Source organism: Rhodococcus sp. BH4, assembly GCF_002079265.1.
Taxonomy (GTDB): domain Bacteria; phylum Actinomycetota; class Actinomycetes; order Mycobacteriales; family Mycobacteriaceae; genus Rhodococcus_F; species Rhodococcus_F qingshengii.
On sequence record NZ_CP014941.1, the window covers coordinates 4137672 to 4193884 of the forward strand.

57 protein-coding genes and 1 riboswitch (2 of these 58 cut by a window edge) are annotated in these 56213 nt (G+C 62.4%); of the genes, 29 read left to right on the plus strand and 28 right to left on the minus strand.

The window, feature by feature from the left end:
- The 9 genes from A0W34_RS18995 to A0W34_RS19035 all read right to left on the minus strand — a co-directional run.
- A protein-coding gene (locus A0W34_RS18995) for an enoyl-CoA hydratase/isomerase family protein (protein WP_042923165.1) crosses the window boundary here: on the minus strand, positions 1-491 show its start. 568 nt of this gene lie to the left of the window's left edge; 491 of the gene's 1059 nt are visible here — the first part of the coding sequence; it begins with the start codon at positions 489-491; the stop codon falls past the left edge of the window.
- Positions 488-1648 (minus strand): isobutyryl-CoA dehydrogenase, encoded by a 1161-nt coding sequence (locus tag A0W34_RS19000; protein ID WP_007726145.1) that lies wholly within the window; start codon positions 1646-1648, stop codon positions 488-490. Before A0W34_RS19000 ends, A0W34_RS18995 begins: the two co-directional genes overlap by 4 nt.
- Positions 1649-1662: 14 nt before the next feature.
- Positions 1663-3180: a CoA-acylating methylmalonate-semialdehyde dehydrogenase gene (locus A0W34_RS19005; protein ID WP_003941275.1), complete on the minus strand. Its 1518-nt coding sequence runs from the start codon at positions 3178-3180 to the stop codon at positions 1663-1665.
- A 129-nt stretch (positions 3181-3309) separates the two neighbouring features.
- Positions 3310-4032, minus strand: a complete 723-nt coding sequence (locus tag A0W34_RS19010) for a copper homeostasis protein CutC (RefSeq protein ID WP_050655248.1) — start codon at positions 4030-4032, stop codon at positions 3310-3312.
- A 1-nt stretch (position 4033) separates the two neighbouring features.
- Entirely contained in the window at positions 4034-4813 is a 780-nt protein-coding gene (gene nagB, locus A0W34_RS19015) for a glucosamine-6-phosphate deaminase (RefSeq protein ID WP_007726140.1), read from the minus strand.
- Positions 4801-6042 carry an N-acetylglucosamine-6-phosphate deacetylase gene (locus A0W34_RS19020; protein WP_081558091.1) on the minus strand — a complete coding sequence of 414 codons (1242 nt, stop codon included), beginning with the start codon at positions 6040-6042 and terminating at the stop codon, positions 4801-4803. Before A0W34_RS19020 ends, nagB begins: the two co-directional genes overlap by 13 nt.
- Complete coding sequence (gene ptsP, locus A0W34_RS19025) at positions 6039-7712, minus strand: phosphoenolpyruvate--protein phosphotransferase (protein ID WP_081558092.1); 1674 nt, start codon at positions 7710-7712, stop codon at positions 6039-6041. The genes A0W34_RS19020 and ptsP overlap by 4 nt, the downstream gene beginning before the upstream one ends.
- Positions 7712-7981, minus strand: coding sequence for an HPr family phosphocarrier protein (locus A0W34_RS19030; RefSeq protein WP_065456343.1), 270 nt, complete (start codon positions 7979-7981; stop codon positions 7712-7714). The genes ptsP and A0W34_RS19030 overlap by 1 nt, the downstream gene beginning before the upstream one ends.
- A 2-nt stretch (positions 7982-7983) precedes the next feature.
- Complete coding sequence (locus tag A0W34_RS19035) at positions 7984-9327, minus strand: PTS transporter subunit EIIC (protein WP_003941307.1); 1344 nt, start codon at positions 9325-9327, stop codon at positions 7984-7986.
- A 327-nt stretch (positions 9328-9654) separates the two neighbouring features.
- Here A0W34_RS19035 and A0W34_RS19040 point away from each other — a divergent pair, with 327 nt between their 5' ends.
- Positions 9655-9885: a glucose PTS transporter subunit EIIB gene (locus A0W34_RS19040; RefSeq protein ID WP_003941324.1), complete on the plus strand. Its 231-nt coding sequence runs from the start codon at positions 9655-9657 to the stop codon at positions 9883-9885.
- On the plus strand, positions 9882-10340 hold the full coding sequence (locus A0W34_RS19045; RefSeq protein WP_081558093.1) for a PTS sugar transporter subunit IIA: 459 nt from the start codon (positions 9882-9884) through the stop codon (positions 10338-10340). Before A0W34_RS19040 ends, A0W34_RS19045 begins: the two co-directional genes overlap by 4 nt.
- Before the next feature lie 54 nt (positions 10341-10394).
- On the opposite strand, the gene A0W34_RS19050 is transcribed toward A0W34_RS19045, so the two are convergent.
- The 3 genes from A0W34_RS19050 to A0W34_RS19060 form a co-directional block, all read right to left on the minus strand.
- On the minus strand, positions 10395-11144 hold the full coding sequence (locus A0W34_RS19050; RefSeq protein WP_007726130.1) for a GntR family transcriptional regulator: 750 nt from the start codon (positions 11142-11144) through the stop codon (positions 10395-10397).
- 149 nt (positions 11145-11293) lie between these two features.
- Complete coding sequence (locus tag A0W34_RS19055) at positions 11294-12067, minus strand: SWIM zinc finger family protein (protein WP_081558094.1); 774 nt, start codon at positions 12065-12067, stop codon at positions 11294-11296.
- Positions 12064-14880, minus strand: a complete 2817-nt coding sequence (locus tag A0W34_RS19060) for a DEAD/DEAH box helicase (protein ID WP_081558095.1) — start codon at positions 14878-14880, stop codon at positions 12064-12066. Before A0W34_RS19060 ends, A0W34_RS19055 begins: the two co-directional genes overlap by 4 nt.
- A gap of 63 nt (positions 14881-14943) precedes the next feature.
- Here A0W34_RS19060 and A0W34_RS19065 point away from each other — a divergent pair, with 63 nt between their 5' ends.
- The gene (locus A0W34_RS19065; protein WP_198035658.1) at positions 14944-15864 is read left to right on the plus strand and encodes an NADP-dependent oxidoreductase; all 921 of its coding nucleotides are present in this window, start codon (positions 14944-14946) and stop codon (positions 15862-15864) included.
- A gap of 107 nt (positions 15865-15971) precedes the next feature.
- A complete protein-coding gene (locus tag A0W34_RS19070) occupies positions 15972-16673 on the plus strand; it encodes an HNH endonuclease family protein (protein WP_081558096.1) in 702 nt (233 codons plus the stop codon).
- 1 nt (position 16674) lies between these two features.
- Here the strand turns inward: A0W34_RS19070 and A0W34_RS19075 are convergent, their stop codons facing one another.
- Positions 16675-17907, minus strand: a complete 1233-nt coding sequence (locus tag A0W34_RS19075; RefSeq protein WP_007726122.1) for a metal-dependent hydrolase family protein — start codon at positions 17905-17907, stop codon at positions 16675-16677.
- Between the two features lie 158 nt (positions 17908-18065).
- On the opposite strand from A0W34_RS19075, the gene A0W34_RS19080 reads away from it, so the two are divergent.
- Positions 18066-18701 (plus strand): TetR/AcrR family transcriptional regulator C-terminal domain-containing protein, encoded by a 636-nt coding sequence (locus A0W34_RS19080; RefSeq protein ID WP_007726121.1) that lies wholly within the window; start codon positions 18066-18068, stop codon positions 18699-18701.
- Here A0W34_RS19080 and A0W34_RS19085 read toward each other — a convergent pair.
- Entirely contained in the window at positions 18688-20262 is a 1575-nt protein-coding gene (locus A0W34_RS19085; protein ID WP_020908339.1) for a molybdopterin-dependent oxidoreductase, read from the minus strand. The two genes, A0W34_RS19080 and A0W34_RS19085, sit on opposite strands and share 14 nt — an antisense overlap.
- 127 nt (positions 20263-20389) lie before the next feature.
- Between A0W34_RS19085 and A0W34_RS19090 the strand changes: the two genes are divergently transcribed.
- Entirely contained in the window at positions 20390-21208 is an 819-nt protein-coding gene (locus A0W34_RS19090) for a shikimate 5-dehydrogenase (RefSeq protein ID WP_081558833.1), read from the plus strand.
- A 13-nt stretch (positions 21209-21221) separates the two neighbouring features.
- Complete coding sequence (locus A0W34_RS19095) at positions 21222-21683, plus strand: DUF6328 family protein (RefSeq protein WP_003941357.1); 462 nt, start codon at positions 21222-21224, stop codon at positions 21681-21683.
- A gap of 1 nt (position 21684) precedes the next feature.
- Here the strand turns inward: A0W34_RS19095 and A0W34_RS19100 are convergent, their stop codons facing one another.
- On the minus strand, positions 21685-22521 hold the full coding sequence (locus A0W34_RS19100) for a sulfurtransferase (protein ID WP_081558097.1): 837 nt from the start codon (positions 22519-22521) through the stop codon (positions 21685-21687).
- A gap of 22 nt (positions 22522-22543) precedes the next feature.
- Positions 22544-23167 (minus strand): LysE family translocator, encoded by a 624-nt coding sequence (locus tag A0W34_RS19105; RefSeq protein ID WP_003941342.1) that lies wholly within the window; start codon positions 23165-23167, stop codon positions 22544-22546.
- Between the two features lie 102 nt (positions 23168-23269).
- Here A0W34_RS19105 and A0W34_RS19110 point away from each other — a divergent pair, with 102 nt between their 5' ends.
- The 3 genes from A0W34_RS19110 to A0W34_RS19120 are packed head-to-tail and all read left to right on the plus strand — an operon-like array spanning position 23270 to position 25464.
- The gene (locus tag A0W34_RS19110) at positions 23270-23743 is read left to right on the plus strand and encodes an Lrp/AsnC family transcriptional regulator (RefSeq protein ID WP_003941284.1); all 474 of its coding nucleotides are present in this window, start codon (positions 23270-23272) and stop codon (positions 23741-23743) included.
- A 36-nt stretch (positions 23744-23779) separates the two neighbouring features.
- Positions 23780-25018, plus strand: coding sequence for a benzoate/H(+) symporter BenE family transporter (locus tag A0W34_RS19115; protein WP_003941402.1), 1239 nt, complete (start codon positions 23780-23782; stop codon positions 25016-25018).
- Positions 25015-25464: an acyl-CoA thioesterase gene (locus tag A0W34_RS19120; RefSeq protein ID WP_007726113.1), complete on the plus strand. Its 450-nt coding sequence runs from the start codon at positions 25015-25017 to the stop codon at positions 25462-25464. Before A0W34_RS19115 ends, A0W34_RS19120 begins: the two co-directional genes overlap by 4 nt.
- Here the strand turns inward: A0W34_RS19120 and A0W34_RS19125 are convergent.
- Complete coding sequence (locus A0W34_RS19125; RefSeq protein WP_039972642.1) at positions 25461-26489, minus strand: phosphotransferase family protein; 1029 nt, start codon at positions 26487-26489, stop codon at positions 25461-25463. The genes A0W34_RS19120 and A0W34_RS19125 overlap by 4 nt on opposite strands.
- Before the next feature lie 221 nt (positions 26490-26710).
- On the opposite strand from A0W34_RS19125, the gene pdhA reads away from it, so the two are divergent.
- Genes pdhA through A0W34_RS19150 form a run of 5 tightly spaced genes read left to right on the plus strand, consistent with a single transcriptional unit; the run spans position 26711 to position 31877 of the window.
- Complete coding sequence (gene pdhA / locus A0W34_RS19130) at positions 26711-27799, plus strand: pyruvate dehydrogenase (acetyl-transferring) E1 component subunit alpha (RefSeq protein ID WP_007726109.1); 1089 nt, start codon at positions 26711-26713, stop codon at positions 27797-27799.
- The gene (locus A0W34_RS19135; protein WP_007726108.1) at positions 27796-28773 is read left to right on the plus strand and encodes an alpha-ketoacid dehydrogenase subunit beta; all 978 of its coding nucleotides are present in this window, start codon (positions 27796-27798) and stop codon (positions 28771-28773) included. Before pdhA ends, A0W34_RS19135 begins: the two co-directional genes overlap by 4 nt.
- Complete coding sequence (locus A0W34_RS19140; protein ID WP_081558098.1) at positions 28770-29978, plus strand: dihydrolipoamide acetyltransferase family protein; 1209 nt, start codon at positions 28770-28772, stop codon at positions 29976-29978. Before A0W34_RS19135 ends, A0W34_RS19140 begins: the two co-directional genes overlap by 4 nt.
- Before the next feature lie 10 nt (positions 29979-29988).
- Positions 29989-31194, plus strand: a complete 1206-nt coding sequence (locus A0W34_RS19145) for an MFS transporter (protein ID WP_081558099.1) — start codon at positions 29989-29991, stop codon at positions 31192-31194.
- Positions 31195-31223: 29 nt separating this feature from the next.
- Entirely contained in the window at positions 31224-31877 is a 654-nt protein-coding gene (locus A0W34_RS19150; protein ID WP_007726101.1) for a hypothetical protein, read from the plus strand.
- Positions 31878-32253: 376 nt separating this feature from the next.
- Here A0W34_RS19150 and A0W34_RS19155 read toward each other — a convergent pair whose 3' ends face one another.
- The 4 genes from A0W34_RS19155 to A0W34_RS19175 form a co-directional block, all read right to left on the minus strand.
- A complete protein-coding gene (locus A0W34_RS19155) occupies positions 32254-33684 on the minus strand; it encodes an NAD(P)(+) transhydrogenase (Re/Si-specific) subunit beta (RefSeq protein ID WP_003941368.1) in 1431 nt (476 codons plus the stop codon).
- Positions 33684-34007, minus strand: a complete 324-nt coding sequence (locus A0W34_RS19160) for an NAD(P) transhydrogenase subunit alpha (protein ID WP_003941319.1) — start codon at positions 34005-34007, stop codon at positions 33684-33686. Before A0W34_RS19160 ends, A0W34_RS19155 begins: the two co-directional genes overlap by 1 nt.
- A complete protein-coding gene (locus A0W34_RS19165; RefSeq protein WP_003941381.1) occupies positions 34007-35116 on the minus strand; it encodes a Re/Si-specific NAD(P)(+) transhydrogenase subunit alpha in 1110 nt (369 codons plus the stop codon). Before A0W34_RS19165 ends, A0W34_RS19160 begins: the two co-directional genes overlap by 1 nt.
- 527 nt (positions 35117-35643) lie before the next feature.
- Complete coding sequence (locus A0W34_RS19175) at positions 35644-37182, minus strand: AMP-binding protein (protein ID WP_081558100.1); 1539 nt, start codon at positions 37180-37182, stop codon at positions 35644-35646.
- 191 nt (positions 37183-37373) lie between these two features.
- Between A0W34_RS19175 and A0W34_RS19180 the strand changes: the two genes are divergently transcribed.
- Positions 37374-38192: a maleylpyruvate isomerase family mycothiol-dependent enzyme gene (locus A0W34_RS19180; protein WP_003941328.1), complete on the plus strand. Its 819-nt coding sequence runs from the start codon at positions 37374-37376 to the stop codon at positions 38190-38192.
- A 34-nt stretch (positions 38193-38226) separates the two neighbouring features.
- Entirely contained in the window at positions 38227-38850 is a 624-nt protein-coding gene (locus tag A0W34_RS19185) for a Type 1 glutamine amidotransferase-like domain-containing protein (RefSeq protein ID WP_081558101.1), read from the plus strand.
- Between the two features lie 57 nt (positions 38851-38907).
- Here A0W34_RS19185 and A0W34_RS19190 read toward each other — a convergent pair whose 3' ends face one another.
- Entirely contained in the window at positions 38908-39234 is a 327-nt protein-coding gene (locus tag A0W34_RS19190; protein WP_003941297.1) for a hypothetical protein, read from the minus strand.
- Positions 39235-39807: 573 nt separating this feature from the next.
- On the opposite strand from A0W34_RS19190, the gene A0W34_RS19195 reads away from it, so the two are divergent.
- Entirely contained in the window at positions 39808-40077 is a 270-nt protein-coding gene (locus A0W34_RS19195; RefSeq protein ID WP_007726096.1) for a GNAT family N-acetyltransferase, read from the plus strand.
- A gap of 161 nt (positions 40078-40238) precedes the next feature.
- Positions 40239-41465 carry an MFS transporter gene (locus tag A0W34_RS19200; RefSeq protein WP_039972654.1) on the plus strand — a complete coding sequence of 409 codons (1227 nt, stop codon included), beginning with the start codon at positions 40239-40241 and terminating at the stop codon, positions 41463-41465.
- Here A0W34_RS19200 and A0W34_RS19205 read toward each other — a convergent pair.
- A complete protein-coding gene (locus A0W34_RS19205; protein ID WP_081558102.1) occupies positions 41458-43026 on the minus strand; it encodes a carboxylesterase/lipase family protein in 1569 nt (522 codons plus the stop codon). The two genes, A0W34_RS19200 and A0W34_RS19205, sit on opposite strands and share 8 nt — an antisense overlap.
- Before the next feature lie 104 nt (positions 43027-43130).
- Positions 43131-43226: riboswitch (TPP riboswitch) on the plus strand.
- On the opposite strand from A0W34_RS19205, the gene A0W34_RS19210 reads away from it, so the two are divergent.
- The 7 genes from A0W34_RS19210 to A0W34_RS19240 all read left to right on the plus strand — a co-directional run bounded on the left by A0W34_RS19210 (position 43214) and on the right by A0W34_RS19240 (position 49622).
- The gene (locus tag A0W34_RS19210) at positions 43214-43957 is read left to right on the plus strand and encodes a TenA family protein (protein WP_007726090.1); all 744 of its coding nucleotides are present in this window, start codon (positions 43214-43216) and stop codon (positions 43955-43957) included. Its footprint overlaps the riboswitch before it by 13 nt.
- Positions 43957-44985, plus strand: coding sequence for an ABC transporter substrate-binding protein (locus A0W34_RS19215; protein ID WP_030536827.1), 1029 nt, complete (start codon positions 43957-43959; stop codon positions 44983-44985). Before A0W34_RS19210 ends, A0W34_RS19215 begins: the two co-directional genes overlap by 1 nt.
- Positions 44963-45766 carry an ABC transporter permease gene (locus tag A0W34_RS19220; RefSeq protein ID WP_003941393.1) on the plus strand — a complete coding sequence of 268 codons (804 nt, stop codon included), beginning with the start codon at positions 44963-44965 and terminating at the stop codon, positions 45764-45766. Before A0W34_RS19215 ends, A0W34_RS19220 begins: the two co-directional genes overlap by 23 nt.
- 8 nt (positions 45767-45774) lie before the next feature.
- Complete coding sequence (locus tag A0W34_RS19225; protein WP_081558834.1) at positions 45775-46569, plus strand: ABC transporter ATP-binding protein; 795 nt, start codon at positions 45775-45777, stop codon at positions 46567-46569.
- Positions 46570-46857: 288 nt separating this feature from the next.
- Complete coding sequence (locus A0W34_RS19230) at positions 46858-47415, plus strand: LysM peptidoglycan-binding domain-containing protein (protein ID WP_030536825.1); 558 nt, start codon at positions 46858-46860, stop codon at positions 47413-47415.
- Positions 47416-47580: 165 nt separating this feature from the next.
- Positions 47581-48063, plus strand: coding sequence for a hypothetical protein (locus A0W34_RS19235; protein WP_081558103.1), 483 nt, complete (start codon positions 47581-47583; stop codon positions 48061-48063).
- Positions 48064-48275: 212 nt separating this feature from the next.
- Positions 48276-49622, plus strand: coding sequence for a T3SS (YopN, CesT) and YbjN peptide-binding chaperone 1 (locus A0W34_RS19240; protein ID WP_003941353.1), 1347 nt, complete (start codon positions 48276-48278; stop codon positions 49620-49622).
- 21 nt (positions 49623-49643) lie between these two features.
- On the opposite strand, the gene A0W34_RS19245 is transcribed toward A0W34_RS19240, so the two are convergent.
- The 3 genes from A0W34_RS19245 to A0W34_RS19255 all read right to left on the minus strand — a co-directional run bounded on the left by A0W34_RS19245 (position 49644) and on the right by A0W34_RS19255 (position 53488).
- Positions 49644-51011, minus strand: a complete 1368-nt coding sequence (locus A0W34_RS19245) for an acetamidase/formamidase family protein (RefSeq protein ID WP_081558104.1) — start codon at positions 51009-51011, stop codon at positions 49644-49646.
- 113 nt (positions 51012-51124) lie between these two features.
- Entirely contained in the window at positions 51125-52243 is a 1119-nt protein-coding gene (locus tag A0W34_RS19250; RefSeq protein WP_081558105.1) for a methyltransferase, read from the minus strand.
- A 129-nt stretch (positions 52244-52372) separates the two neighbouring features.
- The gene (locus A0W34_RS19255; protein ID WP_081558106.1) at positions 52373-53488 is read right to left on the minus strand and encodes a Glu/Leu/Phe/Val family dehydrogenase; all 1116 of its coding nucleotides are present in this window, start codon (positions 53486-53488) and stop codon (positions 52373-52375) included.
- A 219-nt stretch (positions 53489-53707) separates the two neighbouring features.
- Between A0W34_RS19255 and A0W34_RS19260 the strand changes: the two genes are divergently transcribed.
- Together A0W34_RS19260 and A0W34_RS19265 are read left to right on the plus strand one after the other, a co-directional pair.
- Positions 53708-54220: an Lrp/AsnC family transcriptional regulator gene (locus A0W34_RS19260; RefSeq protein WP_003941343.1), complete on the plus strand. Its 513-nt coding sequence runs from the start codon at positions 53708-53710 to the stop codon at positions 54218-54220.
- A gap of 46 nt (positions 54221-54266) precedes the next feature.
- Positions 54267-54728 carry a 6,7-dimethyl-8-ribityllumazine synthase gene (locus A0W34_RS19265; protein WP_007726074.1) on the plus strand — a complete coding sequence of 154 codons (462 nt, stop codon included), beginning with the start codon at positions 54267-54269 and terminating at the stop codon, positions 54726-54728.
- A 56-nt stretch (positions 54729-54784) separates the two neighbouring features.
- Here A0W34_RS19265 and A0W34_RS19270 read toward each other — a convergent pair whose 3' ends face one another.
- Together A0W34_RS19270 and A0W34_RS19275 are read right to left on the minus strand one after the other, a co-directional pair.
- Positions 54785-54991 (minus strand): hypothetical protein, encoded by a 207-nt coding sequence (locus A0W34_RS19270; protein WP_232329881.1) that lies wholly within the window; start codon positions 54989-54991, stop codon positions 54785-54787.
- A gap of 160 nt (positions 54992-55151) precedes the next feature.
- Entirely contained in the window at positions 55152-55679 is a 528-nt protein-coding gene (locus A0W34_RS19275) for a DUF3558 domain-containing protein (protein ID WP_232329882.1), read from the minus strand.
- A gap of 180 nt (positions 55680-55859) precedes the next feature.
- Here A0W34_RS19275 and A0W34_RS19280 point away from each other — a divergent pair, with 180 nt between their 5' ends.
- Positions 55860-56213: the 5' end (the start) of an FAD-dependent oxidoreductase gene (locus A0W34_RS19280; protein WP_047270241.1), read on the plus strand. Its footprint extends 1323 nt past the window's final position; 354 of the gene's 1677 nt are visible here — the first part of the coding sequence; it begins with the start codon at positions 55860-55862; its stop codon lies off the right edge, out of view.

Here is a 56213-nt window from a genome sequence, read left to right on the forward strand (position 1 = left end):
ATGTGCGTCCCGAGTTCACCGGGAGCACGCGAGAGCAGGTAAGTTCCGCCCACGTCTGGAATGAAACCGATTCCGGTCTCGGGCATTCCGATCATCGAGCGCTCGGTCACGATGCGAATGTCGCCGTGTGCGGACACTCCGACGCCACCGCCCATGACGATCCCGTCCATGATCGCGACGTACGGCTTCGGGTAGTTCGCGATCTCGGAGTTGAGGATGTACTCCTCACGCCAGAAGTCGAGCGAACCGGTCTTGCCGTCCTTGGCGTCATGGTAGATCGAGACGATGTCGCCGCCGGCGCACAGACCACGCTCGCCGGCGCCCGTGAGTACGACTGCCTTGACGTCGTCGTCGGACTTCCATTCCTCGAGGGCCTTGGCCATCGCCTTGACCATCGAGTGGTTGAGGGCATTGATCGCCTTGGGACGGTTGAGAGTGATGAGCCCCAGTCCGTCACGCTTTTCGATCAATACCTCGAGCTCGTCGCTCATGCTGCTCCTTGCTTTCCCTGACCTGATGCGACCACGCTGCGCGCGATGACCACCCTCATGATCTCGTTGCTGCCTTCGAGGATCTGATGAACCCGAAGATCGCGGACGATCTTCTCGATCCCGTACTCAGCAAGATAGCCGTACCCGCCGTGAAGCTGGAGAGCCTTGTTGGCTACGTCGAACCCGGTGTCGGTGGCAAAGCGCTTGGCCATCGCACACAACTCCACGACGTCGGACGCTCCGTCTTCGAGTGCGGCAGCGGCGCGCCACAGCAACGTCCTGGCCGCTTCGAGTTCGGTACGCATGTCGGCGAGCTGGAACTGCAGGGCCTGCGACTCGATCAGTGCCGAACCGAAAGCTTTGCGGTCCACCAGATATGCGACTGCCTTCTCCAGCGCTGCCTGGGCCCCACCGACCGAACAGGCGGCGATGTTCAGCCGGCCGCCGTTGAGACCTTTCATGGCGATGCGGAATCCGCTGCCCTCTTCACCGAGCATGTTGGCGGCAGGAACTCGCACGTCTTCGAAGATCACCTGACGGGTGGGCTGCGCGTTCCAGCCCATCTTGACCTCGTTGGCACCGAAGGACAGTCCGGGCGAATCCTTGGGCACGATGAACGCCGAGATCCCCTTGGCGCCGGCAGATCCGGTGCGCGCCATCACGACGTACACGTCGGAAGTGCCTGCGCCGGAGATGAACTGCTTGACGCCGTTGAGGATGTAGTCGTCACCGTCGCGAACGGCCTTGGTGCTCAGGCCCGCAGCATCGGAGCCAGCGCCGGGTTCGGTGAGGCAGTAGCTGCCCAGTTGATCCATCGAGCAGAGTCCGGGAACCCACTTGTGGCGCTGTTCGTCGTTGCCGAACTGGTCGATCATCCACGTGACCATGTTGTGGATGGAGATGTACGCGGCGATCGACGGATCGCCCTTGGCCAGCTCTTCGAAGATCCGGGCAGCGTCGACGCGACTCAGCTCACTGCCACCCACGTCTTCACGAATGTAGATACCGCCCATTCCCAGGGACGCCGCCTTACGGAGGACGTCCACCGGGAAATGCTTGGTCTGATCCCACTCCACTGCGTTGGGCGCCAGATGCTCGGCCGCGAAGTCGCGGGCAGTGTCACGAATCGCCCGCTCGTCATCGGTCAGAGTAAACATGGAAAGTGTTCCGATCAGTTCATCGTGGGGATGACGAAGTGGTTGGTCTCTTCCTTCTTGCCGGAAGGCCAGCGCTGCGTCACGGTCTTGGTCTTGGTGTAGAAGCGGAAGGAGTCGGGACCGTGCTGGTTCAGGTCACCGAATCCGGAGCGCTTCCAGCCACCGAAGGTGTGGTACGCGATCGGGACCGGGATCGGCACGTTCACGCCGACCATGCCGACGTTGACGCGAGCGGTGAAGTCACGCGCGGTGTCGCCGTCGCGGGTGAAGATGGAGACGCCGTTGCCGTACTCGTGTTCGGTCGGAAGACGCAGTGCCTCTTCGTAATCGGCAGCGCGGACCACCTGAAGGACGGGTCCGAAGATCTCTTCCTTGTAGATGCGCATGTCCGAGGTGACGTTGTCGAACAGGGTTGCGCCGGCGAAGAATCCACCTTCGTGGCCTTCGAGGGTGAAGCCGCGGCCGTCGACGACTGCCGTTGCGCCCTCGTCGATGCCGATCTGCACGTAGTTGTTGACGCGGTCGAGGGCATCCTGGCAAACGAGCGGTCCGAAATCGACGCCTTCGTCGTCACTGCGACCGATCTTGAGCTTCGCGACGCGCTCCTTCAGCTTCGCGACAAGAGCGTCCGCGGTCTCCTCGCCGACGGGAACGGCAACCGAGATGGCCATGCAACGCTCGCCGGCGCTGCCGTAGCCCGCACCGATCAGGGCGTCGGCAACCTCGTCGAGGTCGGCGTCCGGCATGACGATCGCGTGGTTCTTGGCGCCACCGAAGCACTGTGCGCGCTTGCCGTGAGCTGCGGCCGTCTCGTAGATGTACTGAGCGATCGGCGTGGAGCCGACGAAGCCGACGGCCTTGATGCGATCGTCGGTGAGCAGAACGTCGACAACTTCCTTGTCACCGTTGACCACGTTGAACACACCCGCGGGCAGTCCCGCTTCGAGGAACAACTCGGCCAGGCGCAGCGGCACGGAGGGGTCGCGCTCGGAGGGCTTGAGGATGAAGGCGTTACCGGCGGCGAGGGCGGGGCCGGCCTTCCACAGCGGGATCATCGCGGGGAAGTTGAAGGGCGTGATACCGGCGACGACGCCGAGCGGCTGACGCATGGAGTACACGTCGATGCCGGTGCCGGCACTCTCGGTGAATTCACCCTTGAGCAGGTGCGGAGCGCCGACGGCGAACTCGATGACCTCGAGGCCACGCTGGATGTCGCCCTTGGCGTCGGCGACGGTCTTGCCGTGCTCGGACGAGAGGAGGCGGGCCAGAGAATCCATCTCGGCCTGGGCGAGCTGCAGGAACTTCATCAGCACGCGGGCACGCTTCTGCGGGTTGAACGCTGCCCACACCTGCTGCGCCTCTTCGGCATTGGCGATGATGGCTTCGGTCTCGGCCTTGCTCGCGAGGGGAACGCGGGCCTGCACCTTGCCGGTGTTGGGATCGAACACGTCCGCAAATCGATCAGATGTCCCGGGAACACGCTTGCCACCGACGAAGTGCGTCAACTCGTGAACCGTCGCATTTTCAACCATTGTGCTAACCCGTTCCTTGCTCGTATGGACCGCCCAGGAGGCAGCAGTGAATATGTCTACCATCCTATAGTTGGATGTCCATGTATGTCTAGAGCCCAAGGGCTGTGCGCCTTTATTAACCGCGGGGGGTTAATAAAGGCGCACAGCGCGGAGCGCGGCTGCCGCTTCCTGCGCGACTACTGCATCGGTGACGTCGTATCCGTCCGATCCCCCACCAGGTCCGCCGGAAACTGCGACAACCTTGCGCGCCGAGAGATGCACCGCATCGACGCCGACGGCGGCGATTGCCGGGATGTCGTCGACGGTTATTCCGCCACCGGCCATGATCTGGATCCGGCCCGCGGCATGTTCGACCATTCGACCGATCTCGTCGAGTCCCTCATTGCAAGTGTCCGCACCCCCGGACGTCAGCACGCGGGTCACGCCCAGGTCGATCAGTTCGTCCAGCGCGGTCAGACGGTCGGTCACCACGTCCATCGCACGATGTACTGTCACCTCGACTCTCGCCCGGTCCACGCATCCGATGATGCGGCGCAGCACGACGGTGTCGATCGAATTGTCTTCTGTCAGCGCGCCGATCACGATGCCGGAAGCTCCACCGGCCACAGCAGCATGTACGTCGTGCTCCATCACCCACACTTCGTCGGGTGAGAACACAAAACCTCCGGCGCGCGGACGGATCAGCGGGTGAACCGCGATCCCCACTTCCGACACAGCCTCGATCACTCCGATGCTGGGCGTCAATCCCCCCGTCGGGCCGAGTGCCGCACACAACTCGACTCGAGTCGCTCCCACCGAACGCGCGATCCTCGCCCCCCGCACGTCCTGCACAGCCAGCTCCAGAACCGTCATGTCAGAAGGACTGCCACGACGGCTTGTGTTCGAGCGCATACCGGTAGTAGTCGGCAAGTTTGAGTGAACTGGCCGCAGCTTCGTCGATGACGACGGTGACATGGCGATGCAATTGCATCACCGAAGCCGGGCAGAAGGCAGACAACGGACCTTCGACGGCAGCGGCGATCGCGTCAGCCTTGCCTTCTCCGGTCGCGATCATCACCAGATGCCTTGCATCGCTGATGGTTCCGAGCCCCTGGGTGAGCACGTGATGTGGGACGTCGTCCACACCGTCGAAGAAGCGTGCGTTGTCGATCCGGGTCTGCTCGGTCAGCGTCTTCACGCGGGTTCTCGAGGTCAACGACGATCCGGGCTCGTTGAAGCCGATGTGGCCGTCGGTACCGATGCCGAGCAACTGCACGTCCACTCCCCCGGCCGCCGCGATGCTCTGGTCGTACCGGGCGATCTCCTGCTCCGGGCACGGCGCTTCACCGTTGGGACTGGACACCATCGCGGGATCCAGGTTGACGTGATCGACGAACTCCGACCGAATCACCGAGTAGTACGACTGCGGATGGCGTTTCGGCAATCCCAGGTACTCGTCGAGCAGGAATGCCCGAGCCAGCGAGAAGTCGAGTTCGGCGTCGCGATGCCTCGCTGCCAGTTCACGATAGGTTCCGATCGGCGACGACCCCGTTGCGAGACCGAGCGTCGTCGCCCCGGCTCTGACGTAGCCTTCGACGATGTCCGCGACGGTCGAGTCGACCTCCGCGGGTGTCGGCTGAATTACGATTTCCATGATTTTTCCTTTCCGGCGACTTTTCCGCCGAGTAGTACACGCCCCAGGCGCAAGTGACGATCGGTGATCAGGATGTCGGCTCGGCAGCCCACGGCTAGCGATCCGATCAGGTCGCCAAGTCCCAGCAGACGCGCTGGGCTCCGAGTTGCCGCTGCCACAGCGTCTTCCAGCGCGACGCCGCCGTCGAAGACAGTGCTGCGAAGCACGTCGAGCAATCTTGCAGTCCCTCCGGCGATGGCACCGGAACTGCCGTCGGTGGTCGCGAGTCTTGCCACTCCGTCGGCAACCGTGACGTCGAGCGCACCGAGTTGGTAGTCGCCGTCGTCCATTCCCGCCGCGGCCATCGAATCACTGACCAAGGCGATCTGGTCCGGTCCGACAGCGTCGAAGACCATCGACACGGTCTCGGGCGCAAGATGCACACCGTCTGCGATCAGTTCCACCACCATCTCGCCTCTCGCGGCACCCGCCAGGCACGCCGCGACGGGACCCGGAGATCGATGGTGCAGGGGCGGCATCCCGTTGAAGAGGTGGGTCGCGCTGATCTGTCCGGCCCAATCCCCCTGCACCGCAGCATCGATCCGCGCCGACGTCGTTGCCGCGTCGGCATCGGTGTGACCGAAACTCGGCACGATGTTGCGATGACGCATGATCGCGAGCAACTCTTCGAAATTCTCGGTCTCGGGCGCCAAGGTCATGGACCGCACGGTCCCACGCGCGGCGTCACACACGGCTTCGAGCAGATCCGGATCACCGGGAATGATCGCCGCCGGATCCTGGGCACCGCAGCGGACGCCGTTGATGAACGGCCCCTCGAGGTGGATACCCAGAAGTTCTCCGCGTTCGACCAGATCGGCGAGCATCGTTGCTTGTCGCACCAGATCTGCGCGCGGTGCGGAGACCAGGCTGGCCAGCATTCCGGTCGTGCCGTGCTCACAATGATGCGCCGCCGCGCGGCTCGCTCCATCGGCGTCGGTGTTCGGGAAACCAGCACCCGCGGCGCCGTGGCTGTGGACATCGATCAGGCCGGGCATGATCACCGCGTCGGTGCGTTCCGGAATGACGACGACGGGTGTGGACGCCACATAGTCCGCAGCCGAGCCGACCCAACTGATCTTTTCGCCGTCCACTACGACGACTCCGTCGTGAATCTTCCCGGCCGGAGATCCGATCACAGTTCCCCGCAATACGATCGGATCGCCGACAGTAGCCGAGCCTGATGTACTCATGCCGACTCGCGAATCCGCGCGACGGCCGCTCTACCCTCGATCGGGTTTCGCGCGCCCCGCGCCGCCGCGGCCATGTCCTTGCACACCGCCAGATCGAGAGAGACCAGTTGCGCGCGAACTGCGCCCAATGCCGGGACCGACATCGACAGACTCGTCACGCCCAAACCGACCAGAACCGGAGCCAACAGCGGGTCCGACGCGGATTCTCCGCACACACCAACAGGTTTTCCGGCATCGGCGCCCGCCTGACCGACCATCGCGATCAGATCGAGGACCGCCGGCTGCCACGGATCGAGCAGTTGCGCCAGGCCTCCGGCCATACGATCCACGGCGCAGGTGTACTGGCTCAGATCATTGGTACCGATACTGACAAAATCGAGGTGCTCGAGGATATCCTTCGCCCGCAACGCTGCAGCTGGAACCTCGATCATTGCTCCGACCTTGCCGATCCCCCGCGAACGCGCAAGTTCTGCAAAGTCTTTCGCCTCGTCGGCCGTAGCTACCATCGGCGCCATGACCCACAGATCGGCGCCCGTCGCATCGCCTGCCGCCGCGAGGGCGTCGAGCTGGCTGATGAGCGTGTCGGGATAAACCGTGCCGACACGGAGCCCGCGGATACCAAGGGCCGGATTCTCCTCGACCCCGAGATCGAGAAACGGCAACGGCTTGTCCGAACCCGAATCGAGAGTGCGGACCACCACCTTCTGTCCGGCGAAGTGCCCGAGCACCGACGCGTACGTCTGTGCTTGCTCCTCCACCGACGGTGCGTCGTGACGCCCGAGATACGAGAATTCGGTACGAAACAGTCCGACGCCCTCGCAATCCGCCGCTCCGGCCCGCGCGGCGTCCTCGAGGGTTCCGATGTTGGCCGACAACCTCACCGCGAACCCGTCACGCGTGCGTCCTGGACCCTGTGCCGAAGCCGACTGCTCTGCCACGAACGATGCTTCGAGGACAGCGCGCTCGCGCGTTTCTGCCGAGGGATCGATGGTGACCGTCCCGGTGGTGCCGTCGAGGATGAGAAGTTTCCCCTCCGCCAGCAGATCGGTTCCCGAACAGTTGACCACGGCCGGGATTCCGAGCGACTTCGCCAAGATAGCCGTATGGCTGGTCGGACCTCCTTCGGCAGTCAACAATCCGACCACGTCACTGGTGCCCAGCGTCGCTGTATCCGCCGGAGCGAGGTCGCGCGCCACCAGTATGTACGGGTAACCGGGAGTGGGGATTCCGGGCATCGGCTCCCCGCGAAGAACGGCCACGGCTCGCTGCCCGAGATCGCGCAGATCGGTTGCCCGTTCGGCCATGTACCCGCCGAGCGCCGTGAGCTTTTCACAGAAGGCGTCGAAGGCAACTGCGACGGCGTGTGCGGTCGGCAGCCCCGATTCCAGGTTCGCCTTGGCCGCCTTCACGATGCCCGCGTCGCGCGCCATCGCAGCCGACGTCGTCAGGATCTCCGCGGAGACGCCCTCGACTGTCTTTGCACGCGAGAGCAATTCCTCCGCGACGGCGTCCAGTGCCTCACGGATCCTGATCAGCTCCGCCTCGGGACTGCCTGTGATCGGGTCCGACGCCGAGGTCGGCTCAGGCGTGGAGAATCGCAACCACGGCGCGCAGACCGAACCCGCGCTCACTCCGATACCCGCGATGCGGTTGTCCACACTCGCCGTCATCAGGCGTCGTCCAGTTCGGATGCGAGAAGCTCTGCGAGCGAACCGACCGCAGCGTCGGCGCCGTCACCGTCAGCACGCAAGGTCACCGAATCCCCGAATGCTGCACCGAGAGTCATGACAGACAACATGCTGGAGGCATCGACGGGTTCGCCGTCGCCGAGCGCGATGGTGACGTCTACCGGTAGATCGGCTGCGGCGCGCGCGAAGAGCGCTGCGGGTCGTGCGTGGAGTCCGACGCGGGATCCGATTGTCGTGGTTGCGATCGCCATGTTCAGCGTCCTTCCAGTTCCTTGTCGAGCTTGTTTTCCAGTTCGGCGACGAGCGGGGCGTCGGTGCGGCTGTCACCTTCGGCAGCCAGTGCCAGTTCGGCTTCGAGCAGCGCTGGGTCGGGCTCACCTGCAGCCACCTCGACCTCTTCTTCTCGTCCTGGCGTGCGCAGATTCCACTTCTTGATGACGAAGCTGAAAAGGAAGTAGTAGATCACGGCGTAGCCGAGTCCGATCGGGATCAACATCCATGCGTTGGTTGCCTTGCCGAAGTTCAACACGTAGTCGAAGAAGCCTGCGGAGAACGTGAATCCGTCGTGAATCCCGAGCGCATTGACCAAGGCCATCGACGTTCCGGTCAGGAGCGAGTGGATGACGTACAGGGGCCACGCGACGAACATGAAGGAGAATTCGAGCGGCTCGGTGATACCGGTGAGGAATGCGGTCAGGCCGGTGGAGAGCATGATGCCGCCGACGAGCTTCTTCTGAGAAGGCTTGGCGTTACGCCAGATTGCGAAGGCTGCAGCGGGGAGGGCGAACATCATGATCGGAAAGAAGCCGGTCATGAACGTACCGGCGGAGGGGTCGCCGGCGAAGAACCGGTTGAGGTCACCGCGAACGATCTGACCGCTCGCGTCCTGGTAGTCGCCGATCAGGAACCACACGGCGGAGTTCAAGATGTGGTGCAGGCCCGTGGGGATCAGGAGGCGGTTCGCTGCGCCGTAAATGCCGCCGCCCACAACGGTATTGGAAGCAACTGCTTCACCGACCCAGTTGAGGCCGGAGTTGAACAAGGGGTACACGAATGCCATCAGGACACCGACCACAAGACCGGTGATCGCTGTCAGGATGGGAACGAGCCTGCGCCCGTTGAAGAACCCGAGATAATCGGGAAGCTTCGTTCGATAGAACCGCTGCCACAAGATCGCCGACAGCAAGCCCATCACGATACCGGCGAGCACCCCGTAGTTGATCAGGGATTGATCCCCGTTCGGGTCCGTCTTCCCTTCGAGGACGATCGGCGACATCGCCTTGAACACGCCGTCGATCACCATGTAGCCGACGACGGCTGCCAAGGCAGTCGATCCGTCGGCCTTCTTGGCCCAGCCGATCGCGATACCGACGGCGAAGATCAGCGGCAGCCACGTGAAGACTGCTTGTCCTGCCGCAGAGATCACTGCAGCAGCACTGTGCATCGAACTGAATCGCCCGAGCAGGTCGTCCTGGCCGAGGCGGAGCAAGATTCCCGCAGCCGGCAGAACGGCGATCGGAAGCATCAAGCTTCGGCCGAGGCGTTGAACCCCGGCGAACACTTTCGATTCCTTCTTCGGGGTGTCTTCGAGAGTCATCAAGGACCTTCTTCGTTCGCCGGGCCGCGTCGCGATCGGCCGCTGGTTCTGGAAATTCGGGTGTCGTACACGTGCAGGTTTCGTGAAAATGCAGGTCACGGTTCTTGCTCGGAAGTGAGGCCGAAACCGTTTTGTCGAAACTGTTGTGGAGCCGGACTTCCAACGGGTACTGTCCGGTCATAACCAGTTGTAGTTTTACCTGGTGGAGGCGAGTTGTCAACACCCAAATGTGACATACGTAACCGGGATAGCCTTGACCAGCAACTAGTCAGCCCACCTGTACGACCGTTCAACGATCACGACCAACCCGACAATCAGGAGCAGCAAATGTCGAAAGCGGAAGCAATCATCAAAGGCCTCGGCGGCGCAGAGAACATCGTCGAGATCGAGGCTTGCATCACCCGCCTGCGTACCGAGGTCAAGGACGGAGCGAAGGTGAACGAGTCCGCTCTCAAGGCTGCCGGCGCACACGGCGTACTCAAGGCCGGAACGGTTGTCCAGGTCATCGTCGGGCCCGAGGCCGACACCCTTGCCGAGGACATCGAGGACATCCTGTGACGGTCGTCCTCGCCCCGCTCCCCGGTCGGGTCGTCGCACTCGCTGACGTACCGGACCCGGTGTTCGCTCAGCAGATGGTCGGCTCGGGCGTCGCGATCGAACCCGCTCGCGGTCAGGGCCCACTCACGGTCGTGGCGCCGATCAGCGGAAAGATCCTGAAACTTCACCCCCACGCGTTCGTGATCTTCGGCGAGAAAGCCACCGGCGTGCTGGTCCATATCGGCATCGACACGGTCAAGCTCGAAGGCGACGGATTCACCCTCATCGCCGCCGAGGGTGACACCGTCAATGCCGGTGATCCCATCGTCAGCTTCGATCCAGCGCACATCGACACGACCGGTTACTCGGCGATCTGCCCGGTAGTCGTGATGGATTCCAAACCGGACACCGTCGAATCCCCTTCCGTCGGTGGGGACGTCGCCACTGGCGACACTCTGTTCGACTGGTCGGCGTAACGCAAAGGGCGAGCACACCGGAAGGTGTGCTCGCCCTTTCGCTTCGAACGATGACTATTGGTCGCCGCGCGTTTTGGGCCGCGCTTGGCCCTGGACTTCCATCTGCAACTGGTAGCGGTCGGATCGGTACCAACTGCGAGTGTGCTCGACCGGTGCGATCTCGCTGAACGACACTCGATCGAAGTACAGAACCGGAGCGCCCTTACGAGTGCCCAGGAGAGTCGCGATCTCCGTACTGGCACCATCGGCACTGACTGTCTGCTCTGCCCGATCGATCGGCTTGTCGTACTTGTCGGCGGTTGCCCGATAGATCGAACCCGTCAAGTCCATGTCGAGTAAACCCGGCAACAGTTCGGGATTGAACCAGCCGTCGTCCACGCTCACCGGCTCGCCGTCGGCAAGGCGCAAGCGCTTGACGTGGTAACCGTCGGAACCCGGTCGCATATTCAGTGCGGCAGCAGTATTTTCGGGGACCGGCCCCTGTTCGCTGACCAGGACCACCGTCGTGGGGTGATGCCCCTGGGCGCGCATTTCCTCGGTGAAGGATGCAAGGTGCAGCTTGGATTGGACAGCACGGTGCGCAACGAAGGTTCCCTTGCCACGCACGCGAACGAGGTGTCCGTCATTGACCAGTTGCCCGATTGCCTCGCGAACGGTGATCCGACTGACGCCGTAGTCCTGCATCAGGTTTCGCTCGCTGGTCATCAAGTCGCCAGGCTGGAGTTCTTGGGTGCACTTGCGCAGGAGAATGGTGCGCAACTGTTCGTGTTTGGGTATTGCGCTGTCGCGCAAATGAACGGGCATCACAGCGACTGTCCCTCCGAGAAATGAATAGTCGTCTATTCGCCGACGACAACGACCTGAAATCGCAGGCAGGTCCCGACCGGACCGGTCCAATTAACGATACTGGAATTTACGACAGGAAACTAGCACCAGTCCGGAGTTGTCCGATTTCAACCGTCCAACCGTCGGTAGATGGACCGTATTTCGTCCAAGGCGACGTTCTGCTGAGCCATGTCCAATCCCAATGCCGCAACCGCCTCGCGCAACCGCCTGATATCCAGATCGTCGATCGCCGCGCGAAAAGGCACCTTCGGTAGCGCAGGGAGGGCAGCCGCGATTCCGAACCAATTCTCGACGTCCACCGAAACAGTCGACTCGTCTTCTACTCCCCCGATCAACTGCTCCAGGTCGACCCCGCGAAGTCTCAGCAACCTGAGCGGATCGGTGTCGATTCGCTCCGCGGTCAAGAACGCCACGGCCGCAGCGTGTTTGCACGGCCAGCCGACATCGGGGCAGGTGCAGTCGAATCGGAAAGCCGACGGGCCGTCCGGTATCAGTTGGGCAGCAAGCATGTCCGGGACAGTGCCGGACACCAGCGCGGCAAGGCTTCCCGGCACTCGGCGGATCTTGGTGATGATGTCGTCGATATCCGATTGATCAAGAGTGTCGATCGACAGCGTGGAAACGAACGGTTGAAGTTGGCTGCCCTGAACCTCGGCCGTCACCACTCCCGGTTCGATGTCGAGCGCCAAAACCTGACCCGAACGCGCATACGTTCGCCCACGCGTGACACGAGGTTTGTCGCCGATCTCTTCGACGACGCGGACAAAAGCCTTGCCCCAGAATGTTCTCCCGAACGCTGGACGAGGTTTGACCGGCGCGGGTGCTCGCCGTCGGGACCCGGTGTACTCGCTGAAATCGGGGCCCTTGCCGCGCGGACTCATTCGCCCACCGCGTCGTCGCCGAGTCGCAACAACTCGTCCAATTGCTCGACGCTCATCTCCGTCACCCAGTTCTCACCGGTCCCGACTGCAAGTTCGGCGAGTTCACTTTTACTCGCGATCATCGTGTCGATTCGCTCTTCCAAGGTTCCGACGCACACCATCTTGCGTACCTGAACGTTCTTTCTCTGACCGATGCGGAAGACACGGTCCGTCGCCTGGTTCTCTACCGCCGGGTTCCACCATCTGTCGAGGTGAACCACATGGTTGGCCGCCGTGAGATTCAGACCCGTGCCGCCGGCCTTGAGCGAGAGCACCATGATGGGCGGGCCGCCTTCACCTTGGAATGCCTCGACCATGGCGTCGCGCCCGGCTTTCGACACTCCGCCGTGGAGAAACGGAACTTCGGTGGTGAACCGGTCGGCCAGGTACGGCACCACCAATTCGCCGAACTCACGAAACTGTGTGAACAACAGAACCTTCTCGTCGTCGCCGATGACCGACTCGACGATGTCCTCGACCAGTCCGAGCTTTCCCGAACGGTGTTGCCCGCGGCGCATCACCGGCGAACCGTCGCGCAGGAAGTGCGCGGGATGATTGCACACCTGTTTGAGTTTGGTCAGCGCAGACAGGACGGCGCCCTTGCGCTTCATCCCTTCCGTCCCCTTGATCTGCGCCATCATCTCGTCCACCACGGCGCGGTACAACGCGGCCTGCTCTTCGCTGAGATTCGCTCGAACCGTCATCTCCAACTTCTCCGGGAGATCCGCGATCACGGCGGGATCGGTCTTCACGCGCCGCAGCACAAAGGGGGACGTGACGGCTCGCAGTCGCGAGACGGCAAGCTGATCTTTTTCCCGCTCGATCGGTACGACAAACCTTTTGCGGAACATCTGCTCCGAGCCGAGTACACCGCGATTGGCAAAATCGAGGATTGACCGCAGCTCGTCCAGTCGGTTCTCCACCGGCGTTCCGGTCAGAGCAACGCGATGATCCGCGGGGATGCTGCGAGCAGCGCGGGCCTGAGATGTCTTGGCGTTCTTGATGTGTTGAGCCTCGTCGAGCACTACGCGCCGCCAGTCGAGATCCTTGAGGGCCGCGACGTCGCGGGTCATGAGCGCGTAGGTGGTGATCACGAGGTCACTCTCACGAACTGCCTGTTCCAACTCCGCCCCGGTAGCGCGATCCGAACCGTGATGAACGTAGACGCGCAAGCTCGGCACGAATCGCGCCGATTCACGCTGCCAGTTACCCACAACCGACATCGGGCACACCAAAAGGGTTGCTGTCTTGGACTTCTCGTGCGCAAGTAACGCCAACAGTTGCAGCGTCTTACCCAGACCCATGTCGTCGGCCAGAACAGCGCCGAGCCCGAGAGCACTCATGTACGCCAACCAGTCGAGACCGCGTCGTTGATACGGACGCAAAGTCGCGTTGACCGTCGACGGTACCGCGACCTGCCGCGGAGCCACCGACTGGTCGAGCAGTGCAGAGGCCCATCCGGTTGCCTTCACTTCCTCGACCGGCAGGTCTTTGAGGTCGTCGGCGATCAAGTCCTTGATCAGATCGACGATCGCTCGGTCCCCGCTCGAATGCCGCTGACTGACAAAACGAGCCGCGCGGGCCAGGACGTCTTTGTCCGCCTGAACCCACTCGCCGCGCAACTGGACCAGATCGGACTTCGCATCGACCAGTCGGGTCATTTCCTCGGCGGTGAGTACCTTGTCTCCGAGCGCCAATTCCCAATCGTATTCCAGCAATTGGTCCATACCGACCGTACGATTCTCCGCAACGATCGGAGACGCCGCCGAGGTCACCCGCACACGCAGGGATGGAGACACCACGTTCCAGGCACGCGGAAGCAGCAGCGTGATCCCTCGCTCTCGCAGGACTATCGCGCCGTGTCCGACCAGGTCCATCACTACAGGAGTGGGCAGCAACAGGTCGAGACTGTCCTCGTCGCGCGGCACGTCGCGAAAACGTGGGTAAGCCTTGATTGCCTCTTCGAGTTTGCGGCTGCCGAGCTGGATACGTTTGGGATCGGCCCGGTGCAGTCGAACACGTTCGGGCGCTTCACCTTCAGGACGCAAACACACGTGCAGACGCCACAGCGCATCGTCGTCGGGATCGGAATTGTCGTCGAGTTCAGGCTCGATCAGCCGCAGAACCAGGTCCGGCTCTCCGGCGGTGAACGTCGACCCCCATTCGGCGAGTCCCTCGGCCGCTCGTACCGACACGTCGTCGAAAGCATCCCCGGACAACACGGCCTGCCACAGCGGGGTCTGCACCACCGGATGCGAGTCCCCGAGAGCACGACGGACGATCGGGTCCGTGAGTTCGTTCGTGATGTCTTCGATCGTCGCCCTCGGCGAACCGACCGCCCGCTGCACCGGCGGCATCGCCACTACCAGTTCGCCGATCCAGGCGCGCTGGCGTTCCCCCACCGACAACTGCCAGCGTGGCCACCAACTTCCTTCAGCCCGCGTCAGTGCGGGGACCACCCGTCCGGCGCGCACCCACCGGTCTATTCCTCGCGCCACATGTACGAGAAAGTGCAGGTCTCCCGCAATTCGCTGATCGTCGGCCTTGAACCGCAGCAGGAGATCGACTGCGTCCGGCGGCGCTAACGCAACAGCTGCGTACTCACTCTGCAAAGGCCCGCCAGGTACGGGCGGCATAGCGACATTCACACGATGACGGAACTTGCGATGCAGGACAGCACTGACCGGATCACGGGGATCGTCGGTCCCGGCACCGTCGTGCCCGTCGACCCACAGTTTGAGCCCCGATCCCGGTGACCAGAGTCCATGCAGCATCCGACCATCCAATCAGGTGCCACCGACACCACTTCCCGCCTACCGGGCAATAGGCTGGCAGGCATGACGACGGCATACGGCTTCACCGAGTACGGCGGACCCGACACACAGTCCTACTTCGACGTCACCTTGCCCCCGCCCGGTGCCGGCCAACTGCTGGTGTCGGTCCGAGCGGCGGGCGTCAACCCCGCTGACTGGAAAGTTCGCGCGGGTACTCGAAAAGATACTGTCCCGGTGACGCTGCCTGCGGTTCTGGGCCGCGAAGTGTCCGGTGTTGTCATCGGAGTAGGTCCGCGGGTCACCGAGTTCGAGGTCGGCGACGAAGTGTTCGGCGCTACCGCTACCGGCTTCGGCGGCTACGCCGCGTCGACATTGCTCAACGTCTCCTCGACAGCACACAAGCCGCCGACCGTGTCCTGGGCCGATGCCTCGGTGCTGACGGTTGCGGCGGGAACGGCTTACGACGCTCTCCACGGTCTGGATCTGAAACCCGGGGCAACACTCCTGCTCCTCGGTGCCGGCGGCGGCGTTGGTCGAAGCACGACCGCGCTTGCGGTGTCTCGCGGCATCGACGTCATCGGCGTCGCGAGTGAGTCCAAGCGAACCGCGATCGAGGGAGCGGGAGCACGGTGGGTTGCGTCGGGAGACGCCTTTGCAGGCGAAGTGTCCGCGTTGTCCCCAGGCGGAGTGGACGCGGTTTTCGACCTGGTCGGCGGGGACACTCTCACTCGCGGCGCTGAGCTCGCCCGACCGGACGCGCCGATCCTGAGCATCGCCGATCCTCTGGCGGCGAGCCGACTCGGCGGCGGCGGTGTCGAACGCCGAAGAACTACAGCAGTATTCACGGAGGTCGCGGCGCTCGTGGCCGACGGGACCCTCGACCCGTCCGTGTCCGGCCGTTACCCATTCTCCCGCGCTGGGGAAGCGCTCGCTGCAGTCGAAGACGGCCATGCCGCCGGCAAAGTGGTGATCGAGTTCGGCTGATTCCTGTCGGCCCACGATGGTTCAATCACCGTCTACGACGGACGGCGTTGAATCACCGTCTACGACGGGCGGCGTTGAATCACCGTCTACGACGGACGGGGGCACAGGTGGTTGCACGGTTATCTGCGATCCTGTCGACGCTCGTGCTCGTATGTCTCGTCGCGTCCTGCGGATGGTTCGGGGACGAGCGTCTCGAGTCGGCCCCGGGCAGCCCGACACGATCGGAGCTCGAATCGCTGCTGTCCCGGACAGCGATTGTCGACACCCGCCCACATCCGGGTGGATACGAGCGCGGCTGCGGTAACGGCGAGGCTTGCGTCTTCGGCCCCGCTTGGTCCGACGACCAGGACGCTCCAGGTGGCCACGACGGGTGCGATACCCGCAACAACGTTCTGGCCCAAGATCTCTCGGACGTGGTGTTCAAACCGGGAACACGTGACTGCGTCGTACTGTCGGGCGCGATGACCGACCCGTACTCCGGTGATCGCATCGAATTCGAACGCAGCCAGGCCAAGTCCGTCCAGATCGACCACGTCTTCCCACTCGCCGCCGCCTGGGACTTCGGCGCGAACTCCTGGACGCCCGCGCTTCGGATGAGGTTCGCGAACGACATGTCTCTGAACCTGTTGGCCGTCAACGGCCCCGACAACCAGTCGAAAGGCGACAGCACGCCCAGTGAGTGGTTGCCGCCCGATCCTGCGTACCGATGCTTTTACGCCGGCAAGTACTTGACCGTCGCGATTTCCTATGGCTTACCAGTCAGCCGAGCTGATCATTCGGCCCTGACGGACCTCGCCACTCGCTGTTGAGCTACCGGCCGTCCTTCACCACTCGCCCACTCTGGATGACGAGTGCGATCCGCTCACGATCGGCAAAGATCGAGGGATCCGTCAACGGATTGCCGCGGAAGGCAACGAGGTCGGCGAACTTGCCGACTTCGATGGTGCCGACCTCGTCGGCGATACCGAGAATGTCGGCGTTGATCCGGGTAGCGGAAACCAATGCGTCCATCGGGGTTTCGACCTTGGCGCGCAGGACTAGCTCCATTCCCCGGCCCGTTTGATCGGTACCGATGAGGTCCGATCCCAGCCCCACTCTGACGCCGGCATTTCGAGCAGCAAGAAGCCCGTCGATCTGACCCTGCATCATCTGGCCGATCCGAGCCGAAATCGATTCGGGTAGACCTGCTGACGCCGCGCTGTCCGAGAGTGCCTGCACCACAGCCAACGTCGGCACCAACGCGACGTCGTGCTCGGCCATCAACTTGGCAGTCTCGTCGTCGATACCTGAGCCGTGCTCGACGCATTTCGCGCCGGCAGTGACAGCGTTTCGGATTCCCTCGTTGTTGTGGGCATGCACCGTGACATAGGTACCGCGCGCATTGGCTTCCTCGACGGCAACTTCGATCTCGTCGACCGTGAACTGGGTATCGGTGAGCTTGTCATGAGTGGATACCACTCCCCCGGTAACACACAGTTTGAGGAAGTCCGCACCCCTGCGGAACGTCTCGCGAACGTTCTTTCGCATTTCGTGCGGACCGTCGGAAAGCAGAGACATACACCGTAATCCGGGGATGTCATGATCGGACCAGTCCGAAGTCGGCTCCCATTCGGCCGCCAGGTGTCCGTGTCCACCGGTCTGGCACTGGATCGGGCCGCACTGAATGATCCGCGGACCCGGAATCTTGCCCGAGGCGACAACTCCGGCGAGTCCACCGTCGATTCCGCCGCAGTCACGAACAGTGGTGAATCCCCCGTCGAGGGTCGATGCGCAGGTCGCGAACATGTCTGCAGCGAGCTCGGCTACCGAGATCTGACGCCGCAGGCTCGGTGCGAGATCGCTCGATCCACCGAGATGAACGTGTGCGTCGATGAGGCCGGGCGTGATTGTCAGCCCAGCGCAGTCCAGCACCTCCGCCCCCGTGGGTGGCGTGCCACCGAGTGCACTGATGCGCCCGTTTTCCACAGCAACAGCGCAGTTCTCGATCGGGTCGGCGCCCGTCCCGTCGATGATCGTTGCACCGGTCAGCCATACGACAGACATATTGAATGTTCCTCCGACGTGTACCGATCGCCGGAAGATTCCGCCGACATACCGAATAGGGTTCGGTTAGTATGATGCATATCGGCTCCCGAAATCAAGGAGTTGTCATCACTCGATGAAGTCCGAGATTGCTGACGAATCCCTCACCAGGAGAATCGATGCCGCGTCCCACCCAGCCGATACTGTCCACGCGAAACATCACCGACGCGGCTCTGGATGCTGTCGACGCGACCGGCGACTTCACCATGCCCGGGATCGCCAAGCAATTGAACGTGACTCCGTCTTCGCTCTACACACATATTTCGGGTCGATCCGAGATCGTCGAACTCATGCGCATCCGCGTGATGTCGTCGATCTCTGTCCCCCACCCACCGGCAGGATGGAGCGAACGGATCAGCGCGTGGGGGTGGGCCTATCGCCGAGCTGCGGTCGAGCACTGGCGCCTCATCCCGCTACTCATGACCCGCAGCGTCCGCACCGAGGTAACTTTTGATATCGATACTGCACTGGTTCAGGCTTTTTCGGACGGGGGTTTCGATTCGGCCGACACTCGTCACGCAATCTCCACGCTGGACAGTCTGGTTCTCGGATCAGTCGTGAAACTCTCGACGCCGGATGTCGCATGGACCCAATCCTCCAACCCGAGCGAGATCACGCGCGAGGCTACGACCCCACTGCGAACCGACGACACGTTCGACTTCGGCCTGCGAACCCTGATCGCCGGATGGATGGCTCAGCGCGTTGTTCGTCTGTATACCGAACCTCATTCGGATTCCGACGTCACTTCACGGTGAACGACCTGGTGTGCCATCCCGTGGCGCCACCGGGAATCGGCGGAGTGCGCTCTTCCACCTGAACGTTCCCGTCCAGATCCGTCGCTCTGACCTGCACCGTGTGCAAACCCGAGCCTGCATCCCACATCCACGACCATTGACGCCAGGTGTCGATCGAGTACTCCTGCGCCAGTGTCGCCGGTTGCCATTCACCGTTGTCGACGCGAACCTCGACCTTCTCGATCCCGCGATGCTGCGCCCAGGCCGTTCCCGCCACCAGCACCTGGCCCGGCTCGATGGGAGCCAGAGCTGCCGGCACCTCAATACGCGAGGACGTCTTGATCGGTGCCTGCGCACCCCAACCGCGCTGGGTCCAATAGGCCTCGACCTTGTCGAAACGCGTGAGTTCCCACTCCGTCACCCACTTGGTGGCGGAGACGAAACCGTACAGACCGGGAACGACCTGCCGAACGGGATAGCCGTGCTCGAACGGCAACGGCTCACCGTTCATCGCCACGGCGAGAATCGCGTCACGGCCGTCGGTGACTATCTCGACCGGGGTGCCGACTGTGAAGCCGTCGACGCTGGTCGAGAGGAGCATGTCGGCGTCGGGATGGACACCGACTTCGTCGAGCAGGTCCTTCATGGGATAACCGATCCACTTCGCGTTCCCGGCCAGAACGCCGCCCACCTCGTTCGAGACACACGTCAGCGTGATGACTCGCTCGATGGGCGTTCGCGCTACCAGATCGTCGAACGACAACGTCATCTCGCGGTCCACCATTCCGTGAATCCGCAGTTCCCACGAATCCGTCGTCAATTGCGGAACGAGGAGTGCAGTGTCGATTCGGTAGAAGTCGTCGTTGGGCGTGATGTATGTCGACGCACCCGCAATCGCGATGTCCGCACCCGCCGGAATCGGCGGCGCCGGGTCAGCGGCGGTGGGCACGACAAAATCTTCACGATTCGCTACTGCTCCGGCGATTCTCTGCCCCACGAACTTCCCGGCCGCACCCGCTGCCGCAGCCACTGCCAACGCCGCACCCGCAAGCAGGAGGAACTGACGACGAGGCAACCACGAGTCGGCGACGCCCGGCGAGAGCGGCACTTCGAGTTGTGTGATCAGCAACCGCAAGGTTGCGACGCCCGCCACCACACCGACCAGTGTCGGGAACACGTACATCGCGTCGGCAGTCGGGCGCTGCATCGCCGCATACACACCAACCGCGCCCAGAAGAACAAGGATGACACTGCCGATCGGGCGGCGTCGCCGTTCCAGGAGCCCGGCCACCGCACCGAGCAGAACGATCAAGATCGACATTCCGATGAACAGCGCCGGCTTGTCATTGGTACCGAAAGTGTCGATCGCGAACTCGCGAGCCCACGCCGGCGTTCGGTCGACGGTAGTCGCACCTACCGCGTAGAAGGGCGACGCGTCCGGGTTGATCGGCAACGCAACCAGTTCACCGACGCCCAGGACGACAGCCGCGGCCAAGACCCCGGAGATCGCGTGAGCAGCCCATCTACGACGCGGTGGACGAGATTCGGTGCTCGGGTGCTCGTCGATGTTCTGTGTGACCATGTCGTCTCGGCTCTGTCGGTGCGAGTGGTGCTTCGATCGGATACCCGACATTCGGCGCTGCGGGCCATCCGGATGGGTGCACTCCTCCATCAAGAACTACTCCGAACTCGCGATTAGAGTGGGAACGATGACCGTCGACCTCAACAAGGACACGCTCCTGTGCATGTCGCTCTCCGGGCGACCGAGCAACATCGGCACCAGATTTCACAATTACCTCTACGAGGAATTGGGCCTGAACTTCGTCTACAAAGCCTTCACCACCGAAGACGTGCCAGCCGCGATCGGCGGCATCCGAGCACTCGGGATTCGAGGCTGCGGGGTGTCGATGCCGTTCAAGGAACAGGTCATCGAGCACATCGACGTCATGCATGATTCGGCCAGCGCCATCGACTCCGTCAACACGATCGTCAACGAGTCCGGAGTGCTGCACGCCTACAACACCGACTATCAGGCGGTGGCCGATCTACTGCGTGACAACAACGTCGACACGAGCCTGTCCGTCGCTGTCGCCGGCAGCGGTGGCATGGCAAAAGCAGTCGTCGCCGCGGTGCGCGACACCGGATTCACCGACGTCACCGTGATCGCCCGCAACCAGCAAGTGGGGTCATCGCTTGCGAAGCAGTACGGCTTCGACTGGCAGGCCGAACTCGGTGAGCTTCGTCCAGGTGTGCTGATCAACGCCACCCCGATCGGTATGTCCGGCGGCGCAGAAGCAGATGCACTGTCGTTCCCCGAGCACGCAGTGCGCGCAGCCGATGTCGTCTTCGACGTCGTCGCGATGCCTGCGAAGACGCCACTGATCGCGTTGGCGACCGAACTCGGCAAAACGGCGATCACAGGAGCGTCAGTCATTGCCCTTCAGGCCGCCGAGCAGTTCGTGCTCTACACCGGTGTGCGTCCGAGCGCGGAGCAGATCCAGCGAGCGTCGGAATACTCACGGGCGTAGGAACCACGTCGCCGTGAACGAGACCGGGGAGACTCCACCTCAACAACTCGCGCGGAACTTCAACGAGTTGTTGCAAGAGCTGCGCGTCGCGCTCTCTGGTGTGCAGATCCTGTTTGCCTTCCTGCTAGCCGTGGCATTCACCGAACGCTACGAGGAAGCGTCGGCGTACATCCGCGGCATCCACTTGGTGACGGTGATCCTTGTTGCCATCTCGTTCGGGTTCCTGATGGCACCCGCGGTCTGGCATCGCATGCTTTTCCGCCGTGGGCACCGCGAGAACATATTGCCCGTGGCCAACCGATTCGCCCTGTGCGGCATAGCCTTTCTGGCCGCCTCCATGACCGGCACGGTCCTGTTGATCGCCGAGGTCGCCGTCGGCGGAGTTGCCGCAAAGGTTTTGGCAGCGTGCGCCGCGATCATGTTCACGGCACTGTGGTTTCTCGTGCCGTCATTCATCGATCGCACCAAGAGCTGACTCAGGCTCCGGTGTCGACGGCGCGAGTGCTGTCGTTGGACCACTGTGACCACGAGCCCGGGAACAGCGTCGCGTCGTAACCAGCGATCGCGAGCGCCGCGATCTCGTGCGCGGCAGTCACTCCGGATCCGCAGTACACCGCCACCTTGTCTCCGACGCCCAGTCCGGCGAATCGCTCACGCAGGTGGGTCGTATCCAGGAATCGCCCGTCGCCGGTGATGTTCTCGGCGGTCGGCGCGTTCACCGCACCGGGGATGTGCCCTGCGACGGGATCCATCGGCTCGACCTCGCCGCGGTACCGCTCCCCGGCTCGGGCGTCGAGAAGGACACCGCCCTCGCTCGTCCAGTTGCCGACACCGTCGATGTCGACAGTCGGCATGTTGCCGCCGGTGAAAGTCACGTCGCCCGGGCTGACGGACTCGCCGATACCGGCCGCCAACGGCAGTCCTGCGGACTCCCAGGCCTGCAGCCCGCCGTCGAGCAGTCGGACATCCGAGAGTCCGGCCCACCGCAGCAGCCACCAACCACGAGCAGAGGCCGTGTTGCCGGTGGCGTCGTAAAGCACCACCGAATCACCGTCGTCGATTCCCCAACGACGCGCCGCGGCCTGCAGGTCTTCGAGACTCGGCAGCGGATGCCTTCCCTTGCCCGGCGACGGCGGCGAGGCAAGTTCCTCGTCGAGGTTCACGAATACCGCACCGGGAATATGGCCGTCGCGAAAATGCTGCTCGCCGTTCGAATCACCCAGCGCCCATCGGACATCGAGCAATCGCGGCGCAGCGCCGGCCTCGATGAGAGCGGACAGTTCTTCGACGTCGATCAGCACGGGACGTGTCATGAACCCATCCTGACACGACCACTCATGCAACCCCGAAGAAGGCACCGAGACCCACCAACAACACTCCCGTCACCACGTCGATTCGCTTGCCGACGCCAGGACGACGCAGCTTCTTGCCGGCTCCGGCCGCCAACACCACCACGATCGCCCACCACAGTGCCGCGGCGACCACCGTCGCGCCCGCCAACATCAACGTCCGCAGCCCTGCGCCTTCACCCGGCTCGATGAATTGCGGGAGTAGCCCGAGAAAGAACAACAGCGCCTTCGGATTCAGCAGGTTCGAGAGGAAGCCGTAGCGAAATGCCGTGGTGACCGCGATCGGTTCTTTCGCTGCCGGAATTCCCTCGTCCGAGGCTCGGGCTTTGAAAGCACTTCGAATCGCGGAGATGCCGAGCCAGGTCAGATATGCCGCCCCGGCGTATGTGAGCGCAGAGAGCAACTGCGGCCGTGTTGCCACAAGGGCGGAGAGACCCAGTGACGCGGCAGCGGTGTGAACGAAGAGCCCGGAAATCACACCGGCGGCCACCACCGCGCCGGTCCGACGATCTGCTAGAGAATGACGCAGGATCAGGACAAAATCCGGTCCCGGCGTGAACAGGACGATGGATAGCAGGGAGCCGAAAGCGAGCCATTGACCGACACTCATCCGAAATACCTCACACCCGAGCTGATTCGAGGCACATGTTCATGCCAGGAGTGTGCAACTGGATCCGGGAAGTTCAAAACGACTCCGGATATAGTTCGGCAGATGACGAAGAATGAGCCTCTGGATCCGGTGGACTGGAAGATTTTGGCCGAATTGCAGAACGACGCGTCGATCACCAACAAGGTGTTGGCCGATCGAGTCGGTTTGGCGACGTCCTCGTGCCACGAGCGCGTACGACGCCTACGCGCCAACGGCACGATCAGCGGCATCCATGCGGTTGTCGATCCGGCAGCCGTTGGCCGGTCGATGCAGGCGATCATCGCCGTTCAATTGCGACCACACCGCCGCGACCTCGTCGACCGGTTCACCGCCGACGCGCTAGCGCTGCCGGAAACGCTTGCGCTCTTCAACGTCTCGGGGCCCGAGGACTTCTTCCTCCACGTCGCGGTCCGTGACAGCGCTCATCTACAACGGGTATTGATCGACCACCTCGCCGCACATCCCGAGGTCTGGCACGCCCAAACGCACCTCATCTACGGCAAAGCGGTCACCTCACCCATCCGACCGGACAGGTAAATCGGGTCTGGGGCGGGTCGGGCAGAATCACTGACCATGTCGGACTCCACAGATACCACCGAACCGGAAGCCGTTCGCAGCAACTCGCAACCGATGAGCGCAGGCATCGTCACGGCCCTCGTCGGCTTCACCAGTTCGTTCGCGGTGGTGCTCACCGGCCTCGCGGCTGTCGGTGCGGACGCAACCGAGGCGGCGTCCGGACTGCTGGTTCTGTGTGTGACCCAAGCGTTGGGAATGCTCTGGCTCTCACGCCGGTATCGGATGCCGATCACCCTGGCCTGGTCGACGCCCGGTGCCGCTCTGCTCGCCGGCGCGGGAGCCGTCGAGGGTGGGTGGCCGGCGGCGGTCGGAGCATTCATCGTCGTCGGAATCGCGATTGTTCTGACCGGACTGTGGCCGACGCTCGGAAGGATCATCTCGGCAATCCCGACGCCCCTCGCGCAGGCGATGCTCGCCGGGGTTCTGATGCCGTTGTGCCTGGCGCCGATCATCGCCGTCCGGGACGCCCCCGCAGCGGTCGCGCCCGTCATCCTGGTTTGGCTTGCCGCGCAGCGCTTCTCCAAGCGATGGGCGGTTCCGCTCGCGTTCCTCACCGCCGCGGTCGTGATCGGGATCAGCCTCGTCACGTCGGATCGAGTGCTCGACGCCGGCGCCATGATTCCCCGCATCGATCTCACCGCGCCGTCGTGGACCTGGCAGGCAATGATCGGCATTGCGATTCCCCTCTACATCGTCACGATGGCTTCGCAGAACATTCCCGGTGTGGCCGTGATGAATTCGTTCGGATACACCGTTCCCTGGCGACCGTCGATGATCGTGACGGGTATCGGCACCATCGTCGGCGCACCGGCCGGTGGCCATGCGATCAACCTCGCGGCGATCAGCGCAGCCCTGGCCGCCGCCCCCACCGCACATCCGGATCCCAAACGTCGATGGATCGCTGCCTTCACCGCAGGCTGGGCGTATCTCGTTCTCGCTGCCGGCGCGGCCGCGGTGGCCGCTCTGGTAGCCGCCGCACCGGCCGGAGTCGTGGAAACTGTTGCCGGACTGGCGCTCCTGGCAACGCTTGCCGGCGCCCTCACGTCGGCGCTGAGCGAGGCGAGTGAACGTGAAGGCGCCGTGGTCACGTTTCTGATCGCCGCATCCGGGGTCAGTATCCTGGGAATCGGTTCGGCATTCTGGGCACTGTTGGTGGGGCTGATCGTGCGTGCAGTCCTACAGGGCACCACCCTGCCCTCACTCTCGCGAAAGTCCTCACTACAGTCGAAGCCGTGAGCACAGCGCAGACGCCCCCGTCGATCAGCGAGTTTCCCGTTCTCTGGCCCGTCCCGACGCGGTGGGACGACAACGATCACTACGGCCACGTCAACAACGTGACCTACTACTCGTACTTCGACACCGCGGTCAACGCCTGGCTGATGTCTTCCACTGGAACCGACATCCGCACCCTGCCTGCCATCGGCGTCGTCGCCGAGACGTCGTGCCGGTACCTGAGCGAGCTGTCGTTCCCCGAGCAGTTGCAGGTGGGTATCTCCGTCGAGAAGCTCGGCACCAAGAGCATCGTCTACGCGCTGGCGATATTCCACGAGGTCGAAAGCGGCCATTGGGAACCTGCCGCGACCGGGCGCTTCGTGCACGTCTACGTCGACGCCGACACCCGTAAGCCGGTGGAGATCCCGGCGGCCATCAGATCGGCAGCCGGGACCTTGACCGAAAACTAGCTCAGGCCGAGCTGATCTGCCGTCAAGACGGCGCGTGCAACGATTCCGTCGATCAGCGCGACGGTCGGGCCGCCGTGCTCGGCCTTGTTGCGCGGATCGTCGAGGATGCGTCGCAGCACGCCCTCCGCGATGATCGAGAGCTTCCACAGAGCGAGTACGTGCCAGTATCCGACCGCTGACACGTCGCGGCCAGTCGCCTCGACGTAGGCAGCGACCAGCTCGTCACGGTTCGGGAAGCCTTCCAGCGTGGACGCCATGAACGGACCGGCAACCTTGTCACCGGCTTCCGGCCAGTACGCGAGTAGCGCACCGAGGTCCGCGAGCGGCTCCCCCAACGTGCACAGCTCCCAGTCGACGACGGCAACGATGCGCCCCTCGGCCGGATCGGTGATGACGTTGTTGAGGTGGAAGTCGCCGTGAACCAACGTCACTTCGTTCTGTTCCGGAATGTTTCGGTGCAGAATCTCGGCCAATCGGTCGACATCCGGAACATCGCGGGTCTTCGACTTCTCCCACTGCGCCGACCACCGCTTGAGCTGACGCTCGGCAAAGGGCTTGCGGCTGGCCAGGTCGTCCAGCCCGGTCTCTTCCAGGTCAACTCCGTGGATGCTGGCGAGGGTTTTGGGCATCGCCAAGCCGACCGCGCGACGCTCGTCCTCGGTCAACTTCTGAGCCACCGGAACGCCGTCGATCACAACGCCGTCGATGTAGCTCATGAGGACCAGCGGAGCGTCCGTGATCTCCGTATCTTCCGTGATGCCGAGGATCTTCGGAACCGGCACTTTGGTTCCCTGGAGCGAGGACAGGATGCGGTGCTCGCGAACGACGTCGTGCGCGGAAGCCAACAACGTGCCGAGTGGAGGTCTGCGCAGTACCCACCGTCCTCCGCCCGCATCCGTCACGGAGTAGGTCAGGTTCGATTGCCCGTTACCGATCCTCTCGAAAGTCAGTGGTGTCGTGGCGCCGACCCCCAGTTCGGCGATCCACGCGGAAACAGCTTCTTCGTTCAAACCGACTGCAGTCACCGCACCGATGCTAGCGGTTGAAGTCCGATCGGTTGGCCGTACCGACACGTTTGTTACTCGCCAGTTCGCAGTTCAGGTCTTGATACGGCAGTGAAAATACTTGCGGATTTCCCAATCAGGGGGATCCTGATGGTAGAGCGACAACTGCATACAACACATCGGGATTGTGCGGCGTACTCACGAGGCGCGCCGGGCATGAGCAGAAACCGAGGTGAGCGAAGATGATCGACAACCTCGATTATCCGGTCCAACTCATCCAACCGAACGGCGCACGAGTGTGCCGTCCCGAATTCGACCGCCTGATAACAGACATCGGGCCTGACGAACTGCTGTCGTTGTATCGCGATCTCGTCGTGAGTCGCCGAATCGACACCGAAGCTGTTGCCCTGCAGCGTCAAGGCGAAATCGGTTTGTGGGCTCCGATGCTAGGCCAAGAAGCCGCCCAGGTCGGTTCCGCGAGAGCGCTCGCCCCAGACGACTTCGCGTTCACCAGCTACCGCGAACATGCCGTCGCGTACTGCCGGGGTGTTCCCCCCGAATTGCTGACCACCATGTGGCGAGGAATCTCCCATTCCGGTTGGGATCCAGAACAATTCAACGTCACCAATCCGGCGATCGTCGTCGGCTCCCAAGGGCTGCACGCCACCGGATACGCACTCGGCGCACACCTGGACGGCGCCGAGATCGCAACGATCGCGTACTTCGGCGACGGCGCCACAAGTCAGGGCGACATCGCCGAGGCGATGGGATTTGCCGCCAGTTTCCGTGTCGGCGTTGTCTTCTTCTGCCAGAACAACCAGTGGGCAATCAGTGAACCGGTATCCCTCCAGTCACGCACGCCCATCTCACATCGGGCAATCGGTTACGGCATCCCCGCGATCCGCGTCGACGGTAACGACGTCCTTGCCGTGCTCGCCGTGACGCGCTCGGCGCTCAATCGCGCACGCGAAGGCAGCGGCCCGACGTTCATCGAGGCGATCACCTGCAGAATGGGCCCGCACACGACCTCCGACGATCCGAGCAGGTACCGCACCGATACGGATATGTCGGAGTGGAGAAGCCGCGATCCGCTCGAGCGAATGCGTCTGCTCCTCGGCCGTCGCGATCTTCTCGGAGAAAACGAACTCAGCACCATCGCGGCAGCCGCCGACGACGTCGCCGCTGGACTGCGACGCGCAACCATCGCGCTCGCCGATCCGCCCCCGTCAGCGCTCTTCGATCACGTCTACGCCGAGGCACACCCACTGATCGACGCTGAACGCGAAGAGCATCGCGCGTATCTCCGTAGCCTGGAAGGGGCTTCGTCATGACCGTCATGAATCTGGTGACCGCGCTCAACACCGGCCTTCGACGCGCACTCGAAGACGATCGTCGCGTTGTCATCATGGGCGAGGACGTCGGCCGTCTCGGCGGCGTATTCCGGGTTACCGACGCCCTGCAGAAGGACTTCGGCGACACTCGGGTGATCGACATGCCCCTCGCCGAATCAGGGATCGTGGGAACAGCTTTCGGGCTTGCCTTGCGCGGGTATCGGCCTGTCTGCGAAATTCAATTCGACGGGTTTGTCTACCCGGCTTTCGATCAGATCGTCTCGCAGGTGGCCAAGATCCAGTACCGCACCCGAGGCGCTGCCTCTGCGCCACTGACGATTCGGATTCCCAGTGGCGGCGGAATCGGTGCGGTGGAACATCATTCGGAGTCGCCCGAAGCGTACTTCGCTCACACCGCGGGACTGCGGGTGGTGTACCCGAGCAATCCGATCGACGGTTTTCACATGATCCGCCAATCCATTGCGGCCGACGACCCGGTGATATTCCTCGAACCCAAACGGCGCTACTGGGATACCGCCGACGTGAATACCGATGCCGCGCCCGAGCTTCCGCTCCACCGTGCCCGCGTCGCCCGCTCGGGGAACGACGCGACAGTGGTTGCGTACGGATCCATGGTCGCCACCGCGCTCGACGCCGCGCGGATTGCCGAAGAAGAAGGTCACGATCTGGAGGTCGTGGATCTGCGTTCACTCTCCCCCATCGACTTCGACACGATCGAGGCTTCGGTGAACAAGACAGGCCGGCTTGTCGTCGTTCATGAGGCGCAGAAGTTTCTCGGTGTCGGCGCCGAAATCGCAGCACACGTCGCGGAACACTGCTTCTATCAGCTGGAGTCACCGATCCTGCGGGTCACCGGATTCGACATCCCCTACCCGCCCGCCAAGCTCGAGCGATTTCACCTTCCGGACGCCGACCGGATCCTCGCGGCGCTCGATCGAACGCTGGCAGCATGAGCACGGCGCACGAATTCCGGTTACCGGATCTCGGCGAGGGCCTGACGTCCGCCGATCTGGTCGAGTGGACGGTCGGCGTCGGTGACACGGTGGAACTCAATCAAGTTCTCGCCCAGGTAGAGACAGCCAAAGCTCTTGTCGAACTGCCGTCGCCCTACGTCGGCGTTGTCAGAGAACTCCTCGTCGAACCTGGCACTACCGTTCCGGTGGGTACTCCGATCATCCGTATCGAGGAGTCTTCAGATTCACCGTCTCCAAGTGATTCGCAGTCTCCGAGTGTGCTGGTCGGGTACGGACCCGCGGCCGAGAGACCGAGCCGACGACGGAGCAGGATCACGCCGGACTCGCAATCCGCGGCGAGTACCGAGCGACGGCCCGCAACCCCCGCGGCGCGGCGCGCGGCCCGCGAAGCCGGCATCGATCTGAGCGAAATCACCGGCAGCGGATTCGACGGTGCCGTCACCGCGGCTGACGTCGCAGACGCGCTTACCGTGCAGGCGCCTTCGGATAACGCGACACGCCTGGCCCCGTCCGGCATACGAAAACAGATGGCGTCGGCGATGGTTGCCAGCACCCGCGCTCCGCAGGCCAGCGTCTTCCTCACCGCTGATGTCACGCCTTCGATGGAACTGCTCGGCAGGCTCCGTTCCTCGGAGGCGTTCACCGGACTGTCCCTCACTCCGCTGACTCTCGCTGCCAAGGCAATGGTGGCCGCCATCGCCTCGCACCCGATGGTGAACGCGCATTGGGACGAGGCCCGCGGCGACGCCGTCATCGACGATCACGTGAATCTCGGCATCGCCGTCGCCTCCGAACGTGGACTGTCCGTGCCCAACATCAAGAGCGCCCAGACCCTGAGCCTGGTCCAGCTCGCACGCGCGGTGACCGAACTGACCGTCGCTGCCCGTGAGGGAAAGACGGACGTCCATCACCTGACCGGTGGCACCGTCACGATCACCAATGTCGGAGTCTTCGGCGTCGACGGCGGCATTCCGCTTCTCAATCCGGGAGAAGCCGCCATTCTCTGTCTGGGCTCGGTGAGCGAGCGTCCGTGGGTGATCGAGCGCAAGATCGAAGTGCGGAGCGTCGTGACACTGACGTTGACGTTCGACCACCGCGTGCTGACCGGTGAGCAGGCCGCGAGATTCCTCTCATTTGTCGCAGAGATGCTCGCGAACCCGGACCTGTTGCTGACTCACCTGTAGAAAGGAACGAGTGAGCGTCAACCCCACCGACCGCGCAGTCCCCACCTCCGCCCTGGTGCGCGCCCGCGCCGGCATCTTCGGCATTTTCGGCATCAACGGATTTCTCCTCGCGATGTGGGTCGTCCACATCCCGTCCATCGAACACCGAGTGGGGATCAGTCACTCGACGCTCGGCTCACTGCTTCTCCTTCTTGCTGTCGGAGCCATTGCCGGTATGCAATTGAGCGGTCCGCTCGCAGATCGATACGGCAGCAGACGCATGGTCGTCCTGGCGGGTAGCGGGCTGGCATTCGCCACTCTCGGCCCGGGGTTTGCCACGAACACCTGGCAACTGGGCGCTGCACTTGTCGTATTCGGGTTTGCGAATGGTGCATTGGACGTGTCGATGAACTCGCAGGCCGTCGAGGCCGAACAGCTGTACCGGCGCCCGATCATGGCGGCCTTTCACGGCATGTTCTCGGTCGGTGGCGTATTGGGCTCTGTCATCGGATTCGGCACTCTCGCACTGGATCTTCCGCCGTACGTCACGCTCAGCATCGCGTCGGCAATCGGCTTGCTGGCAGTCTGGTTGTGCTCGCGACCCCTTCTCCCTCACGTCGACGTGCATGCCGAAACCGGGTCGACTACCGGAAAGACACACGGCAGATTCTCGGCTCGCGTACTTGCCCTCGGAACCCTCGCCTTTGTTCTGATGCTGGCCGAGGGAGTGGCAAACGACTGGAGCGCGCTGCAGGTCAAGGAAGATCTCGGTGTTTCGAATGCCGTTGCCGCACTGTCGTTCGGCGCATTCTCCGCCATGATGACCGTCGGCCGGTTCACCGCGGATCGGATCAGCGCGGCGGTAGGCCCGGTGGCAGTGGTTCGCTACGGTGCGTTGCTTTCGTCCATCGGAATGCTGACCGTCGTGGTATCCGGCTGGCTACCACTGACGTTGCTCGGTTGGGCCCTGTTCGGCGCCGGCCTGTCGGGATGCATTCCGCAGATCTTCACCACGGCCGGAAATCTGGGCTCAGGTTCGGCCGGCACCAACATGTCTCGCGTCGTCGGCATGGGATACATCGGATTCCTCGCCGGTCCGGCAACCATCGGCTGGGTCACCAAGCTTGTGCCTCTCACCACAGCAATGTTGATCCCGTTTGCATGCGTCCTGGTCGCAGCGGGTTGTGCGGGTGTCGTTCGGCGCGATTCTCCGACCGCCTACAGACCTCACAGCTGATCCTCACGATCGGCACAGACTCAACAGGGATGCTGGTACTCGTGACCGTCTCGACCTCCACCCAGCACCCCGCTCCCTCCACAACCACTCGCTTCCTCGTCCTTGCCGCGATCGCCGTCGTAGCGCTGGGCGTCTTGTACTTCGTGCGACCCACCTCGCCCGGTTTGAGCGTCCCGGAACAGGTGCGCGCACTTGCCGAGTGGACGGTAGGCCGATTCGACGTCACCGCTGTACTCGCAGCCACTACCGCTCTGGCCGTCGTCTCGATGGTCCGCGGACTGCCATACGGCATCGGCGCGATCCTGCTCCTCGGAATGGGCGCCAATCTCACCAACGCGGCATTCGGTTCCTGGCTCCCCGATGTTCCCCAGGACCTATTGCCCAGCGGTCACGTCGCAGCGGCGACCGCGCTGTACTGCTCGGCGATCTTGATCTCCGCCCCGCAGTGGCGTCCGGTGGTCGCCGGGCTCGGATTCGTCGGAGTTGCTGCGATCGGTGCCAGCGCGCTCGCCGCCGAGCTGAGCGGCCTTTTCGGAGTGATAGCTGGCATTCTGATCACCCTGGTATGGGCCTGTGCCGCAGCCATTTTGATGGCACGATCGCCCATCGCCGCGAAACGTGAAGAGCTGCGCCCAGATACGGCAGCCATCGCGTTCTCCAGGCACCGGAGCATCCGACTTTAGTCCTAAATCTTTGGGATTCAGAGATTTTCGCCGATAGCTCTCCCGCCACGGTTGGACATGACGTATGTTCTGAAATGTCCGAATCAAGTAGTTCCACAGCGAAGGAGTCTTTACCGTGAGCCTCGAAGATCTGAACCCGCTCGAACTGATCCAGAAGTTGATCGAACTACTTTCCGGCTTCTCTTCCGACCCCGAAACCCCCGAGGTTCCGTAAAACGTCGCCAGAGGCGCCTGTTCCGAGTTTCGTCTCGGACCAGGCGCCTTTGTCGTTTCAGCACAAGAAGTCGTTGCAACACACGACATCTTTGCAACACACGGCCACGAAAAAAGGCGTCCACTCGCAGCTGCGAGTGGACGCCCCTTCCGAGTACCAGCGCTAGAGCGCCTTGAGCTCCTCGGTTACTTCGGAGACCGACTTCTTGGCGTCACCGAAGAGCATCGAAGTGCCCTCGGCGAAGAAGAGCGGGTTCTCGATACCGGCGAAACCGGAGTTCATCGAACGCTTGAGCACGATGACCGACTTCGACTGGTCGACGTTGAGGATCGGCATTCCGTGGATCGGTGAGCTCGGATCGTTGCGCGCCGCCGGGTTGGTGACGTCGTTCGCACCGATCACCAAGGTGACATCGGTACGAGAGAACTCGTCGTTGATATCGTCCATCTCCTTCATCGCGTCGTACGAGACATCCGCCTCTGCGAGAAGAACGTTCATGTGACCAGGCATACGGCCGGCGACCGGGTGAATGGCGTACTTGACCTCGACACCCTTCGACTCGAGCAATTTCGCCATGTCCTTGACGGCATGCTGAGCCTGCGCGACGGCAAGTCCGTATCCGGGTACGACGATGACCTGGTTGGCGTAGGCCATCTGGATGGCCGCGTCGGCGGCCGAGGTCGCCTTTGCCGTGCGCACGACACCGTCGGAGGATGCGGCTTCACCGCCACCACCACCGAAGCCGCCGGCAACGATGGCCGGGATGGACCGGTTCATGGCCTTGGCCATGAGGTTGGTCAAGATGGTGCCCGAAGCACCCACGATCATGCCGGCGACGATCATCGCCTGGTTGTTGAGCGCCAAACCTGCAGCAGCAGCTGACAAACCGGTCAGAGCGTTGAGCAGCGAGATGACGACGGGCATGTCCGCGCCGCCGATGGGCAGCACGACCATCAGTCCGAGGATGCCCGAGAGCACGAGCACGCCGACGATCCACAGTGAGCTGGTCGGGCCTTCCGGTGAGATCGCCTTGATACCGATGATCACCGAGAACGCGACGGCGGCAATGAGCAGCAGAGCATTGAGCGGCTGCTGGAGCTTACCGATTCCGATCGGACGACCAGGCAGAGTTTCCTGCAGCTTCAGGAACGCGATCACGCTGCCCCAGAAGGAGATCGATCCGATCACCGCGGCAAAGAGCGACGCGATGACGATGTGTACCGTCGGAGACTCGCCGTGCTGGAATGCGGTGAAACCGTCCGAGTCCAGGAACTCCGCGTACGCGATCAACGCGACCGTGCCGCCGCCGACACCGTTGAACAGTGCCACCAACTGCGGCATGGCCGTCATCTTCGTCCGGAGCGCCGGCGGAACGCCGAGCACGACACCGATGACAAGGCCGGCAGCGATGAGGATCCAGTTCCCCATCTCCGCATCACGAATGGAGATCAGAGTTGCAACGACGGCGATGAGCATGCCGACCGCGGCGATCTGGTTGCCGCGGACTGCGGTCTTCGGGCCGGTAAGACCCATGAGGCCGTAGATGAACATCGAGAACGCGACAATGTAGAGCGCATTGACCAGGTATTCCATTACTGGTCACCATCCTTCGACACAGACTTGGCGGCCGGCTTGGCCTTGAACATCGCCAGCATGCGGTCCGTGACCACAAAACCACCGACAACGTTCACGGTTCCGAAGACGAGCGCTACGAACAAGATGATCTGCAACCCGATCGAGGGATCGTGCACCTTGCCAAGGACAACCAACGCACCCAGGACGACGATGCCGTGGATGGCGTTCGTACCGGACATCAACGGGGTGTGCAGGGTGTTCGGAACTTTGGAGATCACAGCGAAACCGACGAACCCGGACAACACCAGGATCGCGATGTTCGCCAGCAGTGATGTGTACATCAGGCGCCCTTCTCTTCACGGGTGACGCACGCACCGGCCAGAACCTCGTCGGAGAAATCAGGCGCCAAGGCGCCTTCCACCAACATGAGTTCGATCAGCGCGGAAATGTTCTTCGAGTACAACTCGGACGCATGCTCCGGCATGGACGCCGGCAAATTCAACGGAGAGCAGATGGTCACGCCGTGCTTGACGACGGTTTGACCCGGCTCGGTCAGCTCGCAGTTACCACCGGTTTCACCCGCGAGGTCGACCACCACACTGCCCGGCTTCATGCCTTCGACCGCGGCAGCGGTCACCAGGCGCGGCGCGGGACGACCCGGAACCAGAGCTGTGGTGATCACAACGTCGAAGCCCTTGATCGCATCTTCGAGTGCCTGCTGCTGCTTCGCTCGCTCGTCGTCGGTCAACTCGCGGGCGTATCCACCCTCGCCCGCCGCATCGATTCCCAGGTCGAGCCACTGTGCACCCACCGAACGCACCTGGTCGGCGACCTCAGGACGCACGTCGTACCCGGTAGCGCGGCCACCGAGACGCTTGGCTGTCGCCAGCGCCTGCAGACCTGCCACACCCACTCCGAGGACCAGAACCGTCGCAGGCTTCACCGTGCCCGCAGCGGTGGTGAGCATCGGGAAGAACCGCGTCGACTCCGATGCTGCCAACAGAACAGCCTTGTACCCGGACACGTTCGCCTGCGAGGACAACGCGTCCATCACCTGCGCGCGGGAGATACGAGGAATCGCCTCCACGGCGTATCCCTCGATGCCGGCGGCCTTCAACTCGGCGATGCGGTTGTCCGCATTACGCGGATTCAGGAAACCGATGAGCTTCGCGCCGGTACTGATCCGGGCGATCTCTTCTGTCGACGGAGGCGCAACCTTGACCACCACGTCAGCAGTCCACGGATCGCCGATCTTCGCGCCGGCAGCGGTGTACAACTCGTCGGGAATCAACGCCCCGAGACCGGCCCCGGACTCGACGACCACGTCGACACCCTTGCCGATCAAAGCGGACACAATTTTCGGCACCAATGCGACCCGACGCTCACCATCACTCGATTCTCGAGGGACGCCGACCGACGGACGCACTTGTGCGCTCTTCGATGTTTCCATTTTCCATTACCTTCTGCGGTTGGTGGTTCGCCTGCTGCGACGAGCGGCAACCAGCATGTGATGAGCGGAAGATGACCCGCTTTTGGGTGAATGGTGACTGATAGTAGCCAGAGTTAACGCGGCGTAGGGAAACCGACGACGCACTTTCTCCATCTGAATCGAGTCCGAACAGTATGTTTGGACATACCTGAAGAAGCCTACTGTGAGGCCGATCACACCGGAATGGCGGACTATTCCACTATTTGAAACGGCCGAAAGACGTAAAGGCATCAGAATGACGCGCCGAATAATCACCGTCGAGCGAGTTTACGAACCGGCTTCCGAATGTAACGCCGTCCGACTCCGCGTAGACCGACTCCGGCCACGCGGCCTCAAACGCGAAAACCTGCAGTACGCCTCGCACCGTCCTCGGATGCTCGACCCGTTGTTCTACTGACAGCAAGCAAGGACCTGCCGTACGGTCACGCGCAGGTCCTTGCCGACTATCTCGCAGAATTACTCTGATGTCCTAGTATTTCACTAGAGCATCAATTGCTCACATATTGAGACCGCAACTTGTGCTTGACGAGCTTTCCTGTAGCGGTCCTAGGCAATTCGTCGGCAAAGTCAATGCTTCTCGGAGCTTTGAAATGTGCGACCTGACTGCGAACGTATTCCAGCAATTCCTCGGCGACATGGGCACCAGGCTCGATTCCCTCCGCTAGTTGGACAACCGCCTTGACCTGCTCACCCATTTCCTCGTCGGGAACACCGATGACCGCCACGTCGAACACCTTCGGGTGCAAAGTAAGGATGTTCTCGGACTCCTGTGGGTAGATATTCACACCACCGGAGATAATCGTGAACGCGGCGCGGTCGGTCAGATAAAGGAAACGCTCGGAGTCGATATAGCCGATATCTCCACTCGTCGTCCACGTCGGATGATCCGGATGCTGCGCGGCAGCCGTTTTCTCGGGATCATTGTGATACCGGAACGGCAAAGTCTCCCGCTCCCAGAACACGGTACCGATCTCGCCGACCGGAAGATCGCGCCCGGCGTCGTCACAGATGTGCACGATCCCCATCACTCCGTCACGCCCGACGGAACCCGGATGCGACAAGGCCTGCTCACTGTTGATGAAGGTAGCGCCCGAACCCTCGGTCGAGGCGTAGTACTCGTAGATCACCGGCCCCCACCAGTCGATCATTGCCGTCTTCACTTCGGGCGGGCAGGGAGCAGCAGCGTGAATGGCGACCTTCACCGTCGAGACGTCGTAACGATCACGGGTCTCCTTCGGAAGTTTCAACATTCGAACGAACATCGTCGGTACCCACTGACTGTGCGTCACAGCGTATTTACCGATCAACTCCAGCGCGGTTTCGGCTTCGAATGCATCCATCAAGATCACGGTTCCGCCGACCGAATTGATCACGCCGCAAAAACGCAGGGGCGCCGCGTGATAGACCGGAGCCGGGCACAAATAGACTGTGTCGGAATCGAACCCGTACATCGGTGCGAACACCGCGGTGTACGGATCCATGGTGGTGTTCACCTCACCCTCCGGGAGATCTCCTTTGATCCCCTTCGGCCTGCCGGTCGTTCCCGACGAATACAGCATGTCAGCCCCACGCGGCTGCGAGTCGAGTGGAGCAGTGGACTGCGCATCGACCGCGTCTTCGTAGTCGTCGAAGCCCTCGAGGGCGCCGCCGTACACCAATCGGTGCCGCACGCGTGGAATCAGCTTCTCGTCCAACGGAACTGCTGCGGACGCCTGCCCCGACGCCACCAGAATTGTCGCCTCGCAGTCGTCGACGATGTAGGCAGCCTCCGCAGCCGTGAGATACCAGTTCACCGCGGTGATGTAGAGGCCGGATCTCAACGCTGCCCAGTACACCTCGAACGCCCGGAGATCGTTGTTCGAGATGAGAGCGACGTGGTCCCCAGGCTTGGCACCGACACTTCGGAAGTATCGCGCCAACTGCGTCGACCGTTCGTCGAGTTCCCGATAGGTGATGGACTCACCCGTCGCAGGGCGAATGACGGCGGGCTTGTCCGGTGTGGACTGGACAAAATTTCCTGGAAACACGAAGACTCCTCTGTCGGTGACGACAACGCCGCGTGAGCCTGATTCGGCGTCGACAATCCTGGTCTACCACAGGAACTCTGCCACCCTCGGAGGTTTGGCGACACCGACTCGAAGCATGGGAATGCCCGCTCACTTATCCGCCGGGACATACAGTGAGGAGAACCGCACCGTCCGAAACAGGAGATGTCCACATGAGTGGTTGGCCCCAGGACTCAGTAGTCGACGCATTGACCGAGGAATGGAGAGTCATCGACGCACTGCTGGCCGAACTCGACGGCGATCAGTGGTTGGCACCGTCGAACCTTCCGGGGTGGACGGTTCACGACATCGTGTCCCATCTGATCGGTACGGAATCACTGCTCTCGGGCATCAATCCGCCGTCGATCAATCTGGACGTGCACGCATTGCCCCACGTCCACAACGAGATTGCGGCGTTCAACGAGCGCTGGGTCGAAGGCCTGCGGCGGACACCGCACTCGGACCTGCTGACCCGATATCGCGAGATCACCGCCGAACGAACCGAAGCGCTGCGCTCGATGACCAGCGCGGACTGGGACGCCGAGACACAAACACCGGTCGGTCTTGCGCCCTATGGCCGGTTCATGCGTATTCGGACCTTCGACTGTTGGATGCACGAACTCGACATCAGAGATGCAGTTGGCATTCCGGGTGAGGAAGGCGGATTGCGCGCGGAGACTGCATTCGGCGAAATCACCAGCGCGCTTGGATTCGTCGTCGGAAAACGAGGAAAGGCGCCAGAGGGAGCACGGATCACTTTCGAACTCGAAGGGCCACTTGCCCGTTCACTTCACGTCTCGGTCGACGCGCGAGCAACACTCGTCCCGGAGCTGGACGGTCCGGCGACCACGACCATCTCGATGAGCTCACCGCTCTTCACCCGAATTGCCGGTGGCCGCGTCCACGCGTCGGATCACCGAACCGACATCTCGCTTCGCGGTGACACCACGGTGGGCACACGCGTCGTCGACAATCTGGCGTTCACGATTTGAGGGCTGGGTGGGTAGGTCGCGAAGGTACTGAGAAGTGAAACTGTTTCTCTCGTCCTACCGATTCGGCGATCACCGCGAGGCTTTTGTCGATCTCGTAGGCCGCGGCGCTCGCATCGCGGTCATCGCCGCGGCTGCAGATTCGTGGCCCGCCAATGCCCGCAGTTCAGCAGTCACCAGCGAATTGACTCCGCTACGGGCAGCGGGCTTTACCGCCGAGGAAGTGGATGTCCGAGACTTCCTGGGTGCATCGGAAGCACTGGAACTCCGGCTCCGCGAATTCGACTGCCTGTGGGTTCGCGGCGGAAACACGTTCGTCCTGCGAGCTCAGCTAGCTCGAAGTGGCGCTGACAGGGTCATCGAGATGCTGGTTCGTTCAGGCGTCGTGGCCTATGCGGGATACAGCGCCGGAGCGTGCCTGGCGACTCCGACTCTGATCGGGCTGGACGCGTCGGACGACCCCGCTGAAGTCATGCCAACGTGTGGTATCGACCCGATCTGGTCCGGGCTCGCGCTGATCGACTTCGCGATAGTGCCGCACGGCGGCGATTCGCTACTCGAAGATCCACAGGTGACTGCGCGGACGGTTGCGGCCCTGACCACGGCGGGCGCGCAATTCACCGTGCTCACCGATTACGAGGTGATACTCGTCGACCGTTGATGTAACGCAGACGGTTGATCTTGACGCAGACTGAGCAGTCGACTCGGCCCGACCGGATCAGCCGTGCTCTGCCACCGCGGTTCCGGCTGCCGGCGACTGACGCTCGAGCCTCGTCCACGCGATCTCCCAGCGCTTGACAGAGACCTCGTCAGCGTCCTCGAGAAGGGCGTCGAGGAGCAGGCGTGGATTTTCGCGCCATGCCAGTTCAGCGGCATGGACTTCCGCAGCCGAGAACAACCCGGAAGCCTCGAGATCACGAATCCATTCGCAGATCTCGCCTCGGTGAATCCGTGCGATGGTCTCGTATCCCAGACCTTCGTCAAGGAAGTCGTACGAAAAAATTGCGGCAAAGTAACTGTTCGACTCACGCTGCCCGAAAATCATGTGCGTTCCTTCCTCGAAGTTGTCCGACGAAGACTCGAAATCGAACCGTTGAGCAGCGACGCCAAAGTTTTTTGGCGAAGTTGTAACGCTTCTTCTATCCCCGACGATTCAAACGCTAACCCCCCGAGCGGGTCTTTGGGATCACGTCCGAGAAACGATCTGATGACCAACGCAATACCCCTGGGGTTTCCGGCCACTCGCACCCATCATCGACACGCAACCAGCGCGCCGCTGACCTGCAATTTGCCCGTTTCAGGCCCTCCACTTAATCCATCCGAACAGACGACAAAAAACTTTGTGACCGATCCCACATATTGGGATAGTTACGATCGTGATGCATATGTATCACCCGTTGTGGGCACAAAAGTACGGGCAAATCGGCACGTACAGACCAGTTTTGTTCGTTCTCCATGGCGACGAAGGTCCCTTGAACGGTCGTCCAGTTGTAGTTGCGCTAAGTAACGGATCCCACGTCGGCAACCGATATTGCGGACGGCCTGCCAGGTAGCGTGCTCCAGAGAACGTAGACGCGGCGCGGCGCAACCGGCCGCCCTTTCGAAACGGAGCCCGAAGATGACCGAGACAGTGGCGCACAATCCCGCGGAAACGCGTTTCGAGATCCGAGTCGACGGCGAACTCGCCGGTTTCGCCGAGTACTCGGACCATTCCGGCGTCCGTGATTTCCACCACACGGTGACCTATCCGCAGTTTCGTGGGCGCGGGCTTGCCGCCATCGTGGTGCGTGAAGCGCTCGATCAGACCCGGAACGAGGGATTGAAGATCCTTCCGACGTGCTCGTACGTCGAGAAGTTTGTTGCGGAGAACCCCGTCTACCAGGCATAACCGAACGAGAACGGCCGGCGAAAAACCAGTCGCGAACCTGCAGACCCCGCTGCTAGCGTCGATGGTGCCGTCGTCGAAATCCTGGGCGGCACCATCTCGGGGAAGGAAAGAACGTGGTCGCCTCAGCAGATCGGCGTCCACCTGCGTCCACGGACGTAGTTATCCCCAGCTATCTCCCTCTCGTACTGGTCAATCTCGCGACGCTGTTCTCGGCGATCGGCAACGGTATCGCCATCGTCGTGCTCCCCTGGCTGGTTCTCGAACGAACCGGTAAGGCTACCGACGCGGCGATAGTTGCCGGCGCAGCAGCCATTCCGCTACTCGTGTCGAGCCTGTTCTCGGGGACATTCGTCGACAAGTTCGGACGCCGTCGAACGTCGATGATTTCCGACGCTCTCTCCGCGATGTCCGTTGCAGCGATTCCGATCATCGCGGCCACCGCGGGCTTGACGATCCCGGTGATCGCGGCGTTGGCCGCACTCGGCGCCGTGTTCGACCCCGCCGGAATGGCGGCGAGGGAGTCCATGCTGCCTGCAGCGACTCGGACCGCCAAGTGGAAGCTCGATCGAACCAACAGTGTGTACGAGGCCAACTTCAACGTCGCGTATCTGATCGGCCCTGGCATCGGCGGTGTCCTCATCGCAACGATCGGAGCGGTGAACACGCTCTGGGTCACGGCGGCAGGTTTTGTGTTCTCGATAGTCGTGGTCGCCTTCATCCGGCTTCCCGGCGCCGGAGTGCCCGAACACGAACACCGTCCGAAATCGATCTGGCACGGCACACTCGACGGTCTTCGGTTCGTCTGGAACAACAAACTGCTGCGCACCCTGGCGCTGATCGACATGGCAGTCGTCGCGCTCTACATGCCTGTGGAGAGTGTCGTGTTCCCGGTGTACTTCACAGAGTTGGATCAACCGGCCCAACTCGGATCGGTGTTGATGGCCTTGGCGATCGGCGGCATCATCGGCTCTCTCGCCTACGCCCCACTGGCGCCGATCATGTCCCGGCGGCTGATCATGATTTTTGCCGTCGCCGTTCTCGGCATAGCGATGCTGGCCATGGCGCTCCTACCTCCACTGTGGGTGATCCTCGTACTTGCCGGACTGCAGGGCCTCGTCTACGGACCAGTCGGCCCGATCGCCAACTACGCCATGCAGACGCACAGCCCGGAGCACATGCGTGGACGCGTCGTCGGTGTCATGACGTCGACGGCCTACGCCGCAGGCCCACTCGGCTACCTCGCGGTCGGCCCGCTGCTCGATCAACTCGGAATCGCGTCGACCTTTGTGGCCCTGTCGATTCCGATCATCCTGATCGCCGCAGTCTGTGCCTCTCTGCCGGTGCTTCGCGAACTGGATCGTCCGCGGCACTCGACCGACGTCAGTTGAACCCCATCACGTCGTTGCCCCAGGCGACGCGCAATCCGTGATCGGGGTCGCTGACGAGGGTGTCGGCGGAGTCGATCAACAGCGTCGACCGCTTCTCTTCCTCGTACGGCGCCCAGTGCTTCGAGCCGTCGAGGGCCGCCGGCACGGCATGCCTGGCGAAGGCCAACCATCGCCGTTGGATACGGCCGGCCACCTCCATCGCGGCCTTCCGACCGCCGAGCCAGAACGTGGGGTCGACGTTCAGGGTTCCGAAATTGCCGAATACATAAGGTAATTCGGTCGCGTGGCCCGCGCCGATCCGCGCCGCCTTGAGCATCGGCGTCGCGTGATCGAAGCGGTAGACCCATGTAGGGGAATGCCTGCAGTGCGCGTCGGCGATCCAGAGGGTCGGCATGCGAAACGCAGCGTCCCGTGACAGTGCCAGCGCGCCACTCGGTTTCGCATGGTCAGGGTAAGCCGACATGATCTCGGCAAGTTTGGTCGCGGAGATGTCGGGGTGATCGTCGGCCAGTAATTGGAGCATTGCCTCGACGGACTGCGCACTCACCGGCATCAACGGAGACTTCATGAACTTGAAGATCGACGCCTCGTCCTTGTTGGAACCGATGATCAGTGGGATTCGGTGCGCGTAACCCTTCTGGAAAGCCGCAACCGGGTAGTGCGGCACCAGATCGCGATCGACAACGGGTGCCATCGCCAAAGTTCCCGGAATCCGGGTCGGAATTTCGTTGACCAAATCATCGCTTGCCTTGACGAGCAGTTCCAGATCCGTGGTCAGCAGATCGCCTGCGTCTTCGGGGTCGATCGAGAGCAGTTCGAGAAACCGCTCCGCCACGGTCTTGGCGCGCTCGGCCCCGTAGACGGAGGTCGCGGGCGGACTCTGGGCAATCGCACGATGGAACAGACCTTCGGCGCTCGGACAGGTCATGAGCGTCGTGATGGATCCTGCGCCGGAGGACTCACCGAACACGGTCACCGCACTCGGGTCACCACCGAAGGCGTCGATGTTGTCTCGAACCCATTCGAGTGCCGCAATCTGGTCTCGCAGACCACAGTTCGATTCGAAAACAGTATCCGCGGTGGAGAATGCAGACAGGTCCAGGAATCCGAGTGCGCCGACGCGATAGTTGAAGGAGACGAGAACGACGTCACCGGTTTCAGCCAGATGACGGCCGTCGTAGATCGTTTGGGCGGCGGACCCGAGGCAGTAGGCGCCGCCGTGAATCCACACCATCACCGGTCGCGGCGTGCCGTCGGGTCGCGGGGCCCAGACGTTGATCGACAGGCAGTCCTCGTCGATTTTGAAGGCCCGATCGATCGGAACCGCCGGACTCTGGCCTTGCGGCGCTATCGGCCCGAACTCACGACAGTCGCGCACCCCGTCCCACGGCTGTGCGGGTTGCGGCGCTCGGAACCTCCGCTCACCCACCGGCGCCCCTGCGTAGGGCATGCCCTTCCACGCGAATACACCGCCATCCGGATACCCGCGGGCTTCTCCGCCGCGCGCCCGGATCACCAGAGTTCCGTCCTCGCCGAGATTTGGTCGAACGTCGGTCTCCATGTCTGAATCCCCTCCCGACCCGCGCGTGTGGCAATCAAGACCAAACCTACCAATCTCGGACGGGTGTGCGCCGAGTACGCAACCCCTCGGTGTTAAGGTCGCCTAGTTCTGACACGGGGTGCTCCGCATGGGCGGGGCTGAGAACACACCCGGGAACCTGATCAGGTAATGCTGACGAAGGGATGTCATGGCTACTACGCAGCCTGCATACAATTCTGCCGAAAACTCGGTGGCCACAGCGCCGTCGACGGATCGGTTCACAGATCGACTCTGGGCCGAGACGAAGGCCCTCCGCGAGTCGATCGACTCACTGGAGTTCCTCCGCCGCCTAGGCGACGGAACATTGCCTCTCGACGCGTTCCGCACGTACATCGAGCAGGACAAGCTTTATCTCGAGGGGTATTCGAAAGCGTTGTCCCTGGTCGCGGCCCATGCCCCGGATCCGCAGTCCGCGGGCTTCTGGTCGAATTCCGCGTCCACGGCAGCGACAGTGGAATCTGCGCTTCACGACGGACTTCTCACCGGTGGAATTCTTCCAGCGGGATCGGGAAGGCTCGAGCATTCGCAGGCCTGCCTGGGATACGTCTCGTATCTGACGGCGACTGCAGCAACTGCGCCTTACCCGGTCTCCGCAGCGGCAGTACTCCCCTGCTTCTGGATCTACGCCGAGGTGGGCCGCGATCTTGCCGCTTCAGCGCGCGAGGTACTCGACGCCGATCCGTCGCATCCGTACGCACAGTGGGTCACGACCTACGACGCACCCGAATTCCACGAGTCGGTGGCGCAGGCCCGCGTACTGGTCGATGCTGCGGCCGAAGCTGCCACCGAGACAGAGCGTGAGGCGATGAGTGAAGCATTCCGCATCGCCAGCCGCTATGAGCTGATGTTCTGGGATTCCGCACTCCACCAGCAGCCTTGGCCGGCGTCGTGATGTCGTTTGCGGCGCTGCGCCGCACGCTTGCCACGTCTGCCGCGATCGCAGCCGCGTTCACAGTTCTGACCGGATGCGCCTCTGACACCGGCTCTTCCGACGGGACCATTCGGTTCGCACTCGACTGGACACCGAACACGAACCACACCGGTTTGTACGTAGCACTCCAAGAGGGCTACTTCGAGGACGCCGGCCTGGACGTCTCGATCCTGCCGTACAACAACACCTCGCCCGACACCCTGGTCGATGCCGGCAATGCCGAGTTCGGCATCAGCACACAGAGTCAGGCCACGTTCGCCCGTGCAGCCGGCGCCGCCACGACATCCGTCATCGCGCCACTTCAGCACCGCGCCACCGGCATCGGCGTGAAGGCGGATCGTGCGGACATCACGCGCCCACGTGATCTCGACGGGAAGACGTACGCCGGGTTCGGCGATCCCGGCGAAGTCGAAACGCTGCAGCAGATCATCCGCAACGACGGCGGGACCGGGAACTTCACGACGGTCACGCTCGGAACGTCCGCGTACGAAGCCGTGTACTCGGGCCAGGCAGACTTCACCGTCTCCTACTTTGCTTGGGAAGGCCTCGAAGCGGAGCGAAACGGAACTCCGATGCGGTACTTCCAGTACACCGATTACGGCTTCCCCGATGCATATTCGATCGTGATCAACGGCAACCAGCAGTGGTTGAAGGACCATCCCGACGAGGCACGCAAGTTCGTCAAAGCCGTTCAGCGCGGATATCAGACTGCTGCCGACAACCCGGACCAGGCCGCGCAGGATCTCATCGACGCGAACCCCGGAGCATTCACCGACGAAGACCTCGTGCGTGAGAGTCAGCGGATGCTCGCCGCCGACTACATGAAAGACGCCAACGGCGTCGTGGGCGCCCAGAATCTCGAAACCTGGTCGGGCTACTCGGGATTCCTCTTCGAGAACGGATTGCTCGCCGGACCCGACGGGAAGCCGTTGACCCAGAAGCCGGACTGGTCGGAGTACTTCACCAATGAGTATCTCGACGCGTCCTGACGTGAGCGGACGGTTGGTCTCGACCATGCGGCGGGCGCTTCCCGCGCTCGCCGTGGTGGTGCTCCTCGTGGCGGCGTGGCAGATCTACGTCGAGATCAGTGGGATTCGGCCGCAAGTACTTCCGTCTCCGGGGCGCGTTCTGTCCCAGGGGTGGGACAACCGCGAGATCATCTCCGGCCACGCCTGGTCGACATTGCAGGTCACGTTGGTCGGCTTCACTGTTTCATTGGTGTTGGCCTGGATTCTTGCTGTGGTCGTGGACTTTTCGCCGTGGTTGTCACGCGCGCTGGTACCACTTTTTGTCGTCTCGCAGACGCTGCCGATCATCGCCATCGCGCCGCTGATGATCATCTGGTTCGGCTTCGGGCTGTTGCCGAAGGTGTTGGTGATCGCCCTTGCGACGTTCTTCCCCATGACCATCGGACTCATCGAGGGATTTGCCGCGGCCGATCGGGAAGCGGGCGCTCTCCTGCGCAGCATGGGCAGCACTCGCTGGCAGGAGTTCCGATACGTTCGCCTTCCTTCGGCAATTCCGCGATTCTTCACTGCCCTGCGCATCGGCATCACGTATGCGGTCGTGGGTGCGGTGTTCTCCGAATACGTCGGCGCTACTTCCGGTTTGGGTATCTACATGAGCACCCAGAAGAACTCCTTCCGCACCGACCTGGTGTTGGCGGCCGTACTGGTGACCGCGTTGATCAGTGTCACGCTGTACTTGCTGACGTTCGCCATCGAGCGCATCGTTGCACCATGGGCGATGAACGAAAGGTCGCGGACATGACTGACCCGATGGTCGAGGATGCAATGGTCGAAATCCAGGACCTGACCAAGAGGTTCGACACGGCCGGAGAATCGCGTCTCGTGCTCGATTCGGTGTCCTTTGGCGCCGACGCGGGCGAATTCGTGTCGGTGATCGGGCCGAGCGGCTGCGGCAAGAGCACGATCTTCAACGTCCTGGCCGGGCTCGAATCCCCGACCGCGGGTTCGGTCCGTGTGGGCACGCGCGCAACGGAATCCGAAGCAGCCGCCGAGGTGCACACCGCGTACATGCCGCAGAAGGATCTTCTGTTCCCTTGGCGCTCGGTACTGGACAACACGGCCCTCGGTTTGGAAGTGCAGGGAGTCGGCAAGAAGGAAGCACGCGAGCGCGCTCGCGAGTTGTACCCGGCGTTCGGACTGTCCGGATTCGAGGACGCCCGGCCGTCACAGCTGTCCGGCGGCATGCGCCAGCGAGCGGCGATGCTGCGCACCGTTGTTCAGGGCAAACCTGTCCTGCTGCTCGACGAGCCGTTCGGCGCACTGGACTCGTTGACCCGCACCGAGATGCAGGCCTGGCTGCAAGACGTGTGGCAGCAGTACCGGTGGACCGTGCTGATGATCACCCACGATATTCGTGAAGCGATCTATCTGTCCGATCGCGTGGTCGTTCTGTCGGCGAGGCCGGCAACGGTCAGGTGCGTCGTCGACGTTCCCTTGCCGAGGCCACGCGAACTGGACATGATCACCTCGCCCGAGTTCGCCGACGTCGAGCGTGAACTGCTTGCCGTTCTCCACGACGAGACGCGCAAGTCGCTACACCCCTAGCGGTTACTGACAATGCGCTGAGAGCGCGCCGATTTCACCTGCCGTTCAAGAGAAAGTGCATCGCAACGGTGCAACTTCGCGTAGGATGTCGCGGCGCTTTCGCCCAAAACGCCTTAATATCAGCAAGATCCGAACGCTCGACACGCAATCCGTCAACGCTGCACAATTCTCTGCACTCTTCGGTAACGTACACTCGGTCGCCTACGAGACCAACGGCCAGAAGGTAACTGGACGGTAAAGCGGAATCGTGGAGGCACAGCCATCGCAACAGATTTGGAAAGGGACAGCGTGAGCACACTGCAGTCAGGTCAGAGCCTCGGAGTCGGCCAGGAACTCAAGTCCGACAACGGCGCATACACCCTCACCTTGCAGGACGACGGCAACCTGGTTCTGTCCGAGGGCGGACAGGCTGTTTGGGCCGCAGGCACCAACGGATCCGGCGCCAACCGCGCCGAGGTGCAGGCTGACGGAAACTTCGTCATCTACAAGGACTCCGACGCCGTGTGGGCATCGCAGACCGCAGGCAACGACGGTGCCTCCCTCTCGGTTCAGGACGATCGCAACGTCGTTCTGTCCGTCGGCGGAAATGCTCTGTGGTCTTCGGACACTGCAATCGCAGCGCCGGCCGCCGAGGCTGCCCCGGAGCCCGCTCCGGCACCCGAGCCCGAGCCTGCCCCCGCCGCTCCGGCAGCGCAGAGCTACACCGTCGAAAGCGGCGACACCCTGTGGGCGATCGCAGAGCGTTTCTACGGTGACGGCAACCAGTACCAGCGCATCGCGGATGCAAACGGCATCCCGAACCCGGATCTCATCAACGCCGGTCAGGTACTGACGATCCCCGCCTGATTCACTGCTTGACCTGGCCCTGGGTGCCGACGTCCGCGTCGGCACCCAGGGCCTTTTGTGTTCTACGCCACACAGATTCGCGTCCCGCCCAGCAGACCCTGATACTCCATTGCGGCATCTTTTCGCCTACAGTACTTCCGTACTGCTCCCGAAGGACAGGTGTGCATGAAAGACAGAACAGTCATGATCGGCGCTGTCGCAGTGGCCGCTCTTTCTCTGACATCAGGCCTCGTTTTCGGCGGAGCAGCCGGCGCATTCGGTGCCGGCGGCCCTGTGGTGAAGCCTCCCACTCTGGTCTCGTCGGTTTCCGTGGAGTCCGTCGCCGGGATCGAACCGGCCGCGTTCTACAGCTCGGTTGCAGTCCCCACGGTTGTCATCCCGCCGACGCCGACCTGGCGAATCGCCGACGAGACGACTGCTCCTCGTAATCAGCCGCTTGTGGTGACCGCGACAAGCACGAGCTCCGCCACCTCGACTACGACGGCCACCAGTACGACAACACCCGTCTCATCCACGACAACTGCGTCGGCTACCGCGACCTCGTCACCGACCGCGACGGCCGCAACCACCAAGACCAGCACCACCCCCGTTGTCACGACCGGGTCCACGCCGCCCGTCGTCGAGGTCTCGCCCGTTCTCGCCGGATAACCCTCGCTCTTTCGCCCGCACACCGCCTGGCGTGACGGCGGTTACAGGCACACTTCAGTCGCCGCTCTCGAATAACCGATCTACCTGCAACTACCTTCCTCGTCGTCACGGTTCGTGGTCCGCTGCAATCCGGTCGACCGGAAAAGGACAGCAGCATTGTCGGAGCCTCGCGATACCGTATAGGTCTGAGCTTTTGCGGAAGGAGGTGGCTGATGAGCGCAATGGGCTTCGATCTCGATGTCAGTGTCGACCGGGCGTGGGCAGAATTTCAACGTCGCCTCGGCGATCACATTTCCATCATGGTCGACGGCGACGTTCTTGCCGTGGAATCGTCCACCGGCGACTTCGATCCAGCTGACGGCGCAGCGCCATGCGTTCAGTTCCTCGTGTGGGACGAGAACACAGTCCGCTGCGAGGTTCCTTCCAACGACTTCCTTCATCCGCGCTATCGACTCGAAGATGCCGACGAACAAAAGTTGATCGCACTCGGCTGGAATCCGCCTTCCGAGAATCTCGAGGATCCGAACAACTCCCCCGCCTTCTGCGTCGACAAGGCGCAGAACTGGGCCGATCAGCTCGCAGCGATGACTGTCGCTGCATTCCGTGATGTGTTCGGTGTGCACCACCCGGCTTTTCTATCCAGCGATCTCACCGGCAACGAGCAGACTCCGGATTTCGATCCGTCGGTCGTCGAGTCGACAGAACTTCCGACACTCGACCCCACCGCGGCCTACATGCCCAACGACATCGACCACCTCAAGGAGTTGGTCACTCTCGCTTTGCTTCCCATGCTCGGCACTCTTCCCGAGCGAGACAGCGACGGCGACATACCCATTCGTGTCGGTTCGACTGTCATGTTCGTCGGTCCGCTTTCCGAGTCCATGGACGTGCAGTTGTTCTCCCCACTCGTTCAGGACATCAGCAACCGCACCCGTGCAGCCGAGGTCATCGCCGATCTCAACCGCAAGTGGTCGCGCATCAAGTTCGTCTTGATCGACGACCGTCTGTCGGTGTTCCTCGAGGTGGCGGGTTCGCCATTCGTTCCCAAGCAACTCACCGATACGTGCGCCGCCCTGACGTCGTTCCTGCGTACCGTGGACGACGAGTTCGCCGCACGCGTCGGCGGAGACCTCTTCTTCGCGAACAAGAGCGGTGACTCCTCCTCGCTGCAGCCCGATCTGACGGCCGAGGACCTGCCTCCCGAACTCGAGACCCTGCTGCACCTCGATCTGGACGTGGCCGAGGATCTCGACGCGGTAGCCGATGTCTGTGGTCGTGATCGCGATCTGATTCTTCAGCTCCTCCACATCAGCAACGAATGGCAGATTCAGCTGCGTAGTCAGGCGGTGGACGCCCACAGTCGCGGAGACGCCGAAGAGGCTGCGGGATACGAGGATCAGGTCGGCGGGTGGGAACTCATGGTCGACCGTCTGCGAGGGGCCTTGCGACTGGTGGTCCTACCCAATTCTCGAACCGAGACGCCGGCAAAGCCGCAACCTGAGCAAATGGGCTTGTTTGCCGATCCCTTGCAACAGAGCCTCTTCGACGATCCGTCCTGATAACACGGATCGCCTTTCCCGCTATTCGAAGTGAGATTTGACGATCTGCCCGTGGACGCCCACGGTTCGATCGACTACCTGCGAGACCGTGAAATCGGCTGCGGCAGAAAGATAGGCGTAGGCCGTCGCTCGATCCATTCCGCGATCATGCTCGAGGAAGTCGAGCGCGTTGACCACCGCGCGCCGCATGGCGCCGTTGAGGTCACTGTTCTGCCCATCGACCGAACCGTTGGGGTCGGACAGGCCGATCGGAATCCAGGCCTCCTCGGTCTCAGCGAACGGGTATCCGAAAGCCACCGATGGAGCGTCACCGGAATCCTTCTTACACACGCTGAGTCGGAACGTGCCGCGCAGCGATCCTTCCATCGCGGTCAACGCTGCCTCACCGTCTCCCATCGCCATGTGGGGGTCACCGACGTAGAACAGGGCGCCTTCGGCAAAGACCGGCAGATAGAAGGTTGATCCGACACCGAGATGCCTGATGTCGATGTTTCCGCCGCCCAGCGTCGGAGGAATGGAGTTCGACGACGGGGATGTCGGGTCGGCATCCGAGGAATAGGCAACTCCCATCATTCCCATGAAGGGCCGCAGGGGAAACCGCACCTTCGACTGTCCGAAAGGCATCACGCCCTTGCCGTCTTCGATCGCCGTGAAAGTGGAAACACCGCCGTACTTCAACGGGTCCTTTGTTGCGCGCCCGTCTGTGGCGACCGGCGGCATGACTTCGTCCAGAGTGATTCCCGCTGGAGCGGTTCCGTCTGCTGTGACGGCGAGAGCGCCCTTGCCGTGTCTGCTCGACACAACGCCGTACGGCACGCGGAGAATGGCTTCGAGAGTCTCGATCTTGAGTACGTCTCCAGGCTGGGCGCCTTCGACGAAGACCGGGCCGGTGACGACGTGCGGTCCGTCCTTGTCGAAGTTTCGTTCGGTTCGGTTGTATTCGGCCGCAACGGCAATCGCATCCTCGAGCACGTCCTTCTCGGAAACGCCTTTGCTACCGAAGTATTCGAGAGGATTGCGCCCTTGATCCTCGAGAATTCCCTCGTGCGAGAGGGCGTCGATCGTGACGGTCTGGCCCGACTTCATCCGCATCACCTCGCGGGTGTGGATGTTGGGCACATAACCCCACATGACGTCCGACGGATCCGAACTCAGATAGTGATCGCCACTGACGTTTCCGCTGCCCGGTTGCAGAATCGGAATGCCATCGGCGAACGGTAGTGCAGAGGAGGACGATCCAGCCGGTGACGCGTTCGAGTGCGCGCATCCCGAAGCCACACCGGCAACTCCTACGCCCGCACCGAGGGCAGCGACTGCCCTCATGAATCCGCGTCGGCCAAGACCTTTCGTCAGGTCTTCGGCTGCGTTGCGGGCAAGAGTGTATTCCATCGAGATTCCTCCGGAGTGCGTGACGATGTGCGACTGCGAAGAAAGCTAGACCCGATTTGTTACTCGTTCATTACCATTTCATGGCAAGGAAATACCGCTGACTGAGAATGAATTCAGCGACGGCGAAGCCGCCAGAGCGAGGTCGTCTCTCGTGCCCGGGCAGCGTGAAGCGCATCGGTTCGGTCACTGACCTTTGCGTGCGTCGGTTTGACGTCCATGCGATCGACAACAGTGAGCCCACCGGCCGCAATCAGATCGTGCAGTTCGGATCGCGTTCGGAGACCGAGGTGTTCGGCAATGTCCGAGAGGATCAGCCACGCTTCTCCCCCGTCGTCCAGATGCGCTGCGACACCAGTCAGGAAGCCCTTCAGCATCGCTCCAGCGGGGTCGTAGACGGCGTATTCGATGGGCGAGGTGGCCTTGGCCGGAATCCAGGGAGGATTGCAGACCACCAACGGAGCGGTGCCTTCGGGAAAGAGGTCTGCTTCCACCACGTTCACCTGATCGCCGTAGCCAAGCCGCGAGAGGTTGCTACGAGCGCATTGCAGTGCCCGGGGGTCCTGGTCGGTGGCCGTCACCGTCTGAACTCCACGCCGCGCCAGGACGGCAGCAAGAACGCCGGTGCCAGTGCCGATGTCGAAAGCCGATTCCGTCGACGGCAGTGGCGCAGACGCGACAAGATCGACATACTCCCCGCGGACGGGTGAGAACACTCCGAAGGCGGGATGCACTCGTGCGTCGAGAGCCTCGATCAAAACACCTTTGCGGTGCCACTCGTGAGCGCCGATCGCGCCGAGGATGTCACGCAACGAGCGAACCGAAGGCTCACCGGTAATCCCGAAAGCTTCGGTCAACGCGACTTGCGCGTCCGGGGCTCGCCGGAGTGGAATCGACAGATCTGCATCCAAGGGAATGAGCAGCATGCCGAGGATCTGCGCGCGGCGTCCTTGGGTCTGCCGGTGGAGATGGAAGGCTTTGGCTGGGTCGTCGGACGCTCGGCGCGGCTTGCGGTCGATGCGCGACGCGACGGCCTTCGACAGTTGGCGAGCGTTCTGAAAATCTCCGCGCCACAACAACGCCGTGCCTTCGCATGCCAAGCGATAGGCGTCGTCGGCCTTCATCGTGTCGTCGGCGACAACGATGCGCTTGGGCACCGGGGCGTTGCTCGTCGAACCCCAACGGGCCGATTGCTCGACGTCGTTCTCGGTCCACACTGCGAATTGTTCAGTCATGTAAGCCCTTCCGGCGTCCGACGCATAGCGGCCGGTCTACCGGCTGATGTGGTCCAGATCTGCAAAATCTGCTCGTCTGGTGTCCACACTAGTCGGGACCGGCCGCGCTACATGACTGCGAGAGGGATGTCAGCCCTTGGCTACGCGAGCTGCCTCGGCGATCCGAGCCTCGGCGACCGCGTCAGCAGCCTCGCCCGCGAGGATTCCGTCGTTCTTCGACTTCGCGAAGATCTCGGTGACCGTGTCGAAGATCTTCTCGACCTTGAGCTTGACCTCTTCGGCCGAGTTGCCCTTCAGCTCGCCGGCAACCTGGATGAGGCCGCCGCCGTTGGCGACGTAATCGGGGGTCCAGGTGATGCCGCGGTCGCGGAGGATGTTCTCGACCTCGGGCACGGTGAGCTGGTTGTTGGCAGCGCCGCAGACAACCTCGGCCTTGATCGAGCGTGCGGTCGTGTCGGTGAGTGTTGCGCCCATCGCACACGGTGCGTAAACGTCGAGATCAGCGTCGATGATGCTGTCGACGATGCTCACCTGCGGGAAGTCCGCCTTGACGCGATCGAGCGCTCCGGCGTTGACGTCAGTCGCCAACACGGTTGCGCCGTCTGCGAGGAGAAGCTTGATCAGCTCGTAGCCGACCTTGCCTGTGCCCTCGACACCAACAGTCTTGCCTGCGAGCGACGGAGTGCCCCAATGCGACTGTGCCGCGGCGCGCATCGACTGGAATACGCCGAGGGCCGTCATCGGAGCGCTGTCGCCGGAACCGCCGACCGTAGCGTTGCGGCCGACGACGTAGTCGGTGTTACGACCGATGATGTCGAGATCGTTGGAGTTGGTTCCGACATCACCAGCGGTGATGTAGCGACCGCCGAGGGTCTGGACGAATTTTGCGTAGGCGCCGAGCAATTCGTCGGTCTTGGCCGTTGCGGGGTCGCCGATGATGACAGCCTTGCCGCCGCCGAGGTCGACGCCGGCAACCGCAGCCTTGTAGGTCATGCCGCGCGAGAGGCGCAAAACGTCTGTGACTGCGGCGGATTCGTCGGAGTACGGGTAGAAGCGCGTTCCGCCGAGCGCGGGACCGAGCGTCGTGGAGTGGATGGCGACGATGGCCTTGAGGCCGCTCGCGGGATCCTGGAAGAAGCTCACCTGCTCGTGGGGGTAATCGCGCAGGTAGTCGGCGCGATCGAACACGCCCGCAGTGTCGTCATGGGAAACAACAGAGTTCACGGGCTCGGCGGTGAGAGTCATTGTGGGATAGACCTTTCCGAAGGATAAACGGGGTGCAGTCGAAACATTGGGACGAAATGGCCGTTGGGTACTATTGGGGACAAATAACCCAAAGAGAATCCCGCTGAGCAATTCGTGGAACCAATGCTCTGCCTGAGCTACGATTTGGTCAATGCAAATCTCTTGAACTAGTCAATTCGATCATCCAGTGACCCATATCACTGAGGAGAGGTTCACAAAGTGCTCAGCATCGACAAGCTCGACGTCCAGTTGCTCGGTCTGCTCAGCAAGGACTCGAGGATGAGTGTGGCCGAGTTGGCCAACTCGTTGGGCGTCGCCCGCAACACCGTCCAGTCGCGAATGAAGCGCATGGAATCCAACGGACTTCTCACCGGGTTTCGGCCGAATCTCAATCTCCCCGAGGTCGGTATCCCGATTCAGGCATTTGTCGGTCTGGAACTCGAGCAGGGCAAGATCAGCGCAGTCGCTCGGAGTCTGACCGAGTTGCCCGAGGTGATCGAAATTCACGCCACGACCGGTCGCGAGGATTTGCTCGTTCGCGTCGCCACCTCGACGCACGCGGCCCTGCAGAAGTTGGCCGAGCAGATCGTGTCACTTCCAGGCGTCACGCATTCGACCACGACCATCGCTCTGACCAATCCCCTTCCGTATCGAATTCAGCCTCTCCTCGAGCACCTCACCAATGACGCCGGCTGGGGTCGTTCGACCGCCTTCCCCCGTCAGCAGGACTAGGACGGGTGGTCGCGTCGATGCTTCCCAGTGCGCTAGTTTCATGGTTATGAGTGAGATCCAGGGACAGCGCATCGCGTTCATTCAGGCGACGTGGCATCGCAACATCGTCGACCGTGCACGCGACGGATTCACCGACGCGATCGTCGAGCTCGGCTACCCCAAGGACACGGTTGATTTCTTCGAGGTACCGGGAGCTTTCGAGATCCCGCTGCACGCCCGGCGGTTGGCCAAGACCGGCCGCTACCAGGCGATCGTTGCCGCAGGCCTGGTCGTCGACGGCGGTATCTACCGGCATGACTTCGTGGCAACGGCTGTCATCGACGGTCTGATGCGCGTGCAGCTCGACACCGACGTTCCGGTCTTCTCGGTGGTCTTGACGCCGCATCACTTCCACGAGCACGCCGAGCACGTCGACTACTTCAGCACGCATTTCGTGAAGAAGGGCGCCGAGGCTGCGCGCGCGGTCGACGCCACCGTCAAGTCGTTGAAGGCCCTGCCCACCAACTAGTCGTTACCCAAGTCTCGCTGAGTCGAATGCCATCGGCTCAGCGAGATTTTTTGTGTCTATCGAGGGGTGTCGACGCTTGCCAGTGCGGAGGCATTCGAGCCCTCGACTTCGCCATAGCGGTCGACGCATTGCTGGAAGAAGTCCCGCATCTCGGTGACCACCTGAATGTGGCTGGTCAACGACTTCTCCAACGAATCTTCACCATCCTTAGCTTTCTTGGAGAACTTCTCGGCCAGGTTGATTCCAGATTGGAGCGTTCCCATTCCAGAAACATTCGCAATCACGAACAGATTTCTGCGCATCTGATCGAGTTCGCCAAGAAACCCTTCGCATGCCGCAACCACATCACGTGCGATGTCTGGCTCAACTTCCAGTCGCGAGTCGTCAGACCCATTGCTTCGATCAGACCCACTCACCGAGACCTCATTTCGGTAGCGTCGGTTCAAGATTGACCGACAGACGCTGCACAACAACACAACTGGACTCTTGCCGAGCCTCAGACAGCTTTCGTTCTACGTTGAACCAGATTGAGCCGTGTTCGACCGAGAAAGCAAGGTAGCAACCATTGTTGTCCTCGTCGTCGACGCGCTGATACTCGATACCACGCCGCCCACCGACAGTGAGTTCCTCGAACCCTCGGAAATCAGGATTCCGTCGAACATCGTCGACGGTGTACGACGATGAATACACGGTCAAGAAATACCAGGACCCGCTCCACCCACAGATCTTCCATCCTGGCTGCTCCACGCCCGCCGCACCAGCTTCCTCGGTAGCCGGATCAAGCCCCACTTCTTCCAACACCGAGTCCGGAATGTCCTTGCACGGATCGAACAGACCCTCTTCGCCGGATGCAGGCTCAGCCGCCCCCTCCACGACTGAGCTGCATCCTGCCGCAGCCCACACCAACACCCCAGCCATGAGCAGTCGCCCAACCCCCACCGACCCCCGCATGACACCCCCTGTTGATGTGGACCCACTGTATTGGATGCACCGGAGGCTCGATCGGTTCCCGCAATCACGAAATTCCCAGTTCAGGTTCGCCGGTTCACTCAGAGCGCATCTTCAGCGATTGACGCTCAGCTCAGCAGTCGCATACTGGAGAGGTTGACTACGACTTCGGGAAGGCACCGTGTGAGCGCACCGAAAGCCCCGGCCAAACCAGCGATCCTCAGCGTCGACGACGATCCTGGTGTTTCGCGTGCCGTCGTTCGAGACCTTCGCAAACGGTACGGAGAGAAGTACCGAATCATTCGTGCGGAGTCCGGCGACCAGGCTCTCGAAACCTTGCGTGAAATGAAACTTCGCGGCGATGCAGTCGCTGTGATCGTCGCCGATTACCGCATGCCCGGTTTGAGTGGAATCGAGTTCCTCGAACAGGCAATGGACCTGTATCCCGTAGCTCGTCGCGTTCTCCTCACCGCGTACGCCGACACCGATGCTGCGATCGACGCCATCAACGTCGTCGACCTCGACCACTACCTCCTC

Excerpts from the sequence above, each read along its gene's own strand:
- A0W34_RS19000 (WP_007726145.1), bottom strand. The coding sequence starts at position 1,648 with ATGTTTACTCTGACCGATGACGAGCGGGCGATTCGTGACACTGCCCGC.
- A0W34_RS19005 (WP_003941275.1), bottom strand. The coding sequence starts at position 3,180 with ATGGTTGAAAATGCGACGGTTCACGAGTTGACGCACTTCGTCGGTGGC.
- A0W34_RS19010 (WP_050655248.1), bottom strand. The coding sequence starts at position 4,032 with ATGACGGTTCTGGAGCTGGCTGTGCAGGACGTGCGGGGGGCGAGGATC.
- nagB (WP_007726140.1), bottom strand. The coding sequence starts at position 4,813 with ATGGAAATCGTAATTCAGCCGACACCCGCGGAGGTCGACTCGACCGTC.
- A0W34_RS19020 (WP_081558091.1), bottom strand. The coding sequence starts at position 6,042 with ATGAGTACATCAGGCTCGGCTACTGTCGGCGATCCGATCGTATTGCGG.
- ptsP (WP_081558092.1), bottom strand. The coding sequence starts at position 7,712 with ATGACGGCGAGTGTGGACAACCGCATCGCGGGTATCGGAGTGAGCGCG.
- A0W34_RS19030 (WP_065456343.1), bottom strand. The coding sequence starts at position 7,981 with ATGGCGATCGCAACCACGACAATCGGATCCCGCGTCGGACTCCACGCA.
- A0W34_RS19035 (WP_003941307.1), bottom strand. The coding sequence starts at position 9,327 with ATGACTCTCGAAGACACCCCGAAGAAGGAATCGAAAGTGTTCGCCGGG.
- A0W34_RS19040 (WP_003941324.1), top strand. The coding sequence starts at position 9,655 with ATGTCGAAAGCGGAAGCAATCATCAAAGGCCTCGGCGGCGCAGAGAAC.
- A0W34_RS19050 (WP_007726130.1), bottom strand. The coding sequence starts at position 11,144 with ATGCCCGTTCATTTGCGCGACAGCGCAATACCCAAACACGAACAGTTG.
- A0W34_RS19055 (WP_081558094.1), bottom strand. The coding sequence starts at position 12,067 with ATGAGTCCGCGCGGCAAGGGCCCCGATTTCAGCGAGTACACCGGGTCC.
- A0W34_RS19060 (WP_081558095.1), bottom strand. The coding sequence starts at position 14,880 with ATGCTGCATGGACTCTGGTCACCGGGATCGGGGCTCAAACTGTGGGTC.
- A0W34_RS19065 (WP_198035658.1), top strand. The coding sequence starts at position 14,944 with ATGACGACGGCATACGGCTTCACCGAGTACGGCGGACCCGACACACAG.
- A0W34_RS19075 (WP_007726122.1), bottom strand. The coding sequence starts at position 17,907 with ATGTCTGTCGTATGGCTGACCGGTGCAACGATCATCGACGGGACGGGC.
- A0W34_RS19080 (WP_007726121.1), top strand. The coding sequence starts at position 18,066 with ATGCCGCGTCCCACCCAGCCGATACTGTCCACGCGAAACATCACCGAC.
- A0W34_RS19085 (WP_020908339.1), bottom strand. The coding sequence starts at position 20,262 with ATGGTCACACAGAACATCGACGAGCACCCGAGCACCGAATCTCGTCCA.
- A0W34_RS19090 (WP_081558833.1), top strand. The coding sequence starts at position 20,390 with ATGACCGTCGACCTCAACAAGGACACGCTCCTGTGCATGTCGCTCTCC.
- A0W34_RS19100 (WP_081558097.1), bottom strand. The coding sequence starts at position 22,521 with ATGACACGTCCCGTGCTGATCGACGTCGAAGAACTGTCCGCTCTCATC.
- A0W34_RS19105 (WP_003941342.1), bottom strand. The coding sequence starts at position 23,167 with ATGAGTGTCGGTCAATGGCTCGCTTTCGGCTCCCTGCTATCCATCGTC.
- A0W34_RS19110 (WP_003941284.1), top strand. The coding sequence starts at position 23,270 with ATGACGAAGAATGAGCCTCTGGATCCGGTGGACTGGAAGATTTTGGCC.
- A0W34_RS19115 (WP_003941402.1), top strand. The coding sequence starts at position 23,780 with ATGTCGGACTCCACAGATACCACCGAACCGGAAGCCGTTCGCAGCAAC.
- pdhA (WP_007726109.1), top strand. The coding sequence starts at position 26,711 with ATGATCGACAACCTCGATTATCCGGTCCAACTCATCCAACCGAACGGC.
- A0W34_RS19135 (WP_007726108.1), top strand. The coding sequence starts at position 27,796 with ATGACCGTCATGAATCTGGTGACCGCGCTCAACACCGGCCTTCGACGC.
- A0W34_RS19140 (WP_081558098.1), top strand. The coding sequence starts at position 28,770 with ATGAGCACGGCGCACGAATTCCGGTTACCGGATCTCGGCGAGGGCCTG.
- A0W34_RS19150 (WP_007726101.1), top strand. The coding sequence starts at position 31,224 with ATGCTGGTACTCGTGACCGTCTCGACCTCCACCCAGCACCCCGCTCCC.
- A0W34_RS19155 (WP_003941368.1), bottom strand. The coding sequence starts at position 33,684 with ATGGAATACCTGGTCAATGCGCTCTACATTGTCGCGTTCTCGATGTTC.
- A0W34_RS19160 (WP_003941319.1), bottom strand. The coding sequence starts at position 34,007 with ATGTACACATCACTGCTGGCGAACATCGCGATCCTGGTGTTGTCCGGG.
- A0W34_RS19165 (WP_003941381.1), bottom strand. The coding sequence starts at position 35,116 with ATGGAAACATCGAAGAGCGCACAAGTGCGTCCGTCGGTCGGCGTCCCT.
- A0W34_RS19180 (WP_003941328.1), top strand. The coding sequence starts at position 37,374 with ATGAGTGGTTGGCCCCAGGACTCAGTAGTCGACGCATTGACCGAGGAA.
- A0W34_RS19190 (WP_003941297.1), bottom strand. The coding sequence starts at position 39,234 with ATGATTTTCGGGCAGCGTGAGTCGAACAGTTACTTTGCCGCAATTTTT.
- A0W34_RS19195 (WP_007726096.1), top strand. The coding sequence starts at position 39,808 with ATGACCGAGACAGTGGCGCACAATCCCGCGGAAACGCGTTTCGAGATC.
- A0W34_RS19205 (WP_081558102.1), bottom strand. The coding sequence starts at position 43,026 with ATGGAGACCGACGTTCGACCAAATCTCGGCGAGGACGGAACTCTGGTG.
- A0W34_RS19210 (WP_007726090.1), top strand. The coding sequence starts at position 43,214 with ATGGCTACTACGCAGCCTGCATACAATTCTGCCGAAAACTCGGTGGCC.
- A0W34_RS19215 (WP_030536827.1), top strand. The coding sequence starts at position 43,957 with ATGTCGTTTGCGGCGCTGCGCCGCACGCTTGCCACGTCTGCCGCGATC.
- A0W34_RS19220 (WP_003941393.1), top strand. The coding sequence starts at position 44,963 with ATGAGTATCTCGACGCGTCCTGACGTGAGCGGACGGTTGGTCTCGACC.
- A0W34_RS19225 (WP_081558834.1), top strand. The coding sequence starts at position 45,775 with ATGGTCGAGGATGCAATGGTCGAAATCCAGGACCTGACCAAGAGGTTC.
- A0W34_RS19235 (WP_081558103.1), top strand. The coding sequence starts at position 47,581 with ATGAAAGACAGAACAGTCATGATCGGCGCTGTCGCAGTGGCCGCTCTT.
- A0W34_RS19240 (WP_003941353.1), top strand. The coding sequence starts at position 48,276 with ATGAGCGCAATGGGCTTCGATCTCGATGTCAGTGTCGACCGGGCGTGG.
- A0W34_RS19245 (WP_081558104.1), bottom strand. The coding sequence starts at position 51,011 with ATGGAATACACTCTTGCCCGCAACGCAGCCGAAGACCTGACGAAAGGT.
- A0W34_RS19250 (WP_081558105.1), bottom strand. The coding sequence starts at position 52,243 with ATGACTGAACAATTCGCAGTGTGGACCGAGAACGACGTCGAGCAATCG.
- A0W34_RS19255 (WP_081558106.1), bottom strand. The coding sequence starts at position 53,488 with ATGACTCTCACCGCCGAGCCCGTGAACTCTGTTGTTTCCCATGACGAC.
- A0W34_RS19265 (WP_007726074.1), top strand. The coding sequence starts at position 54,267 with ATGAGTGAGATCCAGGGACAGCGCATCGCGTTCATTCAGGCGACGTGG.
- A0W34_RS19270 (WP_232329881.1), bottom strand. The coding sequence starts at position 54,991 with ATGGGAACGCTCCAATCTGGAATCAACCTGGCCGAGAAGTTCTCCAAG.
- A0W34_RS19275 (WP_232329882.1), bottom strand. The coding sequence starts at position 55,679 with ATGCGGGGGTCGGTGGGGGTTGGGCGACTGCTCATGGCTGGGGTGTTG.